Annotated in this window: 62 protein-coding genes and 4 tRNA genes (1 of these 66 only partly in view); 57 read left to right on the forward strand and 9 right to left on the reverse strand. The window is 56.6% G+C overall.

The genetic code is table 11. From position 1 onward, the window contains the following. The first annotated feature begins 202 nt into the window (after nt 1-202). From birA to bfr, 49 genes are all read left to right on the forward strand, one after another. Nucleotides 203-1,162 (forward strand): bifunctional biotin--[acetyl-CoA-carboxylase] ligase/biotin operon repressor BirA, encoded by a 960-nt coding sequence (gene birA, locus FQ182_RS21200; RefSeq protein WP_149413637.1) that lies wholly within the window; start codon nt 203-205, stop codon nt 1,160-1,162. Further along, complete coding sequence (locus FQ182_RS21205) at nt 1,152-1,901, forward strand: pantothenate kinase (protein WP_149413636.1); 750 nt, start codon at nt 1,152-1,154, stop codon at nt 1,899-1,901. The genes birA and FQ182_RS21205 overlap by 11 nt, the downstream gene beginning before the upstream one ends. 7 nt (nt 1,902-1,908) lie before the next feature. Continuing rightward, nucleotides 1,909-2,355 carry a hypothetical protein gene (locus FQ182_RS21210; protein WP_149413635.1) on the forward strand — a complete coding sequence of 149 codons (447 nt, stop codon included), beginning with the start codon at nt 1,909-1,911 and terminating at the stop codon, nt 2,353-2,355. 143 nt (nt 2,356-2,498) lie between these two features. Next, nucleotides 2,499-2,583 (forward strand) — tRNA-Tyr (locus FQ182_RS21215). 23 nt (nt 2,584-2,606) lie between these two features. Continuing rightward, nucleotides 2,607-2,680 (forward strand) — tRNA-Gly (locus tag FQ182_RS21220). A 26-nt stretch (nt 2,681-2,706) separates the two neighbouring features. Continuing rightward, nucleotides 2,707-2,782 (forward strand) — tRNA-Thr (locus FQ182_RS21225). Nucleotides 2,783-2,945: 163 nt separating this feature from the next. Then, nucleotides 2,946-3,021 (forward strand) — tRNA-Trp (locus FQ182_RS21230). A 45-nt stretch (nt 3,022-3,066) separates the two neighbouring features. Continuing rightward, on the forward strand, nt 3,067-3,435 hold the full coding sequence (gene secE, locus FQ182_RS21235; protein WP_076016471.1) for a preprotein translocase subunit SecE: 369 nt from the start codon (nt 3,067-3,069) through the stop codon (nt 3,433-3,435). A gap of 9 nt (nt 3,436-3,444) precedes the next feature. Beyond that, on the forward strand, nt 3,445-3,978 hold the full coding sequence (gene nusG / locus FQ182_RS21240; protein WP_149413634.1) for a transcription termination/antitermination protein NusG: 534 nt from the start codon (nt 3,445-3,447) through the stop codon (nt 3,976-3,978). Nucleotides 3,979-4,095: 117 nt separating this feature from the next. Next, the gene (gene rplK / locus FQ182_RS21245) at nt 4,096-4,527 is read left to right on the forward strand and encodes a 50S ribosomal protein L11 (RefSeq protein WP_003210097.1); all 432 of its coding nucleotides are present in this window, start codon (nt 4,096-4,098) and stop codon (nt 4,525-4,527) included. After that, nucleotides 4,527-5,222 carry a 50S ribosomal protein L1 gene (rplA, locus tag FQ182_RS21250; RefSeq protein ID WP_133103487.1) on the forward strand — a complete coding sequence of 232 codons (696 nt, stop codon included), beginning with the start codon at nt 4,527-4,529 and terminating at the stop codon, nt 5,220-5,222. The genes rplK and rplA overlap by 1 nt, the downstream gene beginning before the upstream one ends. Nucleotides 5,223-5,420: 198 nt before the next feature. Next, nucleotides 5,421-5,921, forward strand: coding sequence for a 50S ribosomal protein L10 (gene rplJ / locus FQ182_RS21255; RefSeq protein WP_133103486.1), 501 nt, complete (start codon nt 5,421-5,423; stop codon nt 5,919-5,921). 80 nt (nt 5,922-6,001) lie between these two features. Then, complete coding sequence (gene rplL, locus FQ182_RS21260) at nt 6,002-6,370, forward strand: 50S ribosomal protein L7/L12 (protein WP_149413633.1); 369 nt, start codon at nt 6,002-6,004, stop codon at nt 6,368-6,370. 220 nt (nt 6,371-6,590) lie between these two features. Next, nucleotides 6,591-10,664, forward strand: a complete 4,074-nt coding sequence (gene rpoB / locus FQ182_RS21265; RefSeq protein WP_149413632.1) for a DNA-directed RNA polymerase subunit beta — start codon at nt 6,591-6,593, stop codon at nt 10,662-10,664. 64 nt (nt 10,665-10,728) lie between these two features. Next, nucleotides 10,729-14,928, forward strand: coding sequence for a DNA-directed RNA polymerase subunit beta' (gene rpoC, locus FQ182_RS21270; RefSeq protein ID WP_133103483.1), 4,200 nt, complete (start codon nt 10,729-10,731; stop codon nt 14,926-14,928). Nucleotides 14,929-15,144: 216 nt separating this feature from the next. Then, nucleotides 15,145-15,516, forward strand: coding sequence for a 30S ribosomal protein S12 (gene rpsL / locus FQ182_RS21275; RefSeq protein ID WP_002555494.1), 372 nt, complete (start codon nt 15,145-15,147; stop codon nt 15,514-15,516). Between the two features lie 118 nt (nt 15,517-15,634). Then, nucleotides 15,635-16,105, forward strand: a complete 471-nt coding sequence (gene rpsG / locus FQ182_RS21280; protein ID WP_002555493.1) for a 30S ribosomal protein S7 — start codon at nt 15,635-15,637, stop codon at nt 16,103-16,105. A 30-nt stretch (nt 16,106-16,135) separates the two neighbouring features. Further along, nucleotides 16,136-18,241, forward strand: coding sequence for an elongation factor G (gene fusA, locus FQ182_RS21285; protein WP_149413631.1), 2,106 nt, complete (start codon nt 16,136-16,138; stop codon nt 18,239-18,241). 30 nt (nt 18,242-18,271) lie between these two features. After that, a complete protein-coding gene (gene tuf, locus FQ182_RS21290; protein WP_133103481.1) occupies nt 18,272-19,465 on the forward strand; it encodes an elongation factor Tu in 1,194 nt (397 codons plus the stop codon). A 142-nt stretch (nt 19,466-19,607) separates the two neighbouring features. Further along, the gene (gene rpsJ, locus FQ182_RS21295) at nt 19,608-19,919 is read left to right on the forward strand and encodes a 30S ribosomal protein S10 (RefSeq protein WP_003186070.1); all 312 of its coding nucleotides are present in this window, start codon (nt 19,608-19,610) and stop codon (nt 19,917-19,919) included. Between the two features lie 81 nt (nt 19,920-20,000). Beyond that, nucleotides 20,001-20,636: a 50S ribosomal protein L3 gene (gene rplC / locus FQ182_RS21300; RefSeq protein WP_133103480.1), complete on the forward strand. Its 636-nt coding sequence runs from the start codon at nt 20,001-20,003 to the stop codon at nt 20,634-20,636. Between the two features lie 12 nt (nt 20,637-20,648). Beyond that, nucleotides 20,649-21,251 carry a 50S ribosomal protein L4 gene (rplD, locus tag FQ182_RS21305; RefSeq protein ID WP_149413630.1) on the forward strand — a complete coding sequence of 201 codons (603 nt, stop codon included), beginning with the start codon at nt 20,649-20,651 and terminating at the stop codon, nt 21,249-21,251. Continuing rightward, a complete protein-coding gene (gene rplW, locus FQ182_RS21310) occupies nt 21,248-21,547 on the forward strand; it encodes a 50S ribosomal protein L23 (RefSeq protein WP_002555488.1) in 300 nt (99 codons plus the stop codon). Before rplD ends, rplW begins: the two co-directional genes overlap by 4 nt. A 14-nt stretch (nt 21,548-21,561) precedes the next feature. Beyond that, nucleotides 21,562-22,386, forward strand: a complete 825-nt coding sequence (rplB, locus tag FQ182_RS21315; RefSeq protein ID WP_003176423.1) for a 50S ribosomal protein L2 — start codon at nt 21,562-21,564, stop codon at nt 22,384-22,386. A 16-nt stretch (nt 22,387-22,402) separates the two neighbouring features. Further along, entirely contained in the window at nt 22,403-22,678 is a 276-nt protein-coding gene (rpsS, locus tag FQ182_RS21320; protein ID WP_133103478.1) for a 30S ribosomal protein S19, read from the forward strand. A gap of 13 nt (nt 22,679-22,691) precedes the next feature. Beyond that, the gene (gene rplV, locus FQ182_RS21325; protein WP_003210077.1) at nt 22,692-23,024 is read left to right on the forward strand and encodes a 50S ribosomal protein L22; all 333 of its coding nucleotides are present in this window, start codon (nt 22,692-22,694) and stop codon (nt 23,022-23,024) included. A gap of 13 nt (nt 23,025-23,037) precedes the next feature. After that, nucleotides 23,038-23,724, forward strand: coding sequence for a 30S ribosomal protein S3 (rpsC, locus tag FQ182_RS21330; RefSeq protein ID WP_003176422.1), 687 nt, complete (start codon nt 23,038-23,040; stop codon nt 23,722-23,724). A 12-nt stretch (nt 23,725-23,736) separates the two neighbouring features. After that, on the forward strand, nt 23,737-24,150 hold the full coding sequence (gene rplP / locus FQ182_RS21335) for a 50S ribosomal protein L16 (RefSeq protein ID WP_133103477.1): 414 nt from the start codon (nt 23,737-23,739) through the stop codon (nt 24,148-24,150). After that, the gene (gene rpmC / locus FQ182_RS21340; RefSeq protein ID WP_002555481.1) at nt 24,150-24,341 is read left to right on the forward strand and encodes a 50S ribosomal protein L29; all 192 of its coding nucleotides are present in this window, start codon (nt 24,150-24,152) and stop codon (nt 24,339-24,341) included. The genes rplP and rpmC overlap by 1 nt, the downstream gene beginning before the upstream one ends. Nucleotides 24,342-24,343: 2 nt before the next feature. Beyond that, a complete protein-coding gene (gene rpsQ, locus FQ182_RS21345; RefSeq protein ID WP_003176419.1) occupies nt 24,344-24,610 on the forward strand; it encodes a 30S ribosomal protein S17 in 267 nt (88 codons plus the stop codon). A gap of 23 nt (nt 24,611-24,633) precedes the next feature. After that, nucleotides 24,634-25,002, forward strand: a complete 369-nt coding sequence (gene rplN, locus FQ182_RS21350; protein WP_002555479.1) for a 50S ribosomal protein L14 — start codon at nt 24,634-24,636, stop codon at nt 25,000-25,002. Nucleotides 25,003-25,013: 11 nt separating this feature from the next. After that, the gene (gene rplX / locus FQ182_RS21355) at nt 25,014-25,328 is read left to right on the forward strand and encodes a 50S ribosomal protein L24 (RefSeq protein ID WP_029299388.1); all 315 of its coding nucleotides are present in this window, start codon (nt 25,014-25,016) and stop codon (nt 25,326-25,328) included. Nucleotides 25,329-25,348: 20 nt separating this feature from the next. Further along, nucleotides 25,349-25,888, forward strand: a complete 540-nt coding sequence (gene rplE / locus FQ182_RS21360) for a 50S ribosomal protein L5 (protein ID WP_003186044.1) — start codon at nt 25,349-25,351, stop codon at nt 25,886-25,888. Nucleotides 25,889-25,901: 13 nt separating this feature from the next. After that, nucleotides 25,902-26,207: a 30S ribosomal protein S14 gene (gene rpsN, locus FQ182_RS21365; RefSeq protein WP_003176414.1), complete on the forward strand. Its 306-nt coding sequence runs from the start codon at nt 25,902-25,904 to the stop codon at nt 26,205-26,207. Between the two features lie 209 nt (nt 26,208-26,416). Then, nucleotides 26,417-26,809, forward strand: a complete 393-nt coding sequence (gene rpsH / locus FQ182_RS21370) for a 30S ribosomal protein S8 (protein ID WP_017848802.1) — start codon at nt 26,417-26,419, stop codon at nt 26,807-26,809. A gap of 12 nt (nt 26,810-26,821) precedes the next feature. Further along, on the forward strand, nt 26,822-27,355 hold the full coding sequence (gene rplF / locus FQ182_RS21375) for a 50S ribosomal protein L6 (protein ID WP_010174584.1): 534 nt from the start codon (nt 26,822-26,824) through the stop codon (nt 27,353-27,355). A 10-nt stretch (nt 27,356-27,365) separates the two neighbouring features. Beyond that, nucleotides 27,366-27,716 (forward strand): 50S ribosomal protein L18, encoded by a 351-nt coding sequence (gene rplR / locus FQ182_RS21380; protein WP_122486025.1) that lies wholly within the window; start codon nt 27,366-27,368, stop codon nt 27,714-27,716. Between the two features lie 3 nt (nt 27,717-27,719). Beyond that, nucleotides 27,720-28,220: a 30S ribosomal protein S5 gene (rpsE, locus tag FQ182_RS21385; RefSeq protein ID WP_003186035.1), complete on the forward strand. Its 501-nt coding sequence runs from the start codon at nt 27,720-27,722 to the stop codon at nt 28,218-28,220. A 2-nt stretch (nt 28,221-28,222) separates the two neighbouring features. Further along, a complete protein-coding gene (gene rpmD, locus FQ182_RS21390; protein ID WP_003186033.1) occupies nt 28,223-28,399 on the forward strand; it encodes a 50S ribosomal protein L30 in 177 nt (58 codons plus the stop codon). Nucleotides 28,400-28,402: 3 nt separating this feature from the next. Next, complete coding sequence (rplO, locus tag FQ182_RS21395) at nt 28,403-28,840, forward strand: 50S ribosomal protein L15 (protein WP_003210066.1); 438 nt, start codon at nt 28,403-28,405, stop codon at nt 28,838-28,840. After that, nucleotides 28,841-30,169: a preprotein translocase subunit SecY gene (gene secY / locus FQ182_RS21400; RefSeq protein WP_003210064.1), complete on the forward strand. Its 1,329-nt coding sequence runs from the start codon at nt 28,841-28,843 to the stop codon at nt 30,167-30,169. It abuts the gene before it with no gap. A 27-nt stretch (nt 30,170-30,196) separates the two neighbouring features. Beyond that, complete coding sequence (gene rpmJ / locus FQ182_RS21405; RefSeq protein ID WP_002555468.1) at nt 30,197-30,313, forward strand: 50S ribosomal protein L36; 117 nt, start codon at nt 30,197-30,199, stop codon at nt 30,311-30,313. A gap of 129 nt (nt 30,314-30,442) precedes the next feature. Then, entirely contained in the window at nt 30,443-30,799 is a 357-nt protein-coding gene (gene rpsM, locus FQ182_RS21410; RefSeq protein WP_003186020.1) for a 30S ribosomal protein S13, read from the forward strand. Nucleotides 30,800-30,829: 30 nt separating this feature from the next. Beyond that, nucleotides 30,830-31,219, forward strand: a complete 390-nt coding sequence (gene rpsK, locus FQ182_RS21415) for a 30S ribosomal protein S11 (RefSeq protein ID WP_002555466.1) — start codon at nt 30,830-30,832, stop codon at nt 31,217-31,219. An 18-nt stretch (nt 31,220-31,237) separates the two neighbouring features. Next, nucleotides 31,238-31,858 carry a 30S ribosomal protein S4 gene (gene rpsD / locus FQ182_RS21420; protein WP_133103474.1) on the forward strand — a complete coding sequence of 207 codons (621 nt, stop codon included), beginning with the start codon at nt 31,238-31,240 and terminating at the stop codon, nt 31,856-31,858. A 22-nt stretch (nt 31,859-31,880) separates the two neighbouring features. Further along, nucleotides 31,881-32,882, forward strand: coding sequence for a DNA-directed RNA polymerase subunit alpha (gene rpoA, locus FQ182_RS21425; protein ID WP_003176403.1), 1,002 nt, complete (start codon nt 31,881-31,883; stop codon nt 32,880-32,882). A gap of 41 nt (nt 32,883-32,923) precedes the next feature. Next, a complete protein-coding gene (gene rplQ / locus FQ182_RS21430; RefSeq protein WP_133103473.1) occupies nt 32,924-33,310 on the forward strand; it encodes a 50S ribosomal protein L17 in 387 nt (128 codons plus the stop codon). A 246-nt stretch (nt 33,311-33,556) separates the two neighbouring features. Further along, on the forward strand, nt 33,557-35,005 hold the full coding sequence (locus FQ182_RS21435; protein ID WP_149413629.1) for a catalase: 1,449 nt from the start codon (nt 33,557-33,559) through the stop codon (nt 35,003-35,005). Nucleotides 35,006-35,160: 155 nt separating this feature from the next. After that, a complete protein-coding gene (bfr, locus tag FQ182_RS21440; RefSeq protein WP_149413628.1) occupies nt 35,161-35,625 on the forward strand; it encodes a bacterioferritin in 465 nt (154 codons plus the stop codon). A 65-nt stretch (nt 35,626-35,690) separates the two neighbouring features. Here the strand turns inward: bfr and uvrA are convergent, their stop codons facing one another. Beyond that, the gene (uvrA, locus tag FQ182_RS21445) at nt 35,691-38,525 is read right to left on the reverse strand and encodes an excinuclease ABC subunit UvrA (protein ID WP_149413627.1); all 2,835 of its coding nucleotides are present in this window, start codon (nt 38,523-38,525) and stop codon (nt 35,691-35,693) included. Between the two features lie 175 nt (nt 38,526-38,700). On the opposite strand from uvrA, the gene FQ182_RS21450 reads away from it, so the two are divergent. From FQ182_RS21450 to tam, 3 genes are all read left to right on the forward strand, one after another. Then, a complete protein-coding gene (locus FQ182_RS21450; protein WP_149413626.1) occupies nt 38,701-40,095 on the forward strand; it encodes an MFS transporter in 1,395 nt (464 codons plus the stop codon). Nucleotides 40,096-40,104: 9 nt separating this feature from the next. Continuing rightward, complete coding sequence (locus FQ182_RS21455) at nt 40,105-40,629, forward strand: single-stranded DNA-binding protein (protein WP_133103468.1); 525 nt, start codon at nt 40,105-40,107, stop codon at nt 40,627-40,629. A gap of 147 nt (nt 40,630-40,776) precedes the next feature. Next, the gene (gene tam / locus FQ182_RS21460; protein WP_149413625.1) at nt 40,777-41,541 is read left to right on the forward strand and encodes a trans-aconitate 2-methyltransferase; all 765 of its coding nucleotides are present in this window, start codon (nt 40,777-40,779) and stop codon (nt 41,539-41,541) included. Nucleotides 41,542-41,564: 23 nt separating this feature from the next. Here the strand turns inward: tam and FQ182_RS21465 are convergent, their stop codons facing one another. Next, a complete protein-coding gene (locus FQ182_RS21465; protein ID WP_149413624.1) occupies nt 41,565-42,125 on the reverse strand; it encodes a cysteine hydrolase family protein in 561 nt (186 codons plus the stop codon). Between the two features lie 96 nt (nt 42,126-42,221). Between FQ182_RS21465 and FQ182_RS21470 the strand changes: the two genes are divergently transcribed. The 3 genes from FQ182_RS21470 (at nt 42,222) to FQ182_RS21480 (ending at nt 45,342) form a co-directional block, all read left to right on the forward strand. Further along, the gene (locus FQ182_RS21470; protein ID WP_149413623.1) at nt 42,222-43,214 is read left to right on the forward strand and encodes a GlxA family transcriptional regulator; all 993 of its coding nucleotides are present in this window, start codon (nt 42,222-42,224) and stop codon (nt 43,212-43,214) included. Between the two features lie 273 nt (nt 43,215-43,487). Continuing rightward, entirely contained in the window at nt 43,488-44,597 is a 1,110-nt protein-coding gene (locus FQ182_RS21475; protein ID WP_149413622.1) for a DUF3182 family protein, read from the forward strand. Continuing rightward, nucleotides 44,587-45,342 (forward strand): S9 family peptidase, encoded by a 756-nt coding sequence (locus tag FQ182_RS21480; RefSeq protein WP_149413621.1) that lies wholly within the window; start codon nt 44,587-44,589, stop codon nt 45,340-45,342. Before FQ182_RS21475 ends, FQ182_RS21480 begins: the two co-directional genes overlap by 11 nt. Nucleotides 45,343-45,344: 2 nt before the next feature. On the opposite strand, the gene FQ182_RS21485 is transcribed toward FQ182_RS21480, so the two are convergent. From FQ182_RS21485 to FQ182_RS21495, 3 genes are read right to left on the reverse strand one after another with little or no spacing between them, the layout of a single operon-like run. Further along, entirely contained in the window at nt 45,345-46,313 is a 969-nt protein-coding gene (locus FQ182_RS21485; RefSeq protein WP_149413620.1) for a lysylphosphatidylglycerol synthase domain-containing protein, read from the reverse strand. Further along, on the reverse strand, nt 46,291-47,598 hold the full coding sequence (clsB, locus tag FQ182_RS21490; protein WP_149413619.1) for a cardiolipin synthase ClsB: 1,308 nt from the start codon (nt 47,596-47,598) through the stop codon (nt 46,291-46,293). The genes FQ182_RS21485 and clsB overlap by 23 nt, the downstream gene beginning before the upstream one ends. After that, nucleotides 47,595-48,374, reverse strand: coding sequence for an endonuclease/exonuclease/phosphatase family protein (locus tag FQ182_RS21495; RefSeq protein ID WP_149413618.1), 780 nt, complete (start codon nt 48,372-48,374; stop codon nt 47,595-47,597). Before FQ182_RS21495 ends, clsB begins: the two co-directional genes overlap by 4 nt. Nucleotides 48,375-48,671: 297 nt before the next feature. Here FQ182_RS21495 and FQ182_RS21500 point away from each other — a divergent pair, with 297 nt between their 5' ends. Then, entirely contained in the window at nt 48,672-50,774 is a 2,103-nt protein-coding gene (locus tag FQ182_RS21500) for a mechanosensitive ion channel family protein (protein WP_149413617.1), read from the forward strand. Nucleotides 50,775-50,936: 162 nt separating this feature from the next. Next, nucleotides 50,937-51,821, forward strand: coding sequence for a sugar nucleotide-binding protein (locus FQ182_RS21505; RefSeq protein ID WP_149413616.1), 885 nt, complete (start codon nt 50,937-50,939; stop codon nt 51,819-51,821). 54 nt (nt 51,822-51,875) lie between these two features. Here FQ182_RS21505 and FQ182_RS21510 read toward each other — a convergent pair whose 3' ends face one another. From FQ182_RS21510 to FQ182_RS21525, 4 genes are all read right to left on the reverse strand, one after another. Then, nucleotides 51,876-52,574: an OmpW family protein gene (locus tag FQ182_RS21510; protein ID WP_149413615.1), complete on the reverse strand. Its 699-nt coding sequence runs from the start codon at nt 52,572-52,574 to the stop codon at nt 51,876-51,878. A gap of 113 nt (nt 52,575-52,687) precedes the next feature. After that, the gene (locus FQ182_RS21515) at nt 52,688-53,185 is read right to left on the reverse strand and encodes a DUF3299 domain-containing protein (protein ID WP_149413638.1); all 498 of its coding nucleotides are present in this window, start codon (nt 53,183-53,185) and stop codon (nt 52,688-52,690) included. Nucleotides 53,186-53,271: 86 nt separating this feature from the next. Continuing rightward, nucleotides 53,272-54,537, reverse strand: coding sequence for an ABC transporter permease (locus tag FQ182_RS21520; protein ID WP_149413614.1), 1,266 nt, complete (start codon nt 54,535-54,537; stop codon nt 53,272-53,274). 1 nt (nt 54,538) lies between these two features. Then, nucleotides 54,539-54,741 carry the 3' portion of an ABC transporter ATP-binding protein gene (locus FQ182_RS21525; RefSeq protein ID WP_149413613.1) on the reverse strand. The gene runs 508 nt beyond the window's last position, so the window shows 203 of its 711 coding nt (coding positions 509-711); its start codon lies off the right edge, out of view; its stop codon occupies nt 54,539-54,541.

Raw genomic sequence — 54,741 nt, forward strand, 5'->3', positions numbered from 1 at the left:
GGGGTTTCCCCATGTGAGAGTAGGTCATCGTCAAGATTAAATTCCGAAACCCCATTTGCGAAAGCAGATGGGGTTTTGTTTTGGGCGATGGAAAAGTATGAGCGAGCGCCTGCCAGTCGCCTTCAATGCTAAAGTCCTGCCTTTCTATGCAATGGCCCTATGCATGGCTATCATGCGTGCCTCATTGTGAGGCGAGACTTGCATGCTGACGTTGTTGAAACTTCTAAAAGATGGCCGATTCCACTCCGGGGAAGCGCTTGGTGCAGCCTTGGGCGTCAGTCGCAGTGCTGTATGGAAGCAGCTTCAGCATCTTGAGGCGGAGTTGAATCTGCCTATCCATAAAGTCCGTGGCAGGGGATATCAGTTGGCTGCGCCCCTGGCGTTGCTAAGCCATGACGAAATAGCTGCAAATGCGCCTTCTTCTACCTGGCCAGTCTATATATCCGACTCCATTGACTCTACCAATGCCGAAGCATTGCGTCTTATTGGTGGGGGGCAGGTTGCGCCGTTTCTGGTGCTGTCGGAGCAGCAGACTGCTGGCAGGGGTAGGCGAGGGCGTAAGTGGGTAAGTCCTTTCGCTCAAAATATCTACTACAGCCTCGTATTACGAATTGATGGGGGGTTGCGACAACTGGAGGGGCTTAGCCTGGTTGTCGGCCTGGCGGTCATGCAGGCCCTGCGGGAGGCCGGCGTGCGCAATGCAGGCTTGAAGTGGCCCAATGACGTCTTGGTGGGGCAGAAGAAGATTGCTGGCATCCTCCTGGAGTTGGTCGGAGACCCGGCAGATGTCTGCCACGTAGTCCTTGGTGTGGGGATTAATGTGAATATGCAGAAAGCGCCTGAAGTCGATCAGCAATGGACTTCTGTGCAGTTGGAAACCGGTAGCGCCGTTGATCGTAACTATCTGGTAGCCCGCCTCGGCTTACAGTTACAAACCTACCTTGATCGTCATCAAGCGTCCGGCTTTTCCGCTATTCAAGGCGAATGGGAGCAGAACCATCTATGGCAGGGGCGTTCCGTCTCGCTCATTGCCGGTGTGAATCAAGTCGAAGGGCTGGTGCTGGGTATCGATGGGCAGGGTGCGTTACGCTTGGGGGTGGATGGTGTTGAAAAAATATACAGCGGTGGTGAGTTAAGCCTGAGGTTGCGTGATGATTCTTGAGCTCGACTGTGGGAATAGCTTTATCAAATGGCGAGTGCTTGAGTCAGGCAGGGCGTATGTTTTTGCCGAGGGGATCGTCGGCTCGGATATCGTGTTAATAGATAGTCTGTCAGCGCTTGCGGGCTTGGCGATAAAACATTGTCGACTGGTGAGTGTTCGTGCTTCCGAGGAGACAAACAAGTTGGTTGCGGCCCTGGTAGATGCCTTTGGCATCACTGTGGTTTGTGCTACATCTGCGCGGCAGATGGCTGGGGTGCGTAATGGGTACGAAGACTTCGAGCGGCTAGGGCTTGATCGCTGGTTGGCTATGCTTGGCGGTTTTCAGTTGTCGCCGGGCTCGTGCCTTGTACTCGATTTTGGTACGGCGGCTACCTCCGACTTTATTGCTGCGGACGGTGAGCATCTCGGCGGGTTTATTTGTCCTGGTATGCCATTAATGCGTAACCAGCTGCGAACGCATACTCGCAAAATACGCTACGACGATATTGCCGCCGAGCGTGCCCTTGAGCACCTGTCGCCAGGTCGTACGACCGTAGAGGCGGTGGAGCGCGGCTGTATGCTTATGTTGAGAGGGTTTGTTCTGACTCAGCTGGAGTTGGCCCAGCGTTACTGGGGTGACGAATTCACCGTATTCCTGACGGGAGGGGATGCTGAGCTGATTGCTGATGCCGTGCCTCGAGCGAAACTCGTCCCTGATCTTGTTTTTGTTGGTTTGGCGATGGCGTGCCCCTTGTCCTGAGGTTTTTATGCGTTGGCTGTTTTTGCTTTTGCTGGTCCTTAATATCTTCTATTACATTTGGCATCAGCAGGAAGCGCCCCTGCGTGCCAAGGATGTTACGCCCCTGGTTCTGTACCGAGGTTCTCAGCAGGATATCCAGTTATTGAGCGAGTCTGCTGATGCCGTGGTTCGACGGGACAGGGCAAAGGCCCCAGAGGTGCAGAGCAGTTGTCTCTATATTGGTGGTTTTGCTGATCAGAAGCAGGCGCGGTCTGTGGAACAGCGGCTTACCAGTCTGGACATCAAGGTAAAACTGCAGTCGCTGAGCGCTCCTGATGTTTCGGGATACTGGCTGAGAGTGGCACCTGAAAGCCGGCGTCTGGCCGATGATTTGCCCTTTGAAAACCTTGCTAACGAATTCAATGAGTTAAAACATAAAATAATGCCGTGCGAAGGCATTGCAACTGTTGAATAGTTTGCATAGAATGGCGCCCGCTTCGCAGTGATGACCTCTTGAGGGAAACGGTGTGATGCGAGAGTCAACGCAGCTAACCTCATATTTTTAATGAGAAAATGCTTGACAGAAGGCTGGCATGATATAGAATGCCGGCTCGCTTAGGAGGGGTTCCCGAGCGGCCAAAGGGATCAGACTGTAAATCTGACGTCTACGACTTCGAAGGTTCGAATCCTTCCCCCTCCACCATTTTAGCGTGAGCTGCAAGCTCTGCGGGTATAGTTTAGTGGTAGAACCTCAGCCTTCCAAGCTGATGATGCGGGTTCGATTCCCGCTACCCGCTCCAAGTTTGCAGGTTGTGCATAGTGTTTTGCTCTTGTAGCTCAGTTGGTAGAGCACACCCTTGGTAAGGGTGAGGTCAGCGGTTCGAATCCGCTCAAGAGCTCCATATAACAAGGCAGATATGAGAATATCTGCCTTTGTTTTAACGGCTGCCTCTGATTGATTCTCCCCTCTTTTGTGATTTTGTTTGGGTGGGGTCCAAGTCTGCAGGGGTTTGTTGTTGTAAAGTCTTTTTCAGATCGGCATAATTGTCGGCCTGATTTTGTTTTAGGTCAGTAGCTCAATTGGCAGAGCGACGGTCTCCAAAACCGTAGGTTGGGGGTTCGATTCCCTCCTGACCTGCCAGATTCACTTGGTGTGTCTGGCTTTCTTTTCACAGGATCTTCATAGATGACTCCTAAGGCTGAAGCTCAAGGCTCTCGCTTCGATCTGCTCAAGTGGCTTGTAGTAGTCGCTGTTGTGGTCGTAGGCGTTGTCGGCAACCAGTACTACTCTGCGTCGCCGATCCTGTACCGCGTCCTCGCATTGCTCGCCCTTGCTGCTGTTGCTGCCTTTGTTGGCCTACAGACTGCTAAAGGCAAGTCTTTTGCGGTCCTGGTAAAGGAAGCTCGTACCGAGATCCGTAAAGTCGTTTGGCCGACTCGCCAAGAAACCACACAGACCACGTTGATTGTGGTAGCTGTTGTTCTGGTTATGGCGTTGCTGTTGTGGGGGCTTGATTCCCTGCTCGGCTGGCTTGTTTCCTTGATTGTTGGCTAAGGGTGTCCCGTGGCTAAGCGTTGGTACGTTGTGCATGCTTACTCGGGTTACGAGAAGCATGTCATGCGCTCTTTGCTAGAGCGCATAAAGTTTGCAGGCATGGAAGACGGCTTCGGCGAAATTCTGGTTCCCACTGAAGAAGTGGTTGAAATGCGTAATGGCCAGAAACGTAAAAGCGAGCGCAAGTTCTTCCCTGGCTACGTTCTGGTTCAAATGGACATGAATGAGGGTACTTGGCACTTGGTCAAGGACACTCCTCGCGTCATGGGCTTTATCGGTGGTACCGCTGATAAGCCTGCTGCGATTACCGACAAAGAGGCAGAGTCGATTCTGCGTCGTGTTGCTGATGGTAGCGACAAGCCCAAGCCGAAGACATTGTTCGAGCCGGGTGAGATTGTTCGTGTTACTGATGGTCCGTTTGCAGATTTTAACGGCACTGTCGAAGAAGTTAACTACGAAAAGAGCCGAATCCAAGTGGCAGTGCTCATTTTCGGTCGCTCTACTCCGGTAGAGCTAGAGTTCAGCCAGGTCGAAAAAGTCTAGCTGAGCAAGCATCCCAACCCCGCAGCCTTAGGCTGTGGGGTTTTGTCGTCACTGGGATAAACGCGCAAGTAACCGGGGAGCCTTTCGAGGCGTTTGAACCCGTAATTGGAGTGCCTCATGGCCAAGAAGATTACCGCTTACATCAAGCTGCAAGTGAAGGCCGCTCAGGCCAATCCAAGCCCACCCGTCGGTCCAGCTCTGGGTCAGCACGGCGTGAATATCATGGAATTCTGCAAGGCCTTCAACGCCCGTACTCAGGGTATTGAGCCAGGTCTGCCGACTCCAGTGATCATTACTGTATACAGCGACCGTAGCTTCACTTTCGAAACTAAGTCGACCCCGGCTTCGGTTTTGTTGAAGAAAGCTGCTGGTCTGACTAGCGGTTCCGCTCGTCCAAACACCGTTAAGGTTGGCACCGTGACCCGTGCTCAGCTGGAAGAAATCGCGAAAACCAAAAACGCGGATCTGACTGCAGCTGATATGGATGCAGCCGTGCGTACCATCGCCGGTTCTGCTCGTAGCATGGGCCTTAACGTGGAGGGTGTGTAATGGCTAAGCTGACCAAGCGCCAAAAGGCTATCGCCGGCAAAATCGAAGCAGGCAAGGCCTACAACTTTGTAGATGCTGCTGCACTGCTGACCGAGCTGTCGACTGTCAAGTTCAGCGAGTCTGTTGACATTGCTGTGAACTTGGGTGTAGACCCGCGTAAATCCGACCAGGTCGTTCGTAGCGCAACTGTGCTGCCACACGGCACTGGCAAGACTGTACGTGTTGCTGTCTTCACCCAAGGCCCTGCAGCTGAAGCTGCTCTGGCTGCCGGCGCTGACCGTGTAGGTATGGATGACCTGGCTGCCGAAATGAAAGCCGGCAACCTGAACTTTGATGTAGTTATCGCATCCCCGGATGCAATGCGCGTTGTGGGTCAGTTGGGTCAGATCCTGGGCCCACGTGGCCTGATGCCTAACCCTAAAGTCGGCACCGTAACTCCAGACGTAGCTACCGCGGTTAAAAACGCCAAGGCTGGTCAGGTTCGTTATCGCACCGACAAAAACGGCATCATTCACACCTCCGTTGGCAAAGTCGGCTTCGACGCCGTCAAGCTGAAGGAAAACGTTGAAGCCCTGATCGCTGATCTGAAGCGTATCAAGCCAGCTTCCTCGAAAGGTATCTACGTCAAGCGCGTTACCCTGAGCACCACCATGGGCCCAGGTCTGGTCATCGACCAAGGCTCGCTGGACGTATAAGACATAAACTGGCGCAAGCAATTGCGGCAGTTGAAAAATTGGGGTCCCTGCCTGGCGGGGGCTATCCAAGACCGTAGGCGGCGCAAGTCTTAAACCTCAAGCCTACGCAGATGGTGCTCCCGGTTCCTTACCGAATCAGACACCAAAACGACATCCGGCTTCGGTTGGATGAAACGGTAACAAGCAGGAGTTTTTCCCGTGGCAATTAAACTTGAAGACAAGAAGGCCATCGTCGCTGAAGTCAACAAGGCTGCCAAAGTTGCCCTGTCCGCTGTCGTGGTTGATGCCCGCGGTGTGACAGTAGGCGCTATGACCGGACTCCGTAAAGAGGCTCGTGAAGCTGGCGTTTACGTACGTGTTGTACGTAACACCCTGCTCAAGCGCGCTGTTGCCGACACTCAATACAGTGTTCTCAACGACGTGTTCACCGGCCCGACCTTGATTGCATTCTCCAACGAACATCCAGGTGCTGCTGCCCGTTTGTTCAAAGAGTTCGCAAAAGGTCAGGACAAGTTCGAGATCAAGGCAGCTGCGTTCGAGGGTAACTACCTCGCAGCTAATCAGATCGACGTACTGGCAAGCCTGCCGACCCGTGACGAAGCCATTTCCCAGCTGATGAGCGTGATTCAAGGCGCAACCAGCAAATTGGCTCGTACTCTGGCGGCTCTTCGCGACCAGAAAGAAGCTGTTGCAGCTTAAGGCTGAGCAACTCCTTTTTACGTTTATTGTTTATTTCGATGGCCGCGTAGGCCGTCACCCCAATACAGGAATTTATAGTCATGTCTCTGACTAACGACCAAATCATCGAAGCAATCGGCGAAAAATCCGTTCTGGAAATCGTTGAACTGATCAAGGCAATGGAAGAGAAGTTCGGCGTTTCTGCTGCCGCTGCTTCTGCTGGTCCTGCTGCTGCCGCTGCTGTCGTTGAAGAACAAACTGAATTCAACGTTGTTCTGCTTGAAGCTGGCGACAAGAAAGTTAACGTGATCAAGGCTGTACGTGAGCTGACCGGTCTGGGCCTGAAAGAAGCCAAGGCTGTAGTTGATAGCGGTGCTGGTTCCGTGGTTCTGGAAGCTGTGTCGGCTGACGCTGCTGCTAAAGCCAAGGCTACCTTGGAAGAAGCAGGCGCTAAAGTCGAGCTGAAGTAAGCATCGACCTTGCGTCTCCAGCCCAAGCGTTAAGCTGAAGGCTGATGGCTGGTGGCTCTTGCCACCGGCCTTTTTCCGTTATTGGCAATCGACTCGGTCGTCGCCTATAGCGCGCTGTAACCACCCGATGGGGTGGCGCAAACCATGGGGTTTGCACGATTTTCTGGCTGCTCCCGTCGGGAGGGGCCAAACAAGCAGGTGACCAAGCTGGGGAACGCTGATGGCTTACTCATATACTGAGAAAAAACGTATCCGCAAGGACTTTAGCAAGTTGCCGGACGTCATGGATGTCCCGTACCTTCTGGCTATCCAGCTGGATTCGTATCGTGAATTCTTGCAGGCGGGAGCGACCAAAGATCAGTTCCGCGACGTGGGCCTGCATGCGGCCTTCAAATCTGTTTTCCCGATCATCAGCTACTCCGGCAATGCTGCGCTGGAGTACGTCGGTTATCGCCTGGGCGAACCGGCATTTGATGTCAAAGAATGCGTGTTGCGCGGTGTTACGTACGCCGTACCTTTGCGGGTAAAAGTCCGTTTGATCATTTTCGACAAAGAATCGTCGAACAAAGCGATCAAGGACATCAAAGAGCAAGAAGTCTACATGGGTGAAATCCCCCTGATGACTGAGAACGGTACCTTCGTTATCAATGGTACCGAGCGCGTTATCGTTTCCCAGCTGCACCGTTCCCCGGGCGTGTTCTTCGACCACGATCGCGGCAAGACGCACAGCTCCGGCAAACTTTTGTACTCCGCGCGGATCATTCCGTACCGTGGTTCGTGGTTGGACTTCGAGTTCGACCCGAAAGACTGCGTGTTCGTGCGTATCGACCGTCGTCGCAAGCTGCCGGCATCGGTCCTGCTGCGCGCGCTCGGCTATACCACTGAGCAGGTGCTGGACGCGTTCTACACCACCAACGTATTCCATGTGAGTGGCGAAACCCTCAGCCTGGAGCTGGTGCCTCAGCGCCTGCGTGGTGAGATTGCTGTTCTGGACATCCAGGACGAGAAAGGCAAGGTCATCGTTGAAGCCGGCCGCCGTATTACTGCGCGCCACATCAACCAGATCGAAAAAGCCGGTATCAAGACGCTGGAGGTGCCTCTGGACTACGTCCTGGGTCGCACCACCGCCAAGGTCATCGTGCACCCGGCCACAGGCGAAATCCTGGCTGAATGCAACACTGAGCTGAATACCGAGATCCTGGGCAAAATCGCCAAGTCTCAGATTGTTCGCCTCGAGACCCTGTACACCAACGACATCGACTGCGGTCCGTTCGTCTCCGACACCCTGAAGATCGACTCCACCAGCAACCAATTGGAAGCGCTGGTCGAGATCTATCGCATGATGCGTCCTGGCGAGCCACCAACCAAAGACGCTGCCGAGACCCTGTTCAACAACCTGTTCTTCAGCCCTGAGCGCTATGACCTGTCTGCGGTCGGCCGGATGAAGTTCAACCGTCGTATCGGTCGTACCGAGATCGAAGGTTCGGGCGTGTTGTGCAAGGAAGACATCGTTGCCGTTCTGAAGACTCTGGTCGACATCCGTAACGGTAAAGGCATCGTCGATGACATCGACCACCTGGGTAACCGTCGTGTTCGCTGCGTAGGCGAAATGGCCGAGAACCAGTTCCGCGTTGGTCTGGTACGTGTTGAGCGTGCGGTCAAAGAGCGTCTGTCGATGGCTGAAAGCGAAGGCCTGATGCCGCAAGACCTGATCAACGCCAAGCCAGTGGCTGCAGCGGTGAAAGAGTTCTTCGGTTCCAGCCAGCTCTCGCAGTTCATGGACCAGAACAACCCGCTCTCCGAGATCACCCACAAGCGCCGTGTTTCCGCACTGGGCCCTGGCGGTCTGACTCGTGAGCGTGCAGGCTTTGAAGTTCGTGACGTACACCCGACTCACTATGGTCGTGTATGCCCGATTGAAACGCCGGAAGGTCCGAACATCGGCCTGATCAACTCCCTGGCCGCTTATGCGCGCACCAACCAGTACGGTTTCCTCGAGAGCCCGTACCGTGTGGTGAAAGACGCTCTGGTCACCGACGAGATCGTGTTCCTGTCCGCCATCGAAGAAGCTGATCACGTGATCGCTCAGGCCTCGGCCACGATGAACGACAAGAAAATGCTGATCGACGAACTGGTAGCTGTTCGTCACTTGAACGAGTTCACCGTCAAGGCGCCGGAAGACGTCACCTTGATGGACGTATCGCCGAAGCAGGTAGTTTCGGTTGCAGCGTCGCTGATCCCGTTCCTGGAACACGATGACGCCAACCGTGCGTTGATGGGTTCCAACATGCAGCGTCAAGCTGTACCGACCCTGCGTGCTGACAAGCCGCTGGTAGGTACCGGCATGGAGCGTAACGTAGCCCGTGACTCCGGCGTTTGTGTCGTGGCTCGTCGTGGCGGTGTTATCGACTCTGTTGATGCCAGCCGTATCGTGGTTCGTGTTGCTGATGACGAAGTTGAAACTGGCGAAGCCGGTGTCGACATCTACAACCTGACCAAGTACACCCGCTCCAACCAGAACACCTGCATCAACCAGCGTCCGCTGGTGAGCAAGGGTGATCGGGTTCAGCGCAGCGACATTATGGCCGATGGTCCGTCCACCGACATGGGTGAGCTGGCGCTGGGTCAGAACATGCGTATCGCGTTCATGGCCTGGAACGGTTACAACTTCGAAGACTCCATCTGCCTGTCCGAGCGTGTTGTTCAGGAAGACCGCTTCACCACGATCCACATTCAGGAACTGACCTGTGTGGCACGTGACACCAAGCTTGGGCCAGAGGAAATCACTGCAGACATCCCGAACGTGGGTGAAGCTGCACTGAACAAGCTGGACGAAGCCGGTATCGTTTACGTAGGTGCTGAGGTTGGCGCAGGCGACATCCTGGTTGGTAAGGTCACTCCGAAAGGCGAGACTCAACTGACTCCGGAAGAGAAGCTGTTGCGTGCCATCTTCGGTGAAAAAGCCAGCGACGTTAAAGACACCTCCCTGCGCGTACCTACCGGTACCAAGGGTACTGTCATCGACGTACAGGTCTTCACCCGTGACGGTGTTGAGCGTGATGCTCGTGCACTGTCCATCGAGAAGACCCAACTCGACGAGATCCGCAAGGATCTGAATGAAGAGTTCCGTATCGTTGAAGGCGCGACCTTCGAACGTCTGCGTTCCGCCCTGGTAGGCCGTAAGGCTGAAGGCGGCGCCGGCCTGAAGAAAGGTCAGGAGATCAGCGACGAAGTACTCGACGGTCTTGAGCACGGCCAGTGGTTCAAACTGCGCATGGCTGAAGATGCTCTGAACGAGCAGCTCGAGAAGGCTCAGGCCTACATCGTTGATCGTCGCCGTCTGCTGGACGACAAGTTCGAAGACAAGAAGCGCAAACTGCAGCAGGGCGATGACCTGGCTCCAGGCGTGCTGAAAATCGTCAAGGTTTACCTGGCAATCCGTCGCCGTATCCAGCCTGGCGACAAGATGGCCGGTCGTCACGGTAACAAAGGTGTGGTCTCCGTGATCATGCCGGTTGAAGACATGCCGCACGATGCCAATGGCACCCCGGTCGACGTCGTCCTCAACCCGTTGGGCGTACCTTCGCGTATGAACGTTGGTCAGATCCTTGAAACCCACCTGGGCCTCGCGGCCAAAGGTTTGGGCGAGAAGATCAATCGTATGATCGAAGAGCAGCGCAAGGTTGCTGACCTGCGCAAGTTCCTGCACGAGATCTACAACGAGATCGGCGGTCGCAACGAAGCGCTGGACACCTTCACCGACCAGGAAATCCTGGATCTGGCGAAGAACCTGCGCGGCGGTGTTCCAATGGCTACGCCGGTGTTCGACGGTGCCAAGGAAAGCGAAATCAAGGCCATGCTGAAACTAGCAGACCTGCCAGAAAGCGGCCAGATGCAGCTGTTCGACGGCCGTACCGGCAACAAGTTTGAGCGCCCGGTTACTGTTGGCTACATGTACATGCTGAAGCTGAACCACTTGGTAGACGATAAGATGCACGCTCGTTCTACCGGTTCGTACAGCCTGGTTACCCAGCAGCCGTTGGGTGGTAAGGCTCAGTTCGGTGGTCAGCGCTTCGGGGAGATGGAGGTCTGGGCACTGGAAGCATACGGTGCTGCATACACTCTGCAAGAAATGCTCACAGTGAAGTCGGATGATGTGAACGGCCGGACCAAGATGTACAAAAACATCGTGGACGGCGATCACCGTATGGAGCCGGGCATGCCCGAGTCCTTCAACGTGTTGATCAAAGAAATTCGTTCCCTCGGCATCGATATCGATCTGGAAACCGAATAACACGTGACGCGAATCGAGAGCGGGGCTGTTTAGCCCGCTCTCTGCTCCGCCAGGAGGAAAGGCCTTGAAAGACCTACTGAATTTGCTGAAAAACCAGGGTCAAGTCGAAGAGTTCGACGCCATCCGTATTGGGTTGGCATCGCCTGAGATGATCCGTTCGTGGTCGTTCGGTGAAGTTAAAAAACCGGAAACCATCAACTACCGTACGTTCAAACCTGAGCGTGACGGCCTGTTCTGCGCCAAGATCTTTGGCCCGGTAAAGGATTACGAGTGCCTGTGCGGTAAGTACAAGCGCTTGAAGCACCGTGGTGTGATCTGCGAGAAGTGCGGCGTTGAAGTCGCACTGGCCAAGGTTCGTCGTGAGCGCATGGCGCACATCGAACTGGCTTCGCCGGTTGCTCACATCTGGTTCCTGAAATCGCTGCCGTCCCGTATCGGCTTGCTGATGGACATGACCCTGCGTGATATCGAACGCGTTCTCTACTTCGAGAGCTACGTTGTTATCGATCCAGGCATGACCACCCTTGAAAAGGGTCAGTTGCTCAACGACGAACAGTACTTCGAAGCGCTGGAAGAGTTCGGCGACGATTTCGATGCCCGCATGGGTGCTGAAGCTGTCCGTGAACTGCTGCACGCTATCGACCTAGAGCACGAGATTGGCCGCCTGCGTGAAGAAATTCCGCAAACCAACTCCGAAACCAAGATCAAGAAGCTGTCCAAGCGTCTGAAGTTGATGGAAGCCTTCCTGGGTTCCGGCAACTTGCCAGAGTGGATGGTGCTGACCGTTCTTCCGGTTTTGCCGCCAGACTTGCGTCCACTGGTACCTTTGGATGGCGGTCGCTTCGCGACTTCCGACCTTAACGACCTGTACCGTCGCGTGATCAACCGTAACAACCGCTTGAAGCGCCTGCTTGATCTGTCCGCTCCGGACATCATCGTGCGCAACGAAAAGCGTATGTTGCAGGAAGCTGTCGATGCCTTGCTCGACAACGGTCGTCGTGGCCGCGCTATCACAGGTTCCAACAAGCGTCCTCTGAAATCCCTGGCTGACATGATCAAGGGTAAGCAGGGTCGTTTCCGTCAGAACTTGCTCGGTAAGCGTGTTGACTACTCCGGTCGTTCGGTAATTACCGTAGGCCCGACCCTGCGTCTGCACCAGTGCGGTCTGCCGAAGAAGATGGCTCTCGAGCTGTTCAAACCGTTCATTTTTGGCAAGCTGGAAATGCGCGGTCTCGCGACCACCATCAAAGCGGCCAAGAAAATGGTCGAGCGCGAGCTGCCAGAAGTTTGGGACGTTCTCGCTGAAGTGATTCGCGAACACCCGGTTCTCCTCAACCGTGCACCGACCCTTCACCGTCTGGGTATCCAGGCGTTTGAACCGGTACTGATCGAAGGTAAGGCTATCCAGCTGCACCCGTTGGTCTGTGCTGCGTACAACGCCGACTTCGACGGCGACCAAATGGCCGTGCACGTGCCGCTGACGCTGGAAGCCCAGCTGGAAGCGCGTGCGTTGATGATGTCGACCAACAACATTCTGTCGCCAGCCAACGGTGAGCCAATCATCGTTCCGTCGCAGGACGTTGTATTGGGTCTGTACTACATGACTCGTGAAGCGATCAACGCCAAGGGCGAAGGTCGTGTGTTCGCGGATCTGCAGGAAGTTGACCGTGTGTTCCGTGCCGGCGAAGCCGCTCTGCACGCCAAGGTCAAGGTCCGCATCCACGAAACCGTCAACGATCGTGATGGTGGCAGCGTCAAGAACACCCGTATCGTCGACACTACCGTCGGCCGTGCGCTGTTGTTCCAGGTTGTTCCACCTGGCCTGTCGTACGACGTGGTCAACCAGCCAATGAAGAAAAAGGCGATCTCCAAGCTGATCAACCAGTGCTACCGCGTGGTTGGTTTGAAAGAGACCGTTATCTTCGCTGACCAGTTGATGTACACCGGTTTTGCTTATTCGACCATTTCCGGCGTTTCCATCGGTGTTAACGACTTCGTTATCCCGGACGAGAAAGCCGCCATCATCAGTGCTGCTACCGATGAAGTGAAAGAGATCGAAAGCCAGTACGCCTCTGGCCTGGTAACCCAGGGCGAGAAGTACAACAAAGTGATCGACCTTTGGTCCAAGGCCAACGACGAAGTGTCGAAGGCGATGATGTCGAACCTCTCGAAAGAGCGTGTTATCGACCGTCATGGCGTAGAAGTCGATCAAGAGTCGTTCAACTCGATGTACATGATGGCCGACTCGGGCGCACGGGGTTCTGCTGCGCAGATCCGTCAGCTCGCCGGTATGCGTGGCCTGATGGCCAAGCCGGACGGTTCCATCATCGAAACGCCAATTACTGCGAACTTCCGTGAAGGTTTGAGTGTACTTCAGTACTTCATCTCTACTCACGGTGCACGTAAAGGTCTGGCTGATACCGCGTTGAAAACCGCTAACTCCGGTTACCTGACTCGTCGTCTGGTAGACGTTGCGCAAGACTTGGTTGTGACTGAAGTCGACTGCGGTACCGAACGCGGTCTGCTGATGACTCCGCACATCGAAGGCGGCGACGTTGTAGAACCGTTGGGTGAGCGCGTACTGGGTCGAGTAATCGCCCGTGACGTATTCAAGCCAGGTACCGAGGAAGTTATCGTTCCTGCCGGCACTCTGGTTGACGAGAAATGGGTTGAATTCATCGAACTCAACAGCATCGACGAAGTGATTGTACGTTCGCCGATCAGTTGCGAAACCCGTTATGGTATTTGCGCCAAGTGCTACGGCCGTGACTTAGCTCGTGGTCATCAGGTGAACATCGGTGAAGCGGTCGGCGTTATCGCTGCCCAGTCCATCGGTGAGCCGGGTACCCAGCTGACCATGCGTACGTTCCACATCGGTGGTGCGGCAAGCCGGACCTCCGCTGCGGACAGCGTTCAGGTGAAGAATGGCGGTACCGTTCGTCTGCACAACTTGAAGCACGTTGAGCGAGTGGATGGCTGCCTGGTTGCTGTGTCCCGCTCCGGTGAGCTGGCAATCGCTGATGACTACGGTCGTGAGCGTGAGCGTTACAAACTGCCGTACGGTGCTGTGATTTCGGTCAAAGAAGGTGACAAGGTCGACGCTGGCGCAATCGTGGCCAAGTGGGATCCGCACACTCACCCAATCGTTACCGAAATGAAAGGGACCGTGACCTACGTGGGCATGGAAGAAGGCATCACGATCAAGCGTCAGACTGACGAATTGACCGGTATGACCAACATTGAAGTACTCGACGCCAAAGACCGTCCAGCTGCCGGTAAAGATATCCGTCCTGCTGTGAAGATGGTTGATGACAACGGCAAGGATCTCTTGCTGCCGGGTACCGACGTAATTGCCCAGTACTTCCTGCCTGCCAACGCCCTTGTCGGTGTGGCGGATGGTGCGAAAATCGCGATCGGTGATGTTATCGCTCGTATTCCGCAAGAAACTTCGAAAACTCGTGACATCACCGGTGGTCTGCCGCGTGTTGCCGACTTGTTCGAAGCTCGTCGTCCGAAGGAAGCATCGATTCTGGCTGAAGTCAGCGGCACCATCGCGTTCGGTAAAGAGACCAAAGGCAAGCGCCGTCTGGTCATTACCCCGAACGACGGTACCGATCTGTACGAAGAGCTGATTCCGAAGTGGCGTCACCTGAACGTCTTCGAAGGCGAACAGGTAAACCGCGGCGAAGTTATCTCTGACGGCCCGAGCGATCCACACGACATCCTGCGTTTGCTGGGTGTGAGTGCGCTCGCCAAGTACATCGTTAACGAGATCCAGGACGTTTACCGCCTGCAAGGCGTGAAGATCAACGATAAGCACATCGAGACCATCCTGCGTCAGATGCTGCGTAAAGTTGAGATCGCTGAATCCGGCGATTCGACTTTCATCAAGGGCGACCAGATGGAGTTGACTCACGTACTGGTAGAAAACGAGCGTCTGGCTGGCGACGAGAAATTCGTTTCCAAGTTCACTCGGGTACTGCTGGGTATTACCAAGGCGTCGTTGTCCACTGAGTCGTTCATCTCGGCGGCCTCCTTCCAGGAGACCACTCGCGTACTGACCGAAGCAGCGGTAACCGGCAAGCGCGATTACCTGCGCGGCCTGAAAGAAAACGTGGTTGTGGGTCGTCTGATCCCAGCCGGTACCGGCTTGGCTTACCACAGCGAGCGCAAGCGCCGCCGTGAGCTTGACAAACCGCTGCGCGTAAGCGCCAGTGAAGTGGAAGCTGCACTGACCGAAGCGCTGAACTCAAGCGGTAACTGAGTTCTGCGATAAATAAGTCCGGGCCCTGGCAGCCCCGTTCGTCGGATCGAGATAGTTTTATCCCGGTTCGATGGAAGGGGAGGTCGGGGCCTTGCCTTGACTGGGGGCAAGATCCTCTTTAGACTCTTGTACCCCTAAATTTGGCGGGAATTCGTTCCTGCCATTTTGCTTTTCTTGCAAGACAATAGCGTCGCAAGACAACAGTGGAGCTAGTAGATGGCAACTATCAACCAGCTGGTACGTCAGCCGCGTAAGCGTATCGTCGAGAAATCCGACGTGCCTGCGCTGCAGAACTGCCCGCAACGTCGTGGCGTATGCACTCGCGTGTATACCACTACGCCGAAAAAACCTAACTCGGCACTGCGTAAAGTATGCCGTGTGCGTCTGACCAACGGTTTCGAGGTTTCCTCGTACATCGGCGGTGAAGGCCACAACCTGCAAGAACACAGCGTGGTACTGATCCGTGGCGGTCGTGTAAAAGACTTGCCAGGTGTTCGTTACCACACCGTGCGCGGCTCCTTGGATACCTCCGGCGTTAAAGGTCGTAACCAGGGTCGTTCGAAGTACGGTACCAAGAAGCCTAAGTAGTAGTGGCTTTTTGTAAAACTGAATCATCTTATTTTCTGAGTCGATAAGAGTAAGGTCGGAGGCGTCCCGCAAGGGCACCGATTCCGAGCGAACCTGAAGACCGTTTGAGGGCTTATCCATGCCAAGAAGACGCGTAGCAGCCAAGCGCGAAGTGCTTGACGATCCAAAATACGGAAGCCAAATTCTGGCCAAGTTCATGAACCACGTGATGGAAAGCGGCAAAAAAGCCGTTGCCGAACGTATCGTTTATGGCGCGCTGGAAAAGGTTAAAGAACGCAAGAACAGCGACCCCCTGGAAATCTTCGAGAAAGCTCTCGACGCCATCGCTCCGCTGGTCGAAGTGAAGTCGCGCCGTGTAGGCGGTGCTACTTACCAGGTTCCGGTCGAAGTTCGCCCGTCCCGTCGTAACGCCCTGGCAATGCGCTGGTTGGTAGACTTCGCCCGTAAGCGCGGCGAGAAGTCTATGGCTCTGCGTTTGGCTGGCGAGCTGTTGGATGCTGCCGAAGGTAAAGGTGCTGCTGTTAAGAAGCGTGAAGACGTGCACCGTATGGCTGAAGCCAACAAGGCTTTCTCGCACTACCGCTTCTAATTTCAGCTTCACTAATTTTGCGAGGGCTTTATGGCTCGTACTACTCCGATTAGTCGCTACCGTAACATCGGTATCGTCGCTCACGTGGATGCTGGTAAAACCACCACCACCGAGCGCGTCCTTTTTTACACTGGCAAAAGTCACAAGATGGGCGAGGTGCATGACGGCGCCGCGACCACCGACTGGATGGTGCAAGAGCAGGAGCGTGGTATTACCATTACTTCTGCTGCTATTACCACCTTCTGGAAGGGCTCTGAGAAGCAATACGCGGACAATCACCGCTTTAACGTCATCGACACCCCGGGCCACGTTGACTTCACTATTGAAGTTGAGCGTTCCCTGCGTGTACTCGATGGCGCGGTAGTTGTGTTCTGTGGTACCTCAGGTGTTGAGCCGCAGTCGGAAACCGTATGGCGTCAAGCCAACAAATACGGTGTTCCGCGTCTTGTTTACGTGAACAAGATGGACCGTGCTGGCGCGAACTTCCTGCGCGTGATCGAACAGATCAAAAAGCGTCTGGGTCACACTCCGGTGCCGATCCAGCTGGCTATCGGTTCCGAAGACAACTTCCAGGGTCAGGTCGACCTGATGCGTATGGAAGCTGTGTATTGGAACGATGCGGACAAGGGTACTGTTCCTCGTCGCGAGGCTATTCCTGCGGACTTGCAGGCGCTGGCTGAAGAGTGGCGTGACAACATGGTGCAGGCTGCGGCCGAATCCAGTGACGAACTGATGAACAAGTACCTTGAAGGTGAAGAACTCACCATCGAGGAAATCAAGGCCGGTCTGCGTCAGCGTACTATCGCTGGCGAAATCGTCTTGGCTGTTTGCGGTTCTTCATTCAAGAACAAGGGTGTTCCCTTGGTTCTCGATGCTGTTATCGACTACCTGCCGGCCCCAGTCGACATTCCTGCCATCAAGGGTACTGACCCGGATGACGAGACTATCGAACTGGAGCGTCATGCAGACGACAGCGAGCCGTTCTCGGCGCTGGCGTTCAAGATCGCTACTGACCCATTCGTGGGTACTTTGACCTTCGTTCGAGTTTACTCGGGCGTGTTGAGCTCCGGCGACGGCGTGATCAACTCGGTTAAAGGCAAGAAAGAGCGCGTGGGTCGTATGGTGCAAATGCACGCAAACGCCCGTGAAGAGATCAAGGAAGTGCGCGCTGGTGACATCGCGGCCTTGATCGGCATGAAGGACGTCACCACTGGTGAGACTTTGTGCACCGCTGACAAGCCAATCATCCTGGTTCGCATGGACTTCCCGGAGCCGGTTATTTCGGTTGCCGTTGAGCCAAAGACCAAGGATGACCAGGAAAAAATGGGTGTCGCTCTGGGCAAGCTTGCTCAGGAAGATCCATCTTTCCGCGTCAAAACTGATGAAGAGACTGGTCAAACGATCATCTCTGGCATGGGCGAGTTGCACCTGGACATCCTGGTTGACCGGATGCGCCGTGAGTTCAACGTCGAAGCCAACATCGGTAAGCCTCAGGTTTCCTATCGTGAGCGCATCACGAAGAGCTGTGAGATCGAAGGCAAGTTCGTTCGTCAATCCGGTGGTCGTGGCCAGTTTGGTCATTGCTGGATTCGTTTTGCTCCGGCTGATGAAGGTCAGGAAGGTCTGCAATTCGTGAACGAAGTCGTGGGTGGTGTGGTTCCTAAGGAATACATCCCGGCGATCCAGAAGGGTATCGAAGAGCAGATGAAAAACGGCGTTGTTGCCGGTTATCCGCTGATCGGCCTGAAGGCAACCGTTTTTGATGGTTCTTACCACGACGTCGACTCCAACGAGATGGCGTTTAAGGTGGCTGCCTCTATGGCAACCAAGCAGCTGGCCCAGAAGGGCGGTGGTGAGTTGCTTGAGCCAATCATGGCGGTAGAAGTTGTTACGCCTGAAGACTATATGGGTGATGTCATGGGCGACCTTAACCGTCGTCGCGGCATGATCTTGGGTATGGAAGATACGGTTTCCGGCAAAGTGATTCGTGCTGAGGTTCCGTTGGGCGAGATGTTTGGTTACGCAACCGACGTTCGCTCCATGTCCCAGGGTCGCGCAAGCTACTCTATGGAATTCAAAAAATACAATACAGCTCCGTCGCATATCGTCGAAACTGTTACCAAAAAACAAGGCTGATTCAGTCCTTTAGGCAAGGAGTTAATTGTCGTGGCTAAAGAAAAATTTGTACGTGACCTCCCGCACGTCAACGTTGGCACTATCGGTCACGTTGACCATGGTAAAACCACGCTGACTGCAGCTCTGACTCGCGTCTGCTCCGAAATTTTCGGTTCGGCCGTTGTTGCTTTCGACAAAATCGACAGCGCTCCGGAAGAAAAGGCTCGTGGTATCACCATCAACACTGCGCACGTTGAATACAACTCGCTGGTGCGTCACTACGCTCACGTTGACTGCCCAGGTCACGCTGACTATGTGAAGAACATGATCACCGGTGCTGCCCAGATGGACGGCGCGATCCTGGTTTGCTCGGCCGCTGATGGTCCGATGCCACAGACCCGCGAACACATCCTGCTGTCCCGTCAGGTAGGCGTTCCGTACATCGTTGTCTTCCTGAACAAGGCTGACATGGTTGACGACGCTGAGCTGTTGGAACTGGTTGAGATGGAAGTGCGCGATCTGCTGAGCACTTACGACTTCCCGGGCGACGACACTCCGATCATCATCGGTTCCGCTCTGATGGCTCTGAACGGCCAAGATGACAACGAAATGGGCACCACTGCCGTTCGTAAGCTGGTTGAGACTCTGGACAGCTACATTCCAGATCCAGTTCGTGTTATCGACAAGCCGTTCCTGATGCCAATCGAAGACGTATTCTCGATCTCGGGTCGCGGTACTGTTGTGACTGGTCGTATCGAGCGCGGTATCGTTAAGGTTCAGGATTCGCTGGAAATCGTAGGTCTGCGTGACACTGTTGTCACCACCTGCACTGGCGTTGAAATGTTCCGTAAGCTGCTCGACGAAGGTCGTGCTGGCGAGAACTGCGGTGTTCTGTTGCGCGGTACCAAGCGTGACGACGTTGAGCGTGGCCAGGTTCTGGTCAAGCCAGGTTCGGTCAAGCCGCACACTACCTTCGAAGCTGAAGTGTATGTGTTGAGCAAAGAAGAAGGCGGTCGTCACACTCCGTTCTTCAAAGGCTACCGTCCACAGTTCTACTTCCGGACCACTGACGTGACCGGTAACTGCGAACTGCCGGAAGGCGTTGAAATGGTAATGCCAGGCGACAACATCAAAATGGTTGTCACCCTGATCAAAACCATCGCAATGGAAGATGGTCTGCGTTTCGCTATCCGTGAAGGCGGTCGTACCGTCGGCGCTGGCGTCGTAGCCAAAATCATCGCTTAATAAGCGATGACTTGAAAAAGCCCCCGCTTAGCGGGGGCTTTTTTATTGGGTTGACACTGTGGTGGCCCGTCTATAGAATTGCGCCTCCTTTTAACGGGCGTATTGCGTCCGGTGGGAATAGCAATCTGGAGTCTGAAATCCAATGCAAAATCAGCAAATCCGTATCAGGTTGAAGGCTTTTGACCATCGCCTGATCGACCAATCCACCCAGGAAATCGTGGAAACCGCGAAACGTACTGGTGCTCAAGTGCGTGGTCCAATTCCACTGCCTACCCGTAAAGAGCGGTTCACCGTTCTGGTCTCCCCGCACGTCAACAAAGACGCGCGTGACCAGTACGAGATCCGTACTCATAAGCGCGTACTGGACATCGTCCAGCCAACGGATAAAACCGTTGATGCACTTATGAAGCTTGATCTGGCGGCCGGTGTGGAAGTGCAGATCAGCCTCGGCTAAGACTTGGGTCTTAGTCGTGTAACGCTCTGAAATGGGCGGCCATAGCGGGTGAAAGCCCCGTACACTCATGAGGTTTACAACATGACTATTGGTGTAGTCGGTCGTAAATGCGGTATGACCCGTATTTTCACCGAAGAAGGTGTCTCCATTCCGGTTACGGTCATTGAGATCGAGCCGAATCGCGTCACCCAGTTTAAAACTGAAGAAACCGATGGCTATCGTGCAGTGCAAGTCACTGTCGGCGTGCGTCGTGCTTCGCGTGTGACTGCTGCTCAAGCAGGTCACTTCGCTAAAGCAAACGTTGCAGCTGGTCGTACTGTCATGGAGTTCCGTCTTGAAGATGGCGACTACCAGGCTGGCGATCTGATCAACGCTGAAATCTTCGCCGCTGGTCAACTGGTTGATGTAACCGGTCAGTCCAAGGGTAAAGGCTTCCAGGGTACGATCAAGCGTTGGAATTTCCGTGGCCAAGACAACACTCACGGTAACTCCGTTTCCCACCGCGTCCCGGGCTCTATTGGCCAGTGCCAGACTCCTGGTCGTGTATTCAAGGGCAAAAAAATGTCCGGTCATATGGGCGCTGAGCGCGTGACCGTGCAGTCCCTCGAAGTAGTGCGCGTCGACGCTGAACGCAATCTGTTGTTGGTCAAGGGTGCTGTTCCTGGCGCTACTGGCGGCAACCTGGTTGTACGTCCAGCGGCCAAGGCTCGCGGTTAAGGGGAAGCTGACATGCAATTAAATGTAAATGACGCTCAAGCGATCGAAGTTTCCGAACTGACATTTGGCGGCGAATTCAACGAGACGCTTGTTCACCAAGCAGTCGTGGCCTACATGGCTGGCGGCCGTCAAGGTAGCAAGCAGCAAAAGACCCGTTCCGACGTTCGTGGTGGCGGTAAGCGCCCTTGGCGTCAGAAAGGTACTGGCCGTGCTCGTGCCGGTACTATCCGTAGCCCAATCTGGCGTGGCGGCGGTACCACTTTCGCAGCTCGTCCGCAGGATCACACTCAGAAGCTCAACAAGAAGATGTATCGCGCAGCACTGCGCTCCATCCTTGCTGAACTCGTGCGTACTGATCGTCTGGTCGTGGTTCAGGACTTCGTAGTTGAAGCGCCGAAAACCAAAGATCTGCTGAACAAGCTGAATGGCATGGGTCTGACTGATGTCCTGATCGTGTCCGAAGCTGTTGATCAGAACCTGTACCTGGCTGCTCGCAACCTGCCACACGTCGATGTCCGTGACGTGCAAGGTTCCGATCCAGTTAGTCTGATCGCATACGACAAGGTGTTGATCACCGTGTCGGCCGTGAAGAAATTCGAGGAGCTGCTGGGATGAACCAGGAACGCGTATTTAAAGTTCTGCTCGGCCCGCACGTTTCCGAAAAGGCTACGGTTCTGGCTGACAAGAAAGGTCAGTTCGTTTTCAAGGTTGCTACTGACGCAACCAAGCTGGAAATCAAGAAGGCCGTCGAAAGCCTGTTCAGCGTGAAAGTAGAGCGTGTTACTACCCTGAATGTTCTGGGTAAGAGCAAGCGCACTGCTCGCGGTCTGGGCAAGCGTAATGACTGGAAGAAGGCAGTTATCTCCCTTCAACCAGGCCAAGATCTCGATTTCAGCAGCAGTGCTGAGTAAGGAAGGGGTGCATCATGGCAATCGTTAAATGCAAACCGACTTCCCCTGGCCGCCGTTTTGTGGTCAAGGTGGTCAACCAGGAGCTGCATAAAGGCGCTCCTCACGCACCGCTGCTCGAGAAGAAATCGAAGACTGGTGGTCGTAACAACAATGGTCGCATTACCACTCGTCACATCGGTGGTGGCCATAAGCAGCATTATCGTTTGGTCGATTTCCGTCGCAATGACAAAGATGGCATCTCCGCCACTGTCGAGCGTATCGAATACGATCCAAACCGTACTGCTCACATCGCTCTGCTGCTGTACGCAGATGGCGAGCGTCGCTACATTATCGCCCCTAAAGGCGTGAGTGCTGGTGACCAGCTGATCGCAGGTGCTCTGGCGCCGATCAAGCCGGGCAACGCTCTGCAACTGCGTAACATTCCAGTTGGTAGCACCGTACACGGCATCGAATTGAAGCCAGGTAAAGGCGCGCAAATCGCTCGTTCCGCTGGTGCTTCGGCTCAGTTGATCGCTCGTGAAGGTGTCTACGTGACCCTGCGTCTGCGTTCTGGTGAGATGCGTAAAGTATTGGCTGAATGCCGTGCGACCCTGGGCGAAGTCTCGAACTCCGAGCATAGCCTGCGTTCGCTGGGGAAAGCTGGTGCCAAACGCTGGCGTGGCGTTCGCCCAACCGTTCGTGGTGTTGCCATGAACCCGGTTGACCACCCACATGGTGGTGGTGAAGGTCGTACCTCTGGTGGTCGTCATCCGGTATCGCCGTGGGGCTTCCCGACTAAGGGCGCGAAGACTCGTGGTAATAAGCGTACCGACAAAATGATCGTCCGTCGTCGCAAGTAAATAGAGGGATACGACAGTGCCACGTTCTCTGAAAAAAGGTCCTTTTATTGATCTTCACCTACTGAAGAAGATCGAAGTGGCGGCGGAAAAGAACGATCGCAAACCAGTGAAAACCTGGTCGCGCCGTTCGATGATCCTGCCACAAATGGTCGGTTTGACCATTGCTGTGCATAACGGTCGTCTGCATGTCCCAGTTCTTGTGAACGAAGACATGGTCGGCCACAAACTAGGCGAGTTTGCCGCTACCCGCACTTATCGTGGGCATGTGGCAGACAAGAAAGCCAAGCGTTAAGGGGTAAGGAATGATGGAAGTAGCCGCTAAGTTGTCGGGCGCTCGAATCTCCGCCCAGAAAGCCCGCTTGGTCGCCGACCAGATCCGCGGGAAGAAGGTGGGCGAAGCGCTCAACCTGTTGGCTTTCAGCAGTAAGAAAGCCGCCGAGATCATCAAGAAAGTGCTGGAGTCGGCCGTAGCCAACGCCGAGCATAACGAAGGCGCAGACGTTGATGACCTTAAGGTCAGCACCGTTTTCGTCAACGAAGGGCGTTCGCTGAAGCGCATCATGCCTCGTGCCAAAGGCCGGGCTGATCGCATCGTCAAGCGGTCTTGCCATATCACTGTCAAGGTTGCTGACAAGTAACGGAGTCGAAGAGATGGGTCAGAAAGTACATCCCATTGGCATTCGCCTGGGAATCGTCAAGGAGCACACCTCCGTCTGGTACGCAGACGGTCGGACTTATGCGGACTATTTGTTCGCTGATCTGAAGGTGCGCGAGTATCTCCAAGACAAACTAAAAAGCGCGTCCGTAAGCCGTATCGATATCCATCGTCCGGCCCAAACTGCACGTATCACCATCCACACTGCTCGTCCAGGTATCGTTATCGGGAAGAAAGGTGAAGATGTTGAGAAACTGCGTCAGGACCTGACCAAGCAAATGGGTGTGCCTGTGCACATCAATATCGAAGAGATCCGCAAGCCGGAGCTCGACGGTATGCTGGTTGCGCAGAGCGTAGCTCAGCAGCTGGAGCGTCGTGTAATGTTCCGTCGCGCTATGAAGCGCGCTGTACAGAACGCCATGCGCATTGGTGCCAAAGGCATCAAAATCCAAGTGAGCGGTCGTCTCGGCGGTGCTGAAATCGCACGTACTGAATGGTATCGCGAAGGTCGTGTGCCACTGCACACCCTGCGTGCCGACATCGACTATGCCAACTACGAAGCTCACACCACTTATGGTGTGATCGGTGTAAAGGTTTGGATCTTCAAAGGCGAAGTAATTGGTGGTCGCCAAGAAGAGCTGAAACCACAAGCACCAGCGCCTCGTAAAAAAGCTGCTAAGTAAGGGGTACGCCAAATGTTGCAACCAAAGCGTACGAAGTTCCGCAAGCAGATGACAGGCCACAACCGTGGTCTGGCTCAGCGCGGTAGCAAAGTCAGCTTCGGCGAGTTCGCGCTGAAGTCTGTAGCTCGTGGTCGTCTCACCGCTCGTCAGATCGAGTCAGCGCGTCGTGCACTGACCCGTCACGTTAAACGTGGCGGCAAGATCTGGATCCGTGTATTCCCGGACAAGCCTGTAACCAAGAAGCCACTCGAAGTTCGGATGGGTAAAGGTAAGGGTAACGTGGAATATTGGGTTGCCCAGATTCAGCCAGGCAAAGTCCTGTATGAAATCGAGGGTGTTACTGAAGAGCTGGCGCGTGAGGCTTTCGCCCTGGCTGCTGCAAAGCTGCCGCTCGCCACCTCCTTTGTTAAACGGACGGTGATGTGATGAAAGCGAATGAACTTCGTGAAAAATCCGCACAGCAGCTGAACGAGCAACTGCTCGGCCTGCTGCGCGACCAGTTCAATCTGCGTATGCAGAAAGCAACTGGCCAGTTGGGGCAGTCTCATCTGCTCTCGCAAGTTAAGCGTGACATTGCTCGCGTGAAGACTGTGCTCAACCAGCAGGCAGGTAAGTGATCATGGCTGAAGCCGAAAAAACTGTCCGTACGCTGACTGGCCGTGTTGTCAGCGACAAGATGGACAAAACCATCACCGTTCTGATCGAGCGCCGCGTTAAGCACCCGATCTACGGTAAATACGTTAAGCGTTCGACTAAGCTGCACGCGCACGACGAAACCAATCAGTGCCACATCGGCGACAAGGTCACTATTCGTGAAACTCGTCCCCTGGCCAAGACTAAGTCTTGGGCACTGGTTGATGTTCTCGAACGCGCTGTGGAAGTCTAAGGACTAGGGGTCGGAGAAATTATATGATTCAGACTCAATCCATGCTCGATGTGGCCGATAACAGCGGCGCTCGCCGCGTTATGTGCATCAAGGTGCTGGGTGGCTCCCATCGTCGTTACGCTGGTATCGGTGACATCATCAAAGTTACCGTGAAGGAAGCAATTCCTCGCGGTAAGGTGAAAAAGGGCCAAGTGATGACTGCTGTTGTAGTCCGCACTCGTCACGGCGTACGCCGTGCAGATGGCTCCATTATCCGCTTTGATGGCAACGCTGCTGTTCTTTTGAACAACAAGCAAGAGCCGATCGGCACCCGTATCTTTGGGCCAGTGACCCGTGAACTTCGTACTGAGAAGTTCATGAAGATCGTCTCGCTCGCCCCAGAAGTGCTGTAAGGAGATCCGACATGCAAAAGATTCGTCGTGACGACGAGATCATCGTGATCGCCGGCAAAGACAAAGGTAAGCGCGGTAAGGTGCTTAAGGTTCTCGCTGATGATCGTCTGGTCATCGGTGGTTTGAACCTGGTTAAGCGTCATACCAAGCCTAACCCCGCGTCGGGCGTACAAGGCGGTATCGTCGAGAAAGAAGCGCCACTGCACGCTTCTAACGTCGCCATTTTCAACGGCGAAACCAACAAGGCTGACCGCGTTGGTTTCAAAGTAGAAGACGGCAAGAAAATTCGTGTCTTCAAGTCGACCCAAAAAGCGGTTGATGCTTGAACACTGCTAGGTAGAAGACCATGGCACGACTAAAAGAGATTTACCGGAAGGAAATCGCACCGAAACTTAAGGAAGAACTTAAGCTTTCGAATGTGATGGAAGTTCCGCGCGTTACCAAAATCACCCTGAACATGGGTCTGGGCGAAGCGATCGGCGACAAAAAAGTCATCGAGCACGCTGTTGCTGACCTGGAAAAGATCACCGGTCAAAAAGTCGTTGTGACTTACGCTCGGAAATCCATCGCTGGCTTTAAAGTCCGTGAAGGTTGGCCGATCGGCGTCAAAGTGACTCTGCGCCGTGAGCGTATGTACGAATTCCTGGATCGTCTGCTGTCGATCTCCCTGCCTCGGGTACGCGACTTCCGCGGCCTGAATGCCAAGTCCTTCGATGGTCGTGGTAACTACAGCATGGGCGTTAAAGAGCAGATCATCTTCCCGGAAATCGACTACGACAAGATCGATGCTCTCCGCGGTCTGGACATTACCCTGACCACCACTGCTCGGACGGATGATGAAGGTCGCGCACTGCTGCGCGCTTTCAAATTCCCGTTCCGCAACTGATTGGAGTAGGACCATGGCCAAGATGAGCATGAAAAACCGCGAGCTGAAACGTCAGCTCACGGTTGCCAAGTACGCCAAGAAGCGTGCAGCACTGAAAGCTATCATCGTTGATCTGAACGCAAGTCCAGAAGCGCGTTGGGAAGCTACAGTAGCCCTGCAGAAGCAGCCACGTGACGCAAGCGCTTCGCGCATGCGTAACCGCTGCCGCCTGACCGGTCGTCCACACGGCGTTTACCGCAAGTTCGGCCTCGGCCGTAACAAACTGCGTGAAGCGGCAATGCGTGGTGACGTACCAGGTCTGGTTAAAGCCAGCTGGTAAGTACTTTCGAAGTCTCGATGGTCAGAATCGCAAGATACTGACCGTCGGTGGCCTTGAATCTGAATCAAGCCCCTTTTGGGGCTTGATTCATTTCCGGGGTGTGTCTAAAATACGCGGCTCGCCTGAGCCCGTGTGTTTTATGCTCGGAGATTCTCGGCGACACGTAGTAGCCGCAAGGCTAATTTTTTTGTATTAGGAGCGTCTAGCCCATGAGTATGCAGGACCCGTTAGCGGACATGCTAACTCGAATCCGTAATGCCCAGATGGCTGAAAAGTCCGTCGTAAGCATGCCATCTTCCACGTTGAAGGTTGCTGTTGCCAAAGTCCTGAAAGACGAAGGCTACATTGCGGGTTATCAGATCAGCAGCGAAATCAAACCACTGCTGTCTATCGAGCTGAAGTACTTCGAAGGCCGTCCGGTCATCGAGGAAGTGAAGCGCGTTAGCCGTCCAGGCCTGCGTCAGTACAAGTCCGTCGAAGATCTGCCGAAAGTTCGTGGCGGTCTCGGTGTGTCTATCGTCTCCACCAATAAAGGTGTGATGACGGATCGTGCTGCGCGCGCTGCCGGTGTCGGCGGCGAAGTTCTTTGCACAGTGTTCTAAGGGGGGATAAGCATGTCACGCGTCGCTAAGAACCCCGTTAAGCTGCCAGCCGGTGTCGAAGTCAAATTCGCAGGTGGTCAGCTTTCGGTGAAGGGTGCCAAGGGCACTCTAGAACTGAACATCCATTCGTCCGTTGAGGTCGTTGAAGAAGCCGGTGAGCTGCGTTTTGCTGCTCGCAATGGCGATCAACAAACTCGCGCAATGGCCGGTACCACTCGTGCGTTGGTAAACAACATGGTCCAAGGCGTAAGCCAAGGCTTCGAGCGTAAGCTCCAGCTGGTCGGTGTTGGTTACAAAGCGCAAGCAAAAGGCACGGTTTTGAACCTGGCCCTTGGCTTCTCGCACCCAGTGGATTACGAACTGCCGGAAGGCATCACCGCTGAGACCCCTAGCCAAACCGATATCCTGATCAAGGGTATCGATAAGCAGCTGGTAGGTCAGGTGGCCGCTGAGATCCGCGACTTCCGTCCACCTGAGCCGTACAAAGGCAAAGGTGTGCGCTACGCGGACGAAGTCGTCCGTCGTAAAGAAGCCAAGAAGAAGTAGGGCATAGCAAATGACCGACAAAAAAGTTACTCGACTGCGTCGCGCTCGCAAAGCACGCCTGAAAATGCACGAACTCGAAGTCGTGCGTCTCTGCGTGTTCCGCTCGTCGCAGCACATTTACGCCCAGGTCATCTCGGCCGACGGCAACCAGGTCCTGGCAAGCGCCTCGACTTTGGATAAAGAACTGCGTGATGGCGCCACTGGCAACATCGACGCGGCCACTAAGGTTGGCCAGCTGGTCGCTACGCGTGCAAAAGCCGCTGGCGTCTCGCAGGTGGCTTTCGACCGCTCTGGCTTCAAGTATCACGGTCGCGTCAAGGCGCTGGCTGATGCTGCTCGTGAAGCTGGGCTGGAGTTCTAAGTTATGTCAAATAACGACCAAAAGCGCGACGAAGGCTACATTGAGAAGCTGGTTCAAGTTAACCGCGTAGCCAAAACCGTTAAAGGCGGCCGTATCTTCACTTTCACCGCGTTGACCGTGGTTGGTGATGGTAAAGGGCGCGTTGGCTTCGGCCGTGGCAAGTCACGTGAAGTGCCTGCTGCGATCCAGAAGGCAATGGAAGCTGCTCGTCGCAACATGATCCAAGTTGATCTGAACGGCACCACGCTGCAGTACGCAATGAAGTCCGCTCATGGTGCTTCGAAGGTGTACATGCAGCCTGCTTCTGAAGGTACTGGTATCATCGCTGGCGGCGCTATGCGTGCTGTCCTCGAAGTTGCCGGCGTTCAGAACGTTCTGGCCAAGTGCTACGGCTCGACTAACCCGGTAAACGTGGTTCACGCTACGTTCAAGGGTTTGAAAGCAATGCAGTCTCCTGAATCTATTGCCGCCAAGCGTGGCAAAAGCGTCAAGGAGATCTTCTGATCATGGCTACCGTTAAAGTAACGCTGATCAAAAGCATGACCGGTCGCATCCCTAACCACAAATTGTGTGTTAAGGGTTTGGGTCTGCGTCGCATCGGTCACACTGTAGAAGTACTTGATACTCCCGAGAATCGCGGGATGATCAACAAGGCTTACTACATGCTGCGTGTCGAGGGTTAATCGATGAAACTCAATGATCTGAGTCCAGCGCCGGGTTCCCGTCGTGAAAAGCATCGTCCGGGCCGTGGTATCGGTAGTGGTTTGGGCAAGACCGGTGGCCGTGGCCACAAAGGTCAGTCCTCCCGCTCCGGTGGCACTATTGCTCCAGGCTTTGAAGGCGGTCAACAGCCGCTGCATCGTCGCCTGCCGAAATTCGGTTTCGTTTCCCTGAAAGCCATGGATCGCGCAGAAGTGCGTCTGTCCGAGCTGGCCAAAGTGGAAGGCGACATCGTTACCGTGCAGACCCTGAAAGATGCCAACGTGATCAACGTCAACGTACAGCGTGTGAAAATCATGCTGTCCGGTGAAGTGACTCGCGCTGTCACTATCGGCAAGGGAATCGGCGCCACCAAAGGTGCGCGTTCGGCTATCGAAGCAGCTGGCGGCAAGTTCGAGGAATAAATGGCTAAGCAAGGTGCTCTCTCAGCGCTCGGCAAAGGCGGTATGTCTGAACTTTGGGCTCGTCTGCGTTTTCTGTTCCTGGCGATTATCGTCTACCGAATAGGCGCACACATCCCGGTTCCAGGTATCAATCCGGACCGACTCGCAGACCTGTTTCGACAGAATGAGGGGACCATTCTTAGCTTGTTCAACATGTTTTCCGGCGGCGCGCTGGAACGGATGAGCATCTTTGCACTGGGGATCATGCCGTACATCTCGGCATCGATCATCATGCAGCTGATGACCGCCGTCAGCCCGCAGCTGGAGCAGTTGAAGAAGGAAGGTGAAGCTGGCCGTCGCAAGATTAGCCAGTACACCCGCTACGGCACTGTCATTCTCGCCTTGGTCCAAGCTATCGGCATGTCCGTTGGCCTGGCCGGGCAGGGTGTTGCGTTCACTGGTGACTTTGGCTTCCATTTCGTTGCGGTATCCACATTTGTGGCTGGTGCGATGTTCATGATGTGGCTGGGTGAGCAGATTACTGAGCGCGGTGTTGGTAACGGTATCTCGATGTTGATTTTCGCAGGTATCGTCGCCGGTCTTCCGAGAGCAATTGGGCAGTCTTTCGAGTCTGCGCGTCAGGGTGATATCAATATCTTCGCCCTGGTTGCCATCGGTTTGCTGGCAGTAGCGATTATCGGTTTTGTGGTGTTCATTGAGCGTGGTCAGCGTCGTATTGCTGTTCACTACGCCAAGCGTCAGCAGGGCCGCAAGGTTTTTGCTGCGCAGACCAGCCACTTGCCGCTGAAAGTGAATATGGCCGGGGTAATTCCTGCTATCTTCGCGAGCAGCATTTTGCTGTTTCCGGCTTCGTTGGGTGCCTGGTTTGGTCAGTCTGAAGGTATGGGCTGGTTGCAGGACATCTCGCAGTCGATCGCTCCTGGTCAGCCGTTGAATATTCTGCTGTTTAGTGCAGGGATTATTTTCTTCTGCTTCTTCTATACGGCGTTGATGTTCAATCCGAAAGACGTAGCGGAAAACCTGAAGAAGTCCGGTGCCTTTATTCCGGGCATCCGTCCAGGTGAGCAGTCTGCGCGCTACATTGATGGCGTTCTGACTCGCTTGACCATGTTCGGTGCTCTATATATGACGGCCGTGTGTCTGCTGCCCCAGTTCCTGGTGGTTGCGGCAAACGTTCCGTTCTACCTTGGGGGGACCTCGTTGCTGATCGTGGTCGTGGTTGTGATGGACTTCATGTCTCAAGTACAATCGCACCTCGTTTCGCACCAGTACGAATCCCTGATGAAGAAAGCCAACCTGAAGGGTTACGGCAGCGGCATGTTGCGCTGAGTACCCATAAGGTTCGAGGAGTTGGTGATGAAAGTTCGTGCATCGGTGAAAAAGCTGTGCCGTAACTGCAAAATTATTCGCCGCGAAGGTGTTGTTCGAGTAATTTGCAGCGCGGAACCGCGTCACAAACAGCGCCAAGGCTGAGTGTGATCCGCTTGAAGCCCGGCAGCTAGTGCGCTGCCGGGTTGATTATTTGTTATTACAGCGATATTATCTCGCGCCCTATTTCTTGGCTTCCGGGGCGTAGGTAGCTGTCAATTGGAGTCCCACTGAATGGCCCGTATTGCAGGCGTTAACATTCCAGATAACAAGCACACTGTTATCTCGCTGACCTACATCTATGGTGTTGGTCGCACTACTGCGCAGAAAATTTGCGCAGTGACTGGGGTAAACCCAGCCGCAAAGATCAAAGATCTGAGCGACGAGCAGATTGAACAGCTGCGTGGCGAAGTGGCGAAGTTCACCACTGAAGGTGACCTGCGTCGCGAAATCAACATGAAAATCAAGCGTTTGATGGACCTCGGTTGCTATCGCGGTCTGCGTCATCGTCGTGGTCTTCCAGTACGCGGTCAGCGTACCAAGACTAACGCGCGTACCCGTAAAGGTCCGCGTAAGCCGATCCGCAAGTAATCGCCCCAGCGAATCGACAGGAAATTAATCATGGCAAAACCTGCTGCTCGTCCTCGTAAAAAAGTTAAAAAGACAGTGGTTGATGGCATCGCCCACATCCATGCTTCTTTTAACAACACCATCGTGACCATTACCGACCGTCAGGGTAACGCGCTTTCTTGGGCTACCTCCGGTGGTTCGGGTTTCCGCGGTTCTCGCAAGTCCACCCCGTTCGCTGCTCAAGTAGCTGCTGAACGTGCTGGTCAAGCTGCGCTGGAATATGGCCTGAAAAACCTCGACGTTAACGTCAAAGGTCCAGGTCCAGGTCGTGAGTCTGCTGTCCGTGCATTGAACGGCTGTGGCTATAAGATCGCCAGCATCACCGACGTGACGCCAATCCCGCACAACGGGTGCCGTCCGCCGAAGAAGCGCCGCGTGTAATCCAGGAGATTGTAAAGAATGGCTCGTTACATTGGTCCAAAATGCAAACTCGCTCGTCGCGAAGGCACCGATCTCTTTCTGAAGAGCGGCGTGCGCGCGATCGAATCGAAGTGCAACATTGAAGCAGCACCTGGTATCCACGGCCAACGCCGCGGTCGCCAGTCCGATTACGGCACCCAACTGCGTGAAAAGCAGAAGGTCCGTCGTATCTACGGCGTTCTCGAGCGTCAATTCAGCGGCTACTACAAAGAAGCTGCTGGCAAGAAAGGTGCAACCGGTGAAAACCTGCTGCAACTGCTCGAATGCCGTCTGGACAACGTTGTATACCGTATGGGCTTTGGTTCGACTCGTGCCGAATCCCGTCAGCTGGTATCGCACAAATCCGTCAGCGTAAACGGCCAAACCGTTAACGTCCCGTCCTACCAGATTCGTGCTGGTGACGTGGTCGCGATTCGCGAGAAAGCAAAAAACCAACTTCGCATTGTCCAAGCTCTCGATCTGTGTGCCCAACGTGGCCGCGTAGAATGGGTAGAAGTAGACACTGAGAAGAAGTCGGGCGTTTTCAAGAACGTTCCTGCTCGCAGTGATCTGTCCGCCGACATCAACGAAAGCCTGATTGTCGAGCTCTACTCCAAGTAAGGGCTAGAAAATAGGTGCATCCATGCAGATTTCGGTAAATGAGTTCCTGACACCCCGTCACATTGATGTGCAGGTTGTCAGTCCAACCCGCGCCAAGATCACTCTCGAGCCTCTCGAGCGTGGTTTTGGCCACACCCTGGGCAACGCGCTGCGCCGCATCCTGTTGTCCTCAATGCCCGGCTGTGCAGTAGTCGAGGCCGAGATTGACGGTGTGCTCCACGAGTACAGCGCCATCGAAGGTGTACAGGAAGACGTAATTGAAATCCTGTTGAACCTTAAAGGTCTGGCTATCAAGCTGCATGGCCGTGACGAAGTTACGCTGACCTTGTCGAAGAAGGGTTCGGGGGTGGTTACCGCTGCCGATATTCAGCTGGATCATGATGTCGAGATCGTTAATCCCGATCACGTAATCGCTAACCTGGCGTCTAACGGCGCCCTGAACATGAAGCTCACCGTAGCTCGTGGTCGTGGTTATGAACCGGCCGACTCGCGTCAGAGCGATGAAGACGAAAGCCGCAGCATTGGTCGCTTGCAGCTTGACTCTTCGTTCAGCCCGGTTCGCCGTATCGCATACGTGGTGGAAAACGCCCGTGTCGAGCAGCGTACTAACCTGGACAAGCTGGTTATTGATCTGGAAACCAACGGTACTCTAGATCCTGAAGAGGCTATCCGCCGCGCTGCAACCATTCTGCAACAGCAGTTGGCTGCGTTCGTCGACCTCAAAGGTGATAGTGAGCCAGTGGTAATCGAGCAAGAAGACGAGATCGATCCGATCCTGCTTCGCCCGGTTGACGATCTGGAACTGACTGTACGTTCGGCTAACTGCCTTAAGGCGGAAAACATTTACTACATCGGCGACCTGATTCAGCGTACCGAAGTAGAACTGTTGAAGACTCCGAACCTGGGCAAGAAATCCTTGACTGAAATCAAGGACGTTCTGGCCTCCCGCGGTCTGTCCCTCGGCATGCGCCTCGACAACTGGCCGCCTGCAAGTCTTAAGAAGGACGACAAGGCGACTGCCTGATCGTCGTAATCACCGAACGTGAGTTTGGTAAGGAATGAACCATGCGTCATCGTAAAAGTGGTCGTCACCTGAGCCGTACCAGCTCGCACCGCAAGGCCATGTTTCAAAACATGGCGGTGTCGCTGTTTGAGCACGAGCTGATCAAAACTACACTGCCGAAAGCTAAAGAACTGCGTCGCGTTGCTGAGCCGCTGATCACTTTGGCCAAGACAGACAGCCTGGCTAACCGCCGTTTGGTTTTCGACCGTACTCGTTCGAAAGTTATCGTTGGTAAGCTCTTCAACGACCTGGGCAAGCGTTATGCTACCCGTGAGGGTGGCTACCTGCGCATCCTCAAGTGCGGTTTCCGCTCTGGTGACAACGCGCCTATGGCGTACGTTGAGCTGATCGATCGTCCAGTTGGCGGTGAAGCTGTATCCGCTGAGTAAGACGTCAGTCTGTAACGAAGAACCGGGCCTAGGGCCCGGTTTTTTGTGCCTGGAAAAAAGGCGTCTATATTTTTGAGTCACTGCCACCTCCACAATCAAGGCAATAGCTATGTGCACTGACGGATCGTTAGTTATTTTCTATCAAATACCATAATTTAATGAATTTGATGGTGTCACCCTGATGGTCAATACTCCCTCCCAGCCGATTAGCCGGCAGTTCCAAGACTGACCTGAGGAAGATTGAGCATGAGCCAGACTAAAGTCCTTACCACCGCCAGCGGCGCGCCCGTTGCGGACAATCAGAATTCCCGTTCCGCAGGCCCCCGTGGCCCGCTGCTGCTCGACGACTTTCACCTGATCGAGAAGCTTGCGCACTTCAACCGTGAAAACATCCCGGAGCGTCGCGTACACGCCAAAGGCTCGGGTGCCTACGGTACCTTCACCGTCACTCAAGACATTACGCAGTACTCCAGCGCCAAGCTGTTCGAGTCTGTGGGTAAACAAACGCCGACCTTTCTGCGCTTCTCCACCGTTGGCGGCGAACGCGGTTCGGCTGACACCGAGCGCGACCCGCGTGGTTTCGCCTTGAAGTTCTACACCGAAGAAGGCAACTGGGACATCGTCGGCAACAACACTCCGGTGTTCTTCATCCGTGATCCATTGAAATTCCCTGACTTTATCCACACTCAAAAACGTCTGCCGCAAAGCAATTTGAAGAGTGGGCAGATGATGTGGGACTTCTGGTCCCACTCCCCTGAGGCGCTGCACCAGGTCACCATCCTGTTTTCGGACCGAGGCATCCCGGACGGCTACCGTCACATGCACGGCTTCGGCAGCCACACCTATAGCCTCATCAGCGCCACGGGTGAACGGCACTGGGTGAAGTGGCACTACAAGACCAAACAGGGCATCAAGAACCTCGCGCCTGCTGACGCAGCACGGCTGGCCGGTACCGATCCTGATTACGCCCAACGCGACCTGTTCGGAGCTATTGAGCGCGGTGATTTCCCGAAATGGCGCGTCTGCATCCAGATCATGACCGAAGCTCAGGCGAATACTCACTATGAGAACCCCTTCGACGTGACCAAGACTTGGTCGCAAAAAGAGTTCCCTCTGATCGAAGTGGGTGAGCTGGAGCTGAATCGTAACCCGCAGAACTACTTTGCTGAAGTGGAGCAGGCCGCGTTTGGTCCAAGCAATATGGTCCCAGGTGTAGGCCTGTCGCCAGACCGTATGCTGCAAGGCCGTGTGTTCGCTTACGCTGATGCTCACCGCTACCGTATCGGCACCAATCACCAGCACCTGCCGGTGAATGCACCACGCAGTCCGGTCAACAGCTACCAACGAGACGGTTCAATGGCGTTCGGTAGCAACGGCGGCGCGGCTCCCAACTACGAGCCAAACAGCTACGCCGACGCGCCGAAGCAAGCTGCGCAGTTCGCCGAGCCTGCCCTGGCCCTGAGCGGTGCGGCTGACCGTTACGATCACCGTGAAGACACTGACTACTATAGCCACGCTGGTGCGCTGTTCCGCCTGATGAACGATGAGCAGAAAACTCTGCTGATCAACAACATCGCCGGGGCTATGGCTGGAGTTTCCAGCGATGTAGTCCAGCGCCAATTGCAGCATTTCTTCAGGGCAGACTCTGCTTATGCAGAAGGTGTCGCATCTGCACTGGGTGTATCGCTTAACTAACTCTAAGTGATAAGCAGAACCGCCCTCATTTGGGCGGTTTTTGCGTTATTTCAGCTGATTTTCTCTGAATATCATCGCTTTTCTGCCGTTGGTCCCGTGACCTGCAGGTCATCATGGTTCAAACTACAGTCTTTCAAGCAGGGAGATGTAGGGCGATGCAAGGTCACCCCGACGTAATCGATTACCTCAACACGTTGCTGACGGGCGAACTGGCAGCTCGTGACCAATATTTCGTTCACTCGCGGATGTACGAAGACTGGGGCTTTACTGAGCTCTACGAACGTATCAACCACGAAATGGAAGAAGAGGCACAGCACGCCGACGCGCTAATGCGCCGCATCCTGATGCTCGAAGGCACGCCACGTATGCGTCCCGACGATCTGGATGCCGGCACCACGGTGCCTGACATGCTCGCCAGCGACTTGCGCCTTGAGTACAAGGTCCGTGCTGCACTGTGCAAGGGCATTGAGCTCTGCGAGCAGCACAGCGACTATGTCACCCGGGAAATCCTGCGGGTGCAGTTGAATGACACTGAAGAAGATCACACTTACTGGCTTGAGAAACAGTTGGGTCTGATCAAGTTGATCGGTCTGGAAAACTACCTGCAATCGCAGTTCTGATTCCGCCGGCATCAAAAAAGCCCCTGTCACCTCAACGGTGACAGGGGCTTTTTCATAAGCCTGGATCAGGCCTTGTCGCGAGCCAACAATGCCTTGAGATAGAAGCCAGTGTGAGACTGCGTCATCTCCGACACTTGTTCCGGTGTACCGACGGCAATGATCTGCCCACCTTTGGAGCCGCCCTCAGGGCCGAGATCCACCAGCCAGTCGGCAGTCTTGATCACGTCCAGGTTATGCTCAATCACGACCACTGTATTGCCGTGGTCGCGCAAGCGATGCAGCACGTCCAGCAACTGCTGGATATCAGCGAAGTGCAGACCGGTGGTCGGCTCATCAAGGATATACAGGGTCTTGCCGGTATCGCGTTTGGACAGCTCACGAGACAGTTTCACCCGCTGTGCCTCGCCACCGGACAAGGTAGTCGCCGATTGCCCCAGCTTGATGTACGACAGGCCGACATCCATCAGCGTCTGCAGCTTGCGCGCCAGTGCCGGGACGGCATCAAAGAACACTCGCGCTTCTTCAATCGTCATTTCCAGCGTTTCGTGGATGTTCTTGCCCTTGTACTTGATCTCCAGGGTTTCACGGTTGTAGCGCTTGCTCTTGCATACATCGCACGGCACGTAGATGTCCGGCAAAAAATGCATCTCTACCTTGATCAGGCCATCGCCCTGGCAAGCCTCACAGCGTCCACCCTTGACGTTGAAGGAGAAACGCCCTGGGCCGTAACCACGGGAGCGGGACTCCGGTACGCCAGCGAACAGCTCGCGAATCGGCGTGAACAGCCCTGTGTAGGTCGCCGGGTTGGAGCGCGGTGTACGCCCAATCGGGCTCTGGTCAATATCGACCACCTTGTCCAGATGCTCCAGGCCCTTGATGCTGTCGTGAGCCGCGGCCTCCAGGGTGGTCGCGCCGTTCAGTGCGGTAGCGCTCAAGGGGTACAGCGTGTTGTTGATCAGTGTCGACTTGCCAGAGCCGGACACGCCGGTCACGCACGTCAGCAGGCCCAGCGGAATCTCCAGGTCGACATTGCGCAGATTGTTGCCACGTGCCCCCTTGAGGTGCAGCGCCATCTTCTTGTTGCGTGGGGTGCGTTCGGCTGGCACGGCAATCTTCACCCGACCTGACAGGTACTTGCCGGTCAACGAGTCAGGATGCGCCATGACTTGCGCTGGCGTGCCCTCGGCAACAATATGCCCACCATGCACGCCCGCGCCGGGACCGATGTCGACGACATAGTCGGCCAGGCGAATGGCATCCTCGTCATGCTCGACCACGATCACGGTATTACCGATGTCCCGCAGGTGCTTTAGCGTACCGAGCAAACGGTCGTTGTCGCGCTGATGCAAGCCGATGGACGGCTCATCGAGGATGTACAGCACTCCTACCAGGCCGGCGCCAATCTGACTCGCCAAGCGAATCCGCTGCGCTTCACCACCGGAAAGGGTGTCGGCGCTGCGGTCCAGTGACAGATAATCCAGGCCAACGTTGACCAGGAATTGCAGGCGCTCACGAATTTCCTTGAGGATCTTGTCGGCAATTTCCCCGCGGCGACCGGTCAGTTTTAGCGTGCCAAAGTATTCGCAGGCATCGCCAATCGGCAAGTTGGTCACTGCCGGCAACGTCTTCTCGCCAACCCACACATGCCGCGCCTCGCGGCGCAGCCGGGTGCCCCGGCAATCCGGGCACGATTGGGTGCTGAGGAACTTGGCCAGTTCCTCGCGCACACTGGCCGACTCGGTCTCGCGGTAGCGCCGTTCCAGGTTCGGCACGATCCCTTCGAACGGATGGGAGCGTTTGACGATGTCGCCCCGGTCGTTCAGGTACTTGAAGTCGACGTTCTGCGAACCGCTGCCATGCAGGATGACTTTCTGCTGCTCGGCCGGCAGTTCGTTGAACGGCACTTCCAGGCTGAACTTATAGTGCGAGGCCAATGAGCCGAGCATCTGGAAGTAATAGACGTTACGCCTGTCCCAGCCGCGTATCGCACCCTCCGCCAACGTCAGGTCACCGTTGACCAGACGCTTGATGTCGAAGAATTGCTTAATCCCCAGGCCATCACAGGTCGGGCAAGCGCCGGCCGGGTTGTTGAAGGAAAACAGCTTGGGTTCCAGCTCGCTGATGGCATGGCCGCAGATCGGGCAGGCAAAGCGCGCGGAGAAGATGATCTCTTCGCCGGGCTCGTCGTCCATCGGCGCCACTAGGGCGATACCGTCCGCCAGTTTCAGCGCGGTCTCGAACGACTCAGCCAGGCGCTGTTGCAGATCGGCACGCACCTTGAAGCGGTCGACGACCACATCAATGGAGTGCTTCTTCTGTTTATCCAGCTTGGGCAGCTCGTCCAACTCACAGAGCTTGCCGTTGACCCGCGCCCGGACGAAACCCTGGGCGCGCAACTCTTCGAACACTGAAAGGTGTTCACCCTTGCGCTCGCGAATCACCGGTGCCAGCAGCATCAGCTTGGCGCCTTCCGGCCGGGCCAGTACCAGGTCGACCATTTGGCTGACGGTCTGGGCTTCCAGCGGGATGTCGTGATCCGGGCAGCGCGGAATACCGACGCGGGCATATAGCAGGCGCAGGTAATCGTAGATTTCGGTAATGGTGCCCACGGTGGAGCGCGGGTTATGGGAAGTCGACTTCTGTTCGATGGAGATCGCCGGCGACAGGCCTTCGATGGTGTCGACGTCTGGTTTTTCCATCATCGACAAAAACTGCCGGGCATAGGCCGACAGCGATTCCACATAGCGACGCTGGCCTTCGGCATACAGCGTGTCGAACGCCAGGGACGACTTGCCGGACCCGGACAGGCCGGTAATAACGATCAGTTTGTCCCGGGGCAGGGTCAGGTCGATGTTCTTCAAGTTGTGGGTTCGAGCCCCACGAATCACGATCTTGTCCAAAGTGGCCTCGCACGGCGGGCGTAAACGCAGGAGTATACGGTTAAATACTGGATGAATACACACTATCAAATCACCCGGCGCAGCCTTACATGAAAGCTGCGCGGCAAAGCGCCGCATATACCCTCTCAAACGATGGGACTGATAGAATCGCCGCCGGTTCACACGAGGTTTTTCCATGCACGATCCCCACAGCGAACGCATGAGTGGCAGCGAGACCCGCGCGGCAAGCGGTCTGGCCCTGGTGTTCGCCTTCCGTATGCTTGGCATGTTTATGGTGTTGCCGGTCCTGGCGACCTATGGAATGGACCTCGCAGGCGCGACCCCGGCCCTCATCGGCCTGGCAATTGGGGCCTATGGCCTGACCCAGGCGATTTTTCAGATTCCGTTTGGGTTCATTTCCGACCGCATCGGCCGCCGGCCGGTGATTTACCTCGGACTGATCGTTTTCGCCCTCGGTAGCGTGCTGGCGGCCAATGCCGATTCGATCTGGGGCGTGATCGCCGGACGCGTCCTGCAAGGTGCCGGGGCGATTTCTGCTGCCGTCATGGCGCTACTCTCTGACCTGACCCGCGAACAGCACCGTACCAAAGCCATGGCCATGATCGGCATGACCATCGGGCTGTCATTCGCCGTGGCCATGGTGGTCGGCCCGTTGCTGACCCGTGCCTTCGGCTTGTCGGGGTTGTTCCTGGCCACGGGCGGCATGGCCCTGGTGGGCATCCTGATCGTTGCCTTCATGGTTCCGCGTTCAGCCGGCCCGTTGCAGCACCGCGAGTCAGGCGTCGCCCGCGAGGCGTTGTTGCCCACACTCAAGCACCCGGACCTGCTGCGCCTGGATTTAGGTATCTTCGTATTACACGCAATGCTGATGTGCAGCTTCGTAGCCTTGCCCCTGGCCCTGGTAGAAAAAGCCGGGCTGCCCAAGGAGCAGCACTGGTGGGTTTACCTCACCGCGCTGCTGATTTCATTCTTCGCCATGATCCCGTTCATCATCTATGGCGAGAAGAAACGCAAAATGAAACGAGTTCTACTGGGCTCCGTCGCGACATTGATGCTCACTGAGCTATTCTTCTGGCAGTTCGGCGACAGCCTGCGGGCGTTGGTGATTGGCACGGTGGTGTTCTTTACCGCGTTCAACCTGCTGGAGGCTTCATTGCCTTCGCTGATCAGTAAAGTTTCACCGGCCGGCGGCAAGGGCACGGCAATGGGGGTGTATTCCACCAGTCAGTTCCTCGGTTCGGCCCTCGGCGGGATCATGGGCGGCTGGATGTACCAGCATGGCGGTTTGTCGGTTGTGTTCCTTGGATGCGCCGGGCTGGCTGCACTTTGGCTGGTCTTTGCTGTTACCATGCGCGAACCTCCATACGTCACAAGCCTGCGCCTGCCGTTATCGCCCGAAGCGATTCGTGACGCCGGTCTGGTAGAGCGCCTGAAGGCCGTCGTCGGAGTAACGGATGCAGTCGTGGTGGCTGAAGAAGCCGCCATTTACATCAAATTGGACACCGAATTATTGGATCGCGCGACGCTTGAGCAACTGGTCAATCCAGTGCCGACAGCGCGCCCAGCTTAGGAGAACGTTATGGCCCGTGGGGTTAACAAAGTCATATTGGTCGGTACATGCGGCCAGGATCCCGAAGTTCGCTACTTGCCTAACGGTAACGCCGTGACCAACCTGAGTCTGGCGACCAGCGAACAGTGGACCGACAAGCAAACTGGCCAGAAGGTCGAGAAAACCGAATGGCACCGTGTGTCGATGTTCGGCAAGGTCGCAGAGATCGCCGGTGAATACCTGCGCAAAGGTTCGCAGGTCTACATCGAAGGCAAACTGCAGACCCGCGAGTGGGAAAAAGACGGTATTAAGCGTTACACCACTGAAATCGTGGTCGACATGCAAGGCACCATGCAACTGCTGGGCGGCCGTCCACAGGGCGACCAACAGGGCCAGGGCGGCATGTCCAACTCGGCGCCACGTCCACAGCAGTCCCGTCCGCAGCCAAGCCAGCAGCCTCAGCAGCCTCAGCGTGAGTCGCGTCCAGCGCCACAGCAGGCCGCCCCGCAACCAGCAGCTGACTTCGACAGCTTTGATGACGATATTCCGTTCTAGCGGTCTCTTGAGACCAGGATTATCGAGCAACACCCAAAACCCCCGCAGCCATCGGCTTCGGGGGTTTTTTATTGGGCGCCAGCATTTGTCCTCATGGCTCACAAAATTTAGGCTATCTGCGCCCCCATCAAAGATGAAGGAAAGCCCATGACCTGGTCAGCCAAGCAGTATTCGATGTTCGAACAACAGCGCACACGTCCCGTCCGTGACCTGGTCGCAGCCATTGCGGATGCTGACGTGCGCACGGCTGTCGATCTGGGATGCGGCCCGGGCAACTCCACTGAAGTGCTGGCCGAGCGTTTTCCCGCCGCAGTGGTCACCGGCATGGACAGCTCTGATGACATGCTGGTCAACGCCCGTGAGCGGTTGCCCGCGCTGAACTTCGAGCTGGCGGACATTGGCGCATGGAGCCCGAACCAGCAATACGATGTGATCCTCGCCAATGCCTCGCTGCAATGGCTGGCGGACCACGCCGCGCTTTACCCACATCTGGTGAACCAACTGACACCCGTAGGCACCCTGGCGGTGCAGACCCCGGACAACCTCGATGAGCCGGCCCATCGCCTTGCCCGTGAAGTAGCCGCGGATGGTCCATGGGCAGGCAAGATCGGCACGGTCAAGCACAACGAGCGCCATACGGCGAGCTTCTATTACGAGCTGCTTAGCAAGCATTGCAGCACCGTCGATGTGTGGCGCACCACCTATCACCACCCGTTGGCCGGCGGTCATGGCGCCGTGGTGGAGTGGTTCAAAGCGTCGGCGCTGCGTCCGTTCCTGGCGCCGTTGGACGAGACTGAGAAAAGCGCTTTCCTCGATGCTTACCTGGCGCGGATCACTCAAGCGTATCCGGCCTTGGCCGATGGCACCGTATTGCTGCCCTTTCCGCGGCTGTTCATCATCGCCACTCGGTAAGTATTCAAGCGATCAAGTGGCGGTCACGCTGGCGCTTGAGCTTGCAAGAATTCATCTGTCGACACCACGCTGGCATACGCAAACCCCAATGATGACATGAAGGCAGCATGCACCTGAGCCGCTGGCACGGTCATACCGTTGAACTCCAGATCGCGGGTGGCGCAGGCGTCGTGGATCACTGTCACGCTGTAGCCAAAATCCGCTGCTGCACGCACCACGCCATCGATGCACATATGGCTCATGCTGCCGACCACCACCAACTCGGTGATGCTGCGCTGCTCCAGCAGTGTCCTCAGGTTGGTTTCGCGAAAGGAATTGACGAAGTGCTTGAGCACGACAGGTTCGCCGGCCTGATTCAGCACCTTGGGATGCAGATGCGCGCCTTCGGAACCCGGTGTGAAGAAGGGCGCATCTTCGTTGGTGAACTCGTGACGAATATGGATTACCGGCTTACCGGCCTGGCGAAACGCCTCAAGCACCTGCGCCGCCTTGTCTGCCGCCGCTTCAACGCCGCTCAGTGGCCACTTGCCTTGGGGGAAGTAGTCGTTCTGGATATCGACTAGGATGAGCGCTTGCTGGGTCATGGTTGTTTCCTCGTGAATAACTGTGGCGTCCAGTATCGTGGCTGGCGAGCCGTCCGGGGATTGGCCGCACCGACAATAGCAGGGGGAAAACTGACAATGGCTTTGGAACGCACGGTCGTCGAGGTGGGCGTCCTGATCTATAGCGGTGCGCAAATGGCTGCCGTACATGGCTTGACTGACCTGTTTGGCGTGGCCAACCGTATCGCCGCCGAGCATCAGTCCGAGCAGTTGCCATTACTGCGCGTCAGCCATTGGCGGGCCGATGCCAGCGAGGTGCCAAACCGGGTGTTCGACAGCTTGCCGGGCCCAGGCCAGCACTTGATGGCGGTGTTGATCCCTCCCTCGATTGGCGAGTTTTCCGAAGAGCAGGGGCCGCCGCAACTGCTTGATTGGCTCCGCCAGCAACATGCTGGCGGGACGATCCTGGGTGGTGTGTGCATCGGCTCGATTCTGTTGGCTAAAAGCGGTTTACTGGACGGTCGTAGCGCGACCACCCATTGGTCTTCGGCCAAGTCCTTTGCCGCCCGTTACCCGGCGATTCGCCTGGAAGCCGACAAACCCATCGTCGACGACGGCGACATGATTACCACCGCCGGGTTGATGGCCTGGTCCGAATTGGGCTTGCGCCTGGTGGACCGCCTGCTCGGCCCGAGTATTGCCGCCAGCACTGCGCGTTTCCTGGTGATCGAGCACAGCGACAGCGCCAGCCAGTGCGGCAGCAACTTTGCGCCGATCCTCAGCCATGGTGATGGGGCGATTCTCAAGGTGCAGCATTGGTTGCAGGCCAGTGGTGCGGTGGATGTTTCTTTAGCGGCGATGGCGCAAGAGGCTGGCCTGGAGGAGCGTACGTTCCTGCGGCGATTTCGCAGCGCCACTGGTTTGAAACCCACCGAATACTGCCAGCACCTGCGGGTCGGCAAGGCGCGGCAGATGCTGGAATTCACCAACGGTACCCTCGACCACATCGCCTGGACCGTGGGCTATCAAGACCCCAGCACCTTTCGTGCCCTCTTCAAGAAAATCACCGGATTGGCGCCCAGCGATTACCGCAACCGCTTTGGTGTGAACCCCACCAGCGTCAGGGTTTGATTAAGCGTTGTTGTCGATCACGCCACGGCAGATGGAGAGGTTGCCGGTCTTGGTGCAGACCTTGCTGCTGAATCGGATAAACCGGGCAGGTTCGAAGCGCTTTTTCGACCATCCTCAGTAACAGTACTCGTGCAAAATGCGCGGCGCAAAATCTGCGATCGTGCAAAATAAACGCCGCCAAACCCATTCGTCTGCCGCGAATGGGCGGCTTGCCCGGTTGGCGCGATCCCTGCACCTTCGAGTCCATTGCAGGACTCACCGAAGGGGAGAGCCATGACCCGAAACAGCCCGGCAAAACTGGTGGTCGCCCACTCAACGCGTCCCTCGGCGCCCCAGCACGAGGTCGAGACCAATAAGGCCCTGGCCCGCTGGCTGGCGCAGATACTGGGATGGGAGTTCGGCGGCAGCTATGACCCCGCGCGTCACAGCGAGCGCAACCTGTACCTCGTACCGACGCAAACTCTGGTGGGGCCTGCCCAGGCGCTGAAATTGGGCATCAAAGGCCCCGAAGACTTGTGGGGTGGTTATGTCGACCACGACTTCATTTGCACCAAGGCCATCAGCCACGGCCTGCGCAGCAAGGACGCATTTACCCCTGAAGGCTGGTCGCAGTTGTTCTCGGAGCGCGTTCGCACCGCGGTATTGGAGGGCCTGAGCGTATTTGCCCTGGCTGACGCGCGACCAGCCGCCGCCCACTTGCTGTGCAGCGGCCCGGTTCGTCTCAAACCGGTGCACGCCTGCGCCGGTCGCGGCCAGGAAGTGATCGAGAACATCGACCAATTCGACGCGATTCTGGCCCGGCCCAATGCAGCGAAGCTGTTTACCGAAGGCGTAGTACTGGAGCAGGACTTGCGCGATGTGATCACCCACAGTGTCGGCCAGAGTTTTATCGGCGATCACGTCTTCAGTTACTGCGGCGATCAATACTTGACCGAGGACGGGCAGGGCGAAGCGGTCTACGGCGGCTCCAACCTGCTGGTGGTCCAGGGCTATTACGAAGACTTGCTCGCACTCGACCTGCCCGATGACATGCGCCTAGCCATCGAGCAGGCGCAAACCTTCGATAATGCCGCAGACGAGGCCTATCCCGGTTTTTATGCCTCGCGGCGTAATTACGACATCGCCCAGGGGCTGGACAGCGAAGGTAAACAACGCAGCGGTGTGCTGGAACAATCCTGGCGTATGGGCGGGGCCAGCAGCGCGGAAGTTGCGGCGCTGCAAAGCTTTATCAAACACCCCTACCTGCGGGTGATTCGTGTGTCATCCGTGGAAACCTACACGGATCAAGTGCTACCCGCCGATGCCATCGAGGTCTATCGCGGGCCGGCGGAAAACAGCGACTTTCTTCTCAAGTACGTAACGGTCAAATCATATGACGGCTAGAAGCGAAACCATTGGGATCGATATCGACGACGAACAGATGAGCGGGACATTCCTCAGTCCCAAATCGAAAGTACCGGGGGTGTTGTTTGTCCACGGTTGGGGCGGCAGCCAGGAGCGAGACCTGGAGCGGGCCAAAGGCATCGCCGGCCTCGGTTGCGTGTGCCTGACCTTTGATCTGCGCGGGCACGCCGGTAACGGCATTCCATTATCGCGGGTCACCCGTGAAGACAACCTGCGCGACCTACTGGCAGCCTACGACCGGTTGTTGGCGCACCCGGCCATCGACACCTCGGCAGTGGCGGTGGTGGGCACCAGCTATGGTGGCTACCTGGCCGCGATTCTCACCTCGCTGCGCCCGGTGCGCTGGCTGGCGCTGCGGGTGCCGGCGCTGTACCGCGACGAGGAATGGCTGATGCCCAAGCGCGACCTGGACAAGGCCGACTTGTTGGATTACCGCAGCGCCCTGGTGCACGCCCAGACCAACCGCGCCCTGCATGCCTGCGCGGCGTTTACCGGTGATGTGCTGATTGTCGAGTCGGAAACCGATGACCATGTGCCCCACGCCACCATCATGAGCTACCGGGCGGCCTGCCAGCAGACTCACTCGCTGACCCACCGGATTATCGACGGTGCCGACCATTCGTTGAGCGATCCGGTATCGCAGCAGGCCTACACCTCAATCCTGGTGGACTGGATTACCGAGATGGTGGTGGGTGAGCGGCTCAGCATCATTCAGTCCCGATGACTTCATGGGGGCGTCTTCTTCACCCGCAATGCCTTGGCCTTTGCCTCCACACCGAGGTACATCACCAGGGCCACCAGCAGCGGCAAAATAAAATAGATCGCCCGGTAGGCTATCAACCCAGCCAGCAAGCTGCCTCGCGACGCTTCATGCTGCAACAACGCGATAAACACCGCTTCGAGCACCCCAAGCCCGGCTGGGATGTGCGTCACTACCCCGGCAATGCTGCTGATCAATAACACGCCGAGTACCACCGGATACTCCAGTTGCTTGGGCAACAAGGTAAAAATAACCGCCGCCATCAGCGACCAGTTCAACGTGCCGAGTGCCAGTTGCAACAGCGCCATGCGCAGCGACGGCAGGTTGATTTCAATCCCCCGCACCGACCACGCCCGCCGCTGGGAAAACCGGCACGCCGCCAGGTAACCCGCACTCATCAGCAACAGCAGCACGCCCACCCCTTGCAGCGCACCGCTGCTGAGTTTCCACCCCGGCGGCAACGTCACCAGCCCGCTGCTGAACACCACGCCGGCCAGTGCCATGTAGCCGAACCAATTGGTCGCCAAGCTCAAGCCGAGGATTTTCGCGATATTGCCGTTGCTCACCCCAAGCCGCGAATACAGCCGATAACGCATGGCGATACCGCCGACCCAGGCGCTGAGGTTGAGGTTGAACGCGTAGCTGATGATTCCCACCGGCAGGATCTGTTTCCAGCGCAACGGCTGGCGGATGTAGGTGCGGCCGATCAGGTCGAAGCAGGCATACACCAGGAAACTGCACAGGGTCAGCCCGGCCGCAATCAATAAGGTGCGCAGCTTGAAATCGCCTAATGTGTCGAACACTTCGCTCCAGTCGATGCGCCGGGCGAGCAGGGTAAACAGCACGATCAGCAGCAGGAAAAACACCACCGTCAGTGGCTTCTTCCAACGCTTGAAACCGTGTCGGCCGGTATCAGCCGCGTGGGCTTGAGTCATGGTCCTGGCTCCCGGTGTGTTCATGGACGAAAGGTTTCAAGCGTGGCTTGTGAGCCGGCAGCGAGCCGATCCACACCGGGAAATGGCGCAGCACGTGAAACACCACAAAACCCACCGTCACCCGCCATAGCCAGCCGCGCGGCGTACGGTTTTCCGGCATGGTCGTGCAGTGATTTTTGCTCAGCACTTGCAGGCGCTCGAACAGCTGTTGATTGAACACTCGATCACGAATCAGCACATTGGCTTCCAGATTCAGCGACAGGCTCAGCGGATCAAGATTGCTTGAACCCACGGTGCTCCATTGCTCGTCCACCAGCGCCACCTTGCCGTGCAGCGGGCGGTCGCAATACTCGTGGATCACCACGCCATCCTTGAGCAAGTAGTCATAGAGCATGCGTGCTGCCAGCTTGGCCATCAGCACATCCGGCTGGCCCTGCATGATCAGTTGCACCTGCACCCCGCGCCGGGCGGCGTTGCGGATTTCCCGCAGCAGGCGGTAGCCGGGAAAGAAGTAGGCGTTGGCGATCACCACCCGCCGCTGGGCCTTGCGCAGAGCGTGCAGGTAGGCCTCTTCAATGTCCGAACGGTGTTGCAGATTGTCGCGGTAGATCAGCCGCACCATGCCGTCTGCGACTCCCGATTCCCACGACGAAGGCTGTTGTTCGCGCCGGCGCCAGCCTCGTCGGGTGCGCACTTGGCGACCGCTTTGCGCCAAGGCGAAGTGATGCAGGTCGGCCACCGCCGGGCCGATCACTTGCACCGAGTAATCCTGCTTGGCCTCGGGGCCGAAATCCCCCAGGTGATCGGCCGAAAAATTGATCCCGCCGATAAACGCCACGGTAGCGTCCACCACCACGATCTTGCGGTGCAGGCGACGAAACCAATTAGTGCGAAAACCCAGAGTCTTGGACGCTGGGTCGAATATTTGCACGGTTACGCCAGCCTCGGCCAGCTCGCTGAGAAACGCCGCACTCAGCTCGCCGCAACCAAAACCATCAAGGCTGACCACCACCTTGACCCCGCGCTGCGCCGCCTCGATCAGGATGCCTTGTAGCTCATGGCCGACCTTGTCTTCGAAGAGGATAAAGGTCTCCAGCAGAATCTCCCGCTGGGCCTGGCGCAACGCGTCGAAGACCTTGGGGAAATAGGCCTCGCCGTTTTCCAGCAGCTCAACCTGGTTGCCACGCTGCCAGCCATAGTCCAGATCCCTGGCCGCCGAATCGTCCGGCGGTTGGTCGGTAGCGATGTGTTGCACCGCGACTTTTTCCACCGGGGCGCTGCTCATAGCTCGATCTCCACCGACAGCGGGGCGTGATCTGACAGATGGGACCAGGGCCGGGTGCTCAGCACCTGAGGTTGGTGAGCCTTCATATTGCGCACATAGATGCGGTCTAGCCGTAGCAACGGCAGGCGCGCCGGGAAAGTGCGGGCCAGTTTGCCGTGGGCTTCGACGAACACTTCCCGCAGCCCGCTTTGGCTGAGATCGGCTTGCTGGCGCCAGTCATTGAAATCTCCAGCGACGATCAGCGGTGCGTCGGCGGGAATCTCGGCGATACGGTGCGCCAATAGCCTCAACTGCTGTTGGCGATGAACCTCGCGCAAGCCGAGGTGGACGCAGATTGCGTGTACGTCCTGGGCGTTGCCGGGCAGTCGCAACACGCAATGCAACAACCCGCGGCTTTCGTGGCCGCTCTGGGAAATGTCGAGGTTGTCGTAGCGGATGATCTGAAATTTTGACAGCAAGGCATTGCCGTGATCGCCATAGGGGTACACCGCGTTGCGACCGTAGGCGAATTGCGGCCAGATGCTGTCGGCGAGGAATTCGTACTGAGGCATGGTTGGCCAGTTGCTGTAGCGCTTGGGATGGCGCTCGTGGGTGCCGTGGACTTCCTGGAGGAACACCACGTCGGCGGCAACGCTGCGCACCGCCTCGCGCAACTCAGGCAGGATGAAGCGCCGATTGAGGGCGGTGAAACCCTTGTGGGTGTTGACCGTCAGCACTGTGAAGCGAGTGATGGCGGCGGCGGGCGTGACGGGTACCCCTTCTGGAATCGCGGCCATGGTTGCTCCCGTGCGTGCGTGATGTTTTTGATGACCTCCGTTCTAGGGTGACTGTGATTTTCCAGAGAAAGTTTCGACGGGCCTACAGACGGCACACATCCAATGTGTGCTGTCGATGATGATTCAGTGCCCGCCCACCACCCGTGTCGAGGTTTGGCTTATGCGGAAAAATAGAGGTATTGGCATTTGATATTTGCCTGGCGAGCAAAGATCGTTCCCACGACGAACTCGGAGTGGGAACGATCAGGCCCAAAACCCGTCAGTTCCTTACAGACCTTTGTGAAGGAGTCCGGTGTTTTGTTGAATTTTAAGACTGCACTTCTGCTTGGCGCGTTGCTGTTTTGCGGCAGTGGCGCACTGCAAGCCGCCGATCCAGCGCCTGAGTCCGAGGCACCGGCCAAGCCGGAGTTGCTGGTCGAAGGCGGCCTGCTCGGCGCCATCAGCTCCAGTATTGACGAGGTGCAGGAGACGCTCGACCTCAACCAAAACCTCGTAGACGCATGGCGCCTGCGCACTGACCGCGCGGCAGATGAGGTGGGGCGTCTGCTCAACCAGCCTTCCGAGCGATCACCGTGGAGCGTGGCCGGGGATTTCCTGATGTTGTCCGGCGTGTGGGTCGGCGCCTTTGTGCTGTTGACCCTGCTGGGCCGGTTGATTGTCAGTCGCCTTAGCCATCACCGCCTTATCCAACCTCGGCAGCGGCTCCAGGCTCTGCTCGGTTACCTGATTCCCTACACGATCCCGGCGTTGATCTGCCTGCCGCTGACTCTTTACGCCAGCCATTTCCTGCCGACCTCCGTAGGCCGCGCGCTGGCGCTGTGTTTTGCCTACGCCACCAGCAGCGGTATTTTCTCCACGTCGGTGCTGTTGGGCGTAATCGTGATGTTCAACGTCGGCCACAAGCGCCCGGCGGTACAGATTATTCGCGACTACTGCCCCAAGCCGCTGTTTCTGATTGGCTTCCTCGCCGCCCTCAGCGATGCCCTGACCAGCCCGCAGATCGCCCGCCAACTGGGCGGCAACATCACCAGCAGCCTCGCGGTATTTGCCGGGCTGTTTGCCTCGGTAATTTTCGGCCTGCTGGTGATTCGCCTGCGCCGCCCGGTGGCGCATTTGATCCGTAACCGCCCCCTGACGCAGCGCCTGAAGCATCCAGCCTTGCAGCAATCGTTGCGAATTTTTTCCGGGCTGTGGTTCTGGCCAATCCTACTGATGGTGCTGGTCTCGGCGATTAATCTGATCGGTGCCGGCGAAGACAGCCAGAAAGCCCTGCGTTGCGCCTTGTTCACCACGATTCTGCTGATTGGCACGGTGTTTCTCAGTACCGTGCTGCAACACCTGTTCAAATCTCGCAGCACCGTGGCCATCCAGCGCAGCAGCGCCTACAAGGAGCGTTTCCTTAGCTTGTTGCATGCGGTATTGCGCATTGCCATGGCCATCGCTTTTATCGAAGTCCTCGGACGGATCTGGGGCGTGTCGCTGTTCGAGTTCGCTCAGCGCAACGCCGTAGGCCGGGCTATCAGCGATTCGTTGAGCAGCATCGGCTTGATCCTGCTGATGACCTGGCTGTTTTGGGTGGTGCTCGACACGGCGATCCAGGAAGCATTGAAACCGCCGGTCAACAAGCGCTCCAGCCGCCAGCCCAGCACGCGGGTGAAAACCATCCTGCCGCTGCTGCGCAATGCGGTGAAGATCATCCTGGTGGTGATCTGTGCGATTACCACCATGGCCAACCTGGGCATAAACGTCGCGCCGCTGCTGGCCGGTGCCGGGGTGGTTGGTCTGGCCATCGGTTTTGGTTCCCAGCAACTGGTGCAGGACGTGATCACCGGGCTGTTCATCATCATCGAAGACACCCTGTCCATCGGCGATTGGGTGGTGCTTGACTCCGGTCACGCCGGCACCGTCGAAGGCCTGACCATCCGCACCCTGCGCCTGCGGGACGGCAAGGGTTTTGTGCACTCGGTGCCGTTCGGCCAGATCAAGGCGGTCACCAACCAGTCGCGGCAATTTGCCTATGCGTTCTTCTCGGTGCAGTTCACCTACGACACCGATGTCGACCAGGCCGTGGAGCTGATCCGCGAGGCCGGGCAGTCGATTCGCGACGACGTATTCCTCAAATACAACCTGCAAGGGCCGCTGGAGGTGTTTGGCGTCGAGAAAATGGACCTCAACGGCGTGGTGCTGACGGCGCAGTTCCGCACTGTGTCGGGTGGGCAATACGCGGTCAGCCGGGCGTTTAACCAGCGGCTGAAAAAGCTTGTGGATAACTGCGCGTGGGTGCACTTCGCACAAACTTACCCACAGCAGGTGATGGTGCCTCAGCGAGTTGCCCAGGTGGATGAACCGGAAGATGACGGGACGCCGCCGGTGCTGACGGAGCAGCCGCGAACCCAATGACTATGCAGGTTATGCCAGGCCCATTGCAGGGCAGCGCACTTTATAAGTGACGGTTGCGCTACAAACCCGCAAAATGCAACGATTCTGGCAAATGCCAGCGACATGGCTACCAAGCCTGTCGATAATAGCCATCGTTCCAAACAGACCGGGCCTGCTTAATCTATGCGAATGCGCCTTATGTTACTGGGCGGCGGGAATGCCCTCGGGCAGGCGCTGATTCGCCTCGGTGCGGAGGAAGACGTCGGTTTCCTCGCCCCGCGTCCGCCCCAAGACGGCTGGGATGCCGCGAGCCTCACCCAATTGCTCGACGACACCCGTCCCGATGCCTTGATCAACCTTGCCTACTATTTCGACTGGTTTCAGGCGGACACGGTTAGCGAGGCTCGCTTGGCCGGGCAGGAATTTGCCATCGAGCGGCTGGCCGAATTGTGTCAGCACCACAACATCACCCTGTTGCAGCCTTCCAGCTATCGGGTGTTCGACGGCTCCCGTGCCACCGCCTACAGCGAAAAAGACGAACCCGTGCCGTTGGGTCTGCGGGGCCAGGCCTTGTGGCGAATTGAACAGAGCGTGCGCGCCACCTGCCCGCAACATGTGCTGCTGCGTTTTGGCTGGCTGTTGGATGACAGCATGGATGGCACCCTCGGGCGCTTTCTGGGCCGAGCCGAAAAACCTGAAGAGTTGCTGATGGCCGACGACCGGCGCGGCAATCCGACGCCGGTGGACGATGCGGCGCGGGTGATTATTTCCGTGCTCAAGCAACTCGATTGCTCCGCGCCGTTGTGGGGCACTTACCACTACGCCGGGCACGAGGCGACCACGCCGCTGGCACTGGGGCAGGCGATCCTTACCGAAGCGCGTAATTTCCATACGCTGGCCGTCGAAGCCCCCACCGCCCAGGCCCACGCGGCACGGCCGGATGCCGCTGATGAGCCGCAGCATGCGGTATTGGCCTGCAAGAAAATCCTTCATACCTTCGGTATCAAACCCCGCGCCTGGCGTGCCGGGTTGCCGGCGTTGCTGGATCGGTTTTACCGACATAGCTGAGCATAAAAAAAGGCGCCTGAAACAGGCGCCTTTTTTATGTGTGGCCGCTTGGGCTTAGAACTTGTAGCCAATGCCGACCATGTAAACCATTGGGTCGACATCCACGTTGACCTTGGCGCGAGTGCCGGCAGCCAGAGCGTTGTTGTCGACGGTGGCTTTGGTGCTGATGTCGATGTAGCGCACCTGGCCGTTGATCATCCACTTGTCGTTGATCATGTAGTCGGCGCCGATCTGCGCGGCCCAGCCCCAGGAGTTTTCGGCCTTGAAGTTGCTGAAGCCGGCATCGCTGGCGCGCCCGCCGACGTGTTCGTCGTAGATCCAGGTGTAGTTGATACCGGCACCGACATACGGTTGGAACGCCGACTTGCTGTCCAGCGGGTAGTACACAACGCTCAGGGTCGGTGGCAGGTGTTTCAGGCTGCCGAGCTTGCCGTTGGCGGCGCCCAGGGCGGTGTTCTTGATCTTCACGTCATGTTCGAACGGCGTGGCCGCCAGCAGCTCGATACCGATGTGGTTGGTGATCATGTAAGCGAAGTTCAAACCCAGTTGGGTGTCACTGCTCATGGTCGCCTTGCCGCCCAGGTTGGCACCGGCCAACGGGCCCTGATCAACCTTTACACTGCCGCTGTCGGCCTTTGGGTTGACAGTGATGGCACCGGCGCGAATGAGGATGTCACCCGCTTCGTGTGCGTGGGCGAGTGGTGCGGCGAGTGCAAGCGCGAAGAGGGAAGCGCTGAGCAGGGACTTGTGCATGAGAGGCTCCAAAGGACATTTTTTAGTTGGCTGTGTCCAATGGTAAAGATCGCACCGCTCGAGCCTTTGACTCAGCTCAATGAAACGGCTCTCACAGAGCGCCTACAAAACAGCTATTGCGGCAACTCATACACATAAATCTTCTCGGCATCCATCTGATAGCCCGCATCCGCCAGCTCACTGGTGGACGGCTTGACCTGCATCTGGCCCTCGATCCAGTACGGCTGGTACAACTCTTCCAGTTTCACGCCTATCTCGCTTTTAACGTGGACGATCTGGTTTGACGGCGGTGGCGGCACATGGATGCAGGCACCGAAGTACGGCACCAGCAGAAACTCAATGGTCCGACCTTCCTCGTTGACTTCCAGCGGCACGATATAGCCCGGTAGGCGGATGTGCTGGCCGTCGAGCTTCTGCACCACCGGCGCATCGGGCAAGTCCTGCCTGGCCGCCGGTGCTGCCTGCGCCGATAGCGCATCGGCCATGTTCGACAGGTCGTGCAGCGGTTTCATGTTGGGAATTTCCGGCGGCGCGTCCGGTGGAATCATTTCCTGCCACGACAGATCCTTGGGCTCGGCGGCCCAGGAGGGCAGGGCCACCAGCAATAACATAAGGGCAGCGGCAAGTTGCAAGCCACAAGCTGCAAGTGAACGCCGATTGGTTTGTAATTTGAAGCTTGAAGCTCGCAGCTTGCAGCTCATAAGCGTACCGCCAGGCCATCGGCCAGTGATTGTCGATAGGCGCGCCACGCCGGCACGCTGCCCATCAGCAGCGCCGCGATGAGAATACCGCCCAACAGGGTCCACTCATATTGGCTTGGCCAGGACAGCGGCAGATCCAAACCGTAGTTGGCCTGCAGATACCCGCGTGAGGCGGCGATGCACACATACAGCAGCGCCGTGCCTGCGACCACTCCGGACAATGCCAGGGCGAATGCTTCGAAAATCAGCAGCGTCGCAATGTGCCAGGGCCGCGCGCCCACCGAACGCAGGATCGCCATTTCCCGGCGGCGCTCGTTGAGGCTGGTGAGGATCGCCGTGAGCATGCCGATCAAGCCGGTCAGCACCACGAACAGCGAAATCACGAACAGCGCCTTTTCGGCGGTGCCCATCATGCTCCAGAGTTCTTGCAAGGCCACACCCGGCAGAATCGCCAGCATCGGTTCACCACGGAATTCGTTGATCTGCCGTTGCAGGGCAAATGTGGAGATCTTGTTGTTCAGGCCCAGCATGAACGCGGTGATGGCCTGGGGCGAGAGGTCCATGTTGCGCGCCTGATCGGCGCTGATCCGGCCTTTTCCTTGGGCGGGCACGCCGTTGTGCCAATCGACATGGATCGCCTCCATGCCGCCGAGGCTGATGTGCAGCGTGCGGTCCACCGGGGTGCCGGTGCGCTTGAGAATTCCGACGACGGTAAACGGCTTGTCATCGTGCTTGACCAGGCTGACCACCGCCACGCCGTGGGCCAGCACTAGCTTGTCGCCGAGTTTGTAATGCAGCGCAGCGGCCACCTCGGCGCCGAGCACCACTTCGAAAGGGTCGGTGGCGAAGGCGCGACCGCTGGCCAGTTCCAGGTTCTGTTTGCGGCCGTATTGATAGTGTTCGAAATAGGTTTCGTTGGTGCCCATCACCCGGTAGCCGCGATGAGAGTCACCGAGGGAGATCGGGATCGCCCATTTCACCTGGGGGCTGGCGGCGAAGTGCTCGAAGCTGTCCCAGCGGATGTTGTTGGTGGCATTACCGATGCGAAACACCGAATACAGCAGCAGGTTGACCGAGCCGGAACGGGCGCCGACGATCAGGTCGGTACCGCTGATGGTGCTGGCAAAGCTGGCGCGGGCTTCGATGCGCACCCGTTCCACCGCTAACAACAGGCACACGGAAAGGGCGATGGCAAAGGCGGTGAGGATCGCGGTAAAGCGGCGGTTAGCCAGGCTGGCCATGGCTAGACGAAACAAATACATCTCAAACCTCTGCGGGCGTGGCGGCGCGATTGAGTTCGGCCAGCGACAGGTTGCGGTCGAATAGCGGCGCCAGGCTCTGGTCATGGCTGACGAACAACAGGCTGGCGCCTGCTTCGCGGCATTCGGCGAACAACAGCCGGATGAAAGCTTCCCGGGCGTCGTAGTCCAGTGCTGATGTGGGTTCGTCGGCGATCACCAGTTCCG

It is taken from the genome of Pseudomonas sp. ANT_H4, from assembly GCF_008369295.1.
GTDB lineage: Bacteria > Pseudomonadota > Gammaproteobacteria > Pseudomonadales > Pseudomonadaceae > Aquipseudomonas.

Excerpts from the sequence above, each read along its gene's own strand:
- FQ182_RS21205 (WP_149413636.1), top strand. The coding sequence starts at position 1,152 with ATGATTCTTGAGCTCGACTGTGGGAATAGCTTTATCAAATGGCGAGTG.
- rpsQ (WP_003176419.1), top strand. The coding sequence starts at position 24,344 with ATGGCTGAAGCCGAAAAAACTGTCCGTACGCTGACTGGCCGTGTTGTC.
- tam (WP_149413625.1), top strand. The coding sequence starts at position 40,777 with ATGACCTGGTCAGCCAAGCAGTATTCGATGTTCGAACAACAGCGCACA.
- FQ182_RS21210 (WP_149413635.1), top strand. The coding sequence starts at position 1,909 with ATGCGTTGGCTGTTTTTGCTTTTGCTGGTCCTTAATATCTTCTATTAC.
- secY (WP_003210064.1), top strand. The coding sequence starts at position 28,841 with ATGGCTAAGCAAGGTGCTCTCTCAGCGCTCGGCAAAGGCGGTATGTCT.
- FQ182_RS21435 (WP_149413629.1), top strand. The coding sequence starts at position 33,557 with ATGAGCCAGACTAAAGTCCTTACCACCGCCAGCGGCGCGCCCGTTGCG.
- bfr (WP_149413628.1), top strand. The coding sequence starts at position 35,161 with ATGCAAGGTCACCCCGACGTAATCGATTACCTCAACACGTTGCTGACG.
- rplL (WP_149413633.1), top strand. The coding sequence starts at position 6,002 with ATGTCTCTGACTAACGACCAAATCATCGAAGCAATCGGCGAAAAATCC.
- FQ182_RS21520 (WP_149413614.1), bottom strand. The coding sequence starts at position 54,537 with ATGTATTTGTTTCGTCTAGCCATGGCCAGCCTGGCTAACCGCCGCTTT.
- rpsN (WP_003176414.1), top strand. The coding sequence starts at position 25,902 with ATGGCCAAGATGAGCATGAAAAACCGCGAGCTGAAACGTCAGCTCACG.
- FQ182_RS21455 (WP_133103468.1), top strand. The coding sequence starts at position 40,105 with ATGGCCCGTGGGGTTAACAAAGTCATATTGGTCGGTACATGCGGCCAG.
- rpsM (WP_003186020.1), top strand. The coding sequence starts at position 30,443 with ATGGCCCGTATTGCAGGCGTTAACATTCCAGATAACAAGCACACTGTT.
- rplW (WP_002555488.1), top strand. The coding sequence starts at position 21,248 with ATGAACCAGGAACGCGTATTTAAAGTTCTGCTCGGCCCGCACGTTTCC.
- rplP (WP_133103477.1), top strand. The coding sequence starts at position 23,737 with ATGTTGCAACCAAAGCGTACGAAGTTCCGCAAGCAGATGACAGGCCAC.
- FQ182_RS21510 (WP_149413615.1), bottom strand. The coding sequence starts at position 52,574 with ATGCACAAGTCCCTGCTCAGCGCTTCCCTCTTCGCGCTTGCACTCGCC.
- birA (WP_149413637.1), top strand. The coding sequence starts at position 203 with ATGCTGACGTTGTTGAAACTTCTAAAAGATGGCCGATTCCACTCCGGG.
- rplA (WP_133103487.1), top strand. The coding sequence starts at position 4,527 with ATGGCTAAGCTGACCAAGCGCCAAAAGGCTATCGCCGGCAAAATCGAA.
- FQ182_RS21515 (WP_149413638.1), bottom strand. The coding sequence starts at position 53,185 with ATGTTATTGCTGGTGGCCCTGCCCTCCTGGGCCGCCGAGCCCAAGGAT.
- FQ182_RS21450 (WP_149413626.1), top strand. The coding sequence starts at position 38,701 with ATGCACGATCCCCACAGCGAACGCATGAGTGGCAGCGAGACCCGCGCG.
- FQ182_RS21465 (WP_149413624.1), bottom strand. The coding sequence starts at position 42,125 with ATGACCCAGCAAGCGCTCATCCTAGTCGATATCCAGAACGACTACTTC.
- rpoA (WP_003176403.1), top strand. The coding sequence starts at position 31,881 with ATGCAGATTTCGGTAAATGAGTTCCTGACACCCCGTCACATTGATGTG.
- rpsG (WP_002555493.1), top strand. The coding sequence starts at position 15,635 with ATGCCAAGAAGACGCGTAGCAGCCAAGCGCGAAGTGCTTGACGATCCA.
- rplB (WP_003176423.1), top strand. The coding sequence starts at position 21,562 with ATGGCAATCGTTAAATGCAAACCGACTTCCCCTGGCCGCCGTTTTGTG.
- rpoB (WP_149413632.1), top strand. The coding sequence starts at position 6,591 with ATGGCTTACTCATATACTGAGAAAAAACGTATCCGCAAGGACTTTAGC.
- rplD (WP_149413630.1), top strand. The coding sequence starts at position 20,649 with ATGCAATTAAATGTAAATGACGCTCAAGCGATCGAAGTTTCCGAACTG.
- rplO (WP_003210066.1), top strand. The coding sequence starts at position 28,403 with ATGAAACTCAATGATCTGAGTCCAGCGCCGGGTTCCCGTCGTGAAAAG.
- rpmJ (WP_002555468.1), top strand. The coding sequence starts at position 30,197 with ATGAAAGTTCGTGCATCGGTGAAAAAGCTGTGCCGTAACTGCAAAATT.
- rplE (WP_003186044.1), top strand. The coding sequence starts at position 25,349 with ATGGCACGACTAAAAGAGATTTACCGGAAGGAAATCGCACCGAAACTT.
- rpmC (WP_002555481.1), top strand. The coding sequence starts at position 24,150 with ATGAAAGCGAATGAACTTCGTGAAAAATCCGCACAGCAGCTGAACGAG.
- rpsE (WP_003186035.1), top strand. The coding sequence starts at position 27,720 with ATGTCAAATAACGACCAAAAGCGCGACGAAGGCTACATTGAGAAGCTG.
- fusA (WP_149413631.1), top strand. The coding sequence starts at position 16,136 with ATGGCTCGTACTACTCCGATTAGTCGCTACCGTAACATCGGTATCGTC.
- rpsK (WP_002555466.1), top strand. The coding sequence starts at position 30,830 with ATGGCAAAACCTGCTGCTCGTCCTCGTAAAAAAGTTAAAAAGACAGTG.
- rpmD (WP_003186033.1), top strand. The coding sequence starts at position 28,223 with ATGGCTACCGTTAAAGTAACGCTGATCAAAAGCATGACCGGTCGCATC.
- rplX (WP_029299388.1), top strand. The coding sequence starts at position 25,014 with ATGCAAAAGATTCGTCGTGACGACGAGATCATCGTGATCGCCGGCAAA.
- FQ182_RS21475 (WP_149413622.1), top strand. The coding sequence starts at position 43,488 with ATGACCCGAAACAGCCCGGCAAAACTGGTGGTCGCCCACTCAACGCGT.
- rplQ (WP_133103473.1), top strand. The coding sequence starts at position 32,924 with ATGCGTCATCGTAAAAGTGGTCGTCACCTGAGCCGTACCAGCTCGCAC.
- FQ182_RS21480 (WP_149413621.1), top strand. The coding sequence starts at position 44,587 with ATGACGGCTAGAAGCGAAACCATTGGGATCGATATCGACGACGAACAG.
- clsB (WP_149413619.1), bottom strand. The coding sequence starts at position 47,598 with ATGAGCAGCGCCCCGGTGGAAAAAGTCGCGGTGCAACACATCGCTACC.
- rplF (WP_010174584.1), top strand. The coding sequence starts at position 26,822 with ATGTCACGCGTCGCTAAGAACCCCGTTAAGCTGCCAGCCGGTGTCGAA.
- rplC (WP_133103480.1), top strand. The coding sequence starts at position 20,001 with ATGACTATTGGTGTAGTCGGTCGTAAATGCGGTATGACCCGTATTTTC.
- secE (WP_076016471.1), top strand. The coding sequence starts at position 3,067 with ATGACTCCTAAGGCTGAAGCTCAAGGCTCTCGCTTCGATCTGCTCAAG.
- rplK (WP_003210097.1), top strand. The coding sequence starts at position 4,096 with ATGGCCAAGAAGATTACCGCTTACATCAAGCTGCAAGTGAAGGCCGCT.
- rpsD (WP_133103474.1), top strand. The coding sequence starts at position 31,238 with ATGGCTCGTTACATTGGTCCAAAATGCAAACTCGCTCGTCGCGAAGGC.
- rpsL (WP_002555494.1), top strand. The coding sequence starts at position 15,145 with ATGGCAACTATCAACCAGCTGGTACGTCAGCCGCGTAAGCGTATCGTC.
- FQ182_RS21495 (WP_149413618.1), bottom strand. The coding sequence starts at position 48,374 with ATGGCCGCGATTCCAGAAGGGGTACCCGTCACGCCCGCCGCCGCCATC.
- rpsJ (WP_003186070.1), top strand. The coding sequence starts at position 19,608 with ATGCAAAATCAGCAAATCCGTATCAGGTTGAAGGCTTTTGACCATCGC.
- rplR (WP_122486025.1), top strand. The coding sequence starts at position 27,366 with ATGACCGACAAAAAAGTTACTCGACTGCGTCGCGCTCGCAAAGCACGC.
- FQ182_RS21505 (WP_149413616.1), top strand. The coding sequence starts at position 50,937 with ATGCGAATGCGCCTTATGTTACTGGGCGGCGGGAATGCCCTCGGGCAG.
- rpsC (WP_003176422.1), top strand. The coding sequence starts at position 23,038 with ATGGGTCAGAAAGTACATCCCATTGGCATTCGCCTGGGAATCGTCAAG.
- rpsH (WP_017848802.1), top strand. The coding sequence starts at position 26,417 with ATGAGTATGCAGGACCCGTTAGCGGACATGCTAACTCGAATCCGTAAT.
- FQ182_RS21485 (WP_149413620.1), bottom strand. The coding sequence starts at position 46,313 with ATGACTCAAGCCCACGCGGCTGATACCGGCCGACACGGTTTCAAGCGT.
- rplV (WP_003210077.1), top strand. The coding sequence starts at position 22,692 with ATGGAAGTAGCCGCTAAGTTGTCGGGCGCTCGAATCTCCGCCCAGAAA.
- FQ182_RS21470 (WP_149413623.1), top strand. The coding sequence starts at position 42,222 with ATGGCTTTGGAACGCACGGTCGTCGAGGTGGGCGTCCTGATCTATAGC.
- rplN (WP_002555479.1), top strand. The coding sequence starts at position 24,634 with ATGATTCAGACTCAATCCATGCTCGATGTGGCCGATAACAGCGGCGCT.